This is a genomic window from Bifidobacterium scardovii JCM 12489 = DSM 13734 (assembly GCF_001042635.1).
Lineage (GTDB): Bacteria > Actinomycetota > Actinomycetes > Actinomycetales > Bifidobacteriaceae > Bifidobacterium > Bifidobacterium scardovii.
In genome coordinates this window covers 173,015-230,685 of sequence record NZ_AP012331.1, presented here as the reverse complement: position 1 = coordinate 230,685, position 57,671 = coordinate 173,015, and the positions used below count along the sequence as shown (strand labels likewise).

Genomic DNA, 57,671 nt, shown 5'->3' with positions numbered 1-57,671 from the left:
GGCCTGCGCGAACTGCGAGAGCGGCTGGGTGAACAGGCGGATGTACATCATGAACGCCACGATCACGCCGAACTCGATCTGCCCGTCGAGCGCGAGCGCCGCGCCGACCACGCACACCACCACGTAGCCGAAGTTGCCAACGAAGTTCATGAGCGGCATCATCAGGCCGGAGAGGAACTGCGACTTCCAGCCGGACTCGTAGAGGTCCGAGTTGTACTTCTCGAAGCGGCGGATCGAGTCGGCCTCGCCGTTGTACGCCTTGACGATGAGGTGGCCGGCGTACATCTCCTCCACATGGCCGTTGACGTCGCCAAGCGCGATCTGCTGGCGGGAGAAGTACTTCTGGGACGCCTTCATGATGACCATCATGATGATCAGGCCCAGGACGCTGGCGCCGATGGCGCACAGGGTCATGATGACGTTGTTGTAGAACATCATCACCAGCGCGCCCACGAACAGCGTCACCGAGGTGATCAGCGAGCCGAGCGACTGGCCCAACGTCTGGCCGATGGCGTCCACGTCGTTGGTGATGCGGGAGAGCACGTCGCCGTAGCTGACCTTGTCGAAGTACTTGAGCGGCAGTTTGTTGATCTTGACCGAGATCGACTCGCGCAGGCGCTGGGCCGTGCGCTGGGTGACGTTGGCCATCATCCAGCTCTGCACGTAGCCGAGCACCGCATAGCCCACGTACAGGGCCACCAGCGTCCAGGCGATATGACCGACAGCGCCGAAATCGACCGAATTCATCACCGGCTTGCCGTTGACGATGGCGGGCAGGCCCTTGACGATTTCGTTGGTCATGTCCTTGAGCTTGTCCGGGCCGACGATCTGGCAGACGGTGCCGGCCGCGCCCAGGACGAGCGCGATGACGATGACGGGAAGATAGTTGCGGCAATAGTTCACGAGCTTGCCCATGACCTTGCCGAAGTCGTTGGGCTTTTCGGTGGTGCGCCCACCGCCCATTGGTCCTCTTGGCATTTGTGTTAAGTCCTTTGTTTCCTGGCTCCCCTCTGGAGGGGAGCCGTCACGAAGTGACTGAGGGGAGATCGGAGACCACCCTCAGTCTCGCTATGCTCGACAGCTCCCGCCAGCGGGAGCCTGGTAAGCCCCTACGCGGTAAGCTCCGACTGGCTGAGCTGGGATTCGGCGATCTGGCGGTACACGTCGCAGTCCTCAAGCAGTTCCTTGTGCGTACCCTGACCCACGACCTTGCCATCGTCGAGCACGACGATGCGGTCGGCGTTCATGATGGTGCCGATGCGCTGGGCCACGATGAGCTTGGTGGAATCCTTGGCCTCGCGGGCGAGCGCGTCGCGCACTTCGCGGTCGGTCTTGAAATCGAGCGCGGAGAACGAGTCGTCGAAAATCAGGATTTCCGGGTGACGGTACACCGCGCGCGCAATCGACAGGCGCTGCTTCTGGCCGCCGGACACGTTCGAGCCGCCCTGGGCGATCGCGGCGGAATACTCGCCGTCCATGCGCTCCACGAATTCGCTGGCCTGGGCCACGCCGGCCGCGGCCTTGATGCGGTCCAGCTGCTCGGCCGGCATATCGGCGCCTTCCGCGGCCCTGCCGGCGGCGATCAGCTCGGCCTCGCGCTTGCGCCCGGCCGGGGTGGAGGTGTCCGCCATCTCGACATCCGACGACTCTCCGGGCTGGTCGCCGTAGCTCACGTTGGAGGCCACGGTGCCCTTGAACAGCACGGACTGCTGCGGCACGTAGCCGATCTTGTCGCGCAGGGACTTCAGGTCGTAGTCGCGCACGTCCACGCCGTCGACCAGCACCTGGCCCTGGCTGACGTCGTAGAAGCGCGGCACGAGATTGATGAGCGAGGATTTGCCGGAACCGGTGGAGCCGATGAACGCCACGGTCTGGCCCTGCTTGGCGGTGAAGCTGATGCCTTCAAGCATCGCCTCGCGCGAATCCGGGTAGGTGAAGCTGACATTGCGGAACTCCACGGTGCCCCGCTGCCCGGTCTTGGCCACATCGGCGGCGGTTTTGGTGCCGTTCCTGACGATCGGCTCGGTGTCGAGCACCTCCATGATGCGCTGCGCGGACACGTCGGCGCGCGGCCAGAGCACGAACACCATGCTCATGAGCAGGAAGCTCATGATGACCTGCACGGAATAGTTGGAGAACACGACCATGTTGGAGAACACGGTGAGCTTGTCCTTGAGGCCGGCGGCGTCGATGAGGTAGGCGCCGATCCAGTAGACGGCGAGCATCAGGCCGTTCATGATGGTGTTCATCAGCGGCATCATGAACGCCATGACGCGGTTGGTGAACAGCTGGGTTTCGGTCAGCTCCTTGTTGGCCTTGGTGAATTTGGATTCCTGGTAGTCCTCGGCGTTGTAGGCGCGCACCACGCGCAGGCCGGTGAGGTTTTCGCGGGCCACGAGGTTGATGTTGTCGGTCAGGGCCTGCATGGCCTTGAACTTCGGCATGACCATGGCCATCATGATGACGATGGCCACCAGCAGGATCACCACGGCGATGCCGGTGGCGACCGTCCATTCGAAGCCTTCGCCGGCGATCTTGCACACCGCCCACACGGCCATGATCGGCGATTTGACGATGAGCTGCAGGCCCATGGTGATGAACATCTGCACCTGCGTGATGTCGTTGGTGGAACGGGTGATGAGGCTGGCGGTGGAGAACTGGCTCATTTCGGCCGGACCGAAGGATTCGACCTTGCGGAATTCGAGCGAGCGCAGGCGCTGCGTGAACGAGGCGGCCACGCGCGCGGCGATATAGCCGGTGATGATGGCGCAGGCCACGGAGCCGAGCGAGATGAGCAGCATCTTGCCGCCGGCGATCCAGATGTCCTTCATGTCGCTGCCCGGCGTCTCGACCAAGGTGGTGATGTCCGACATGTAGTCAGGCAGCTTCAGGTCGAAGTAGACCTGACCGATGATGGTCACCAGAGCGATGAGCATCTGACCTATCTCCGCTTTGGAGAGGTATTTCATGATGCGTAGCATTCGTTTCCCTTCCGGTGTTTTTGTTTTCGTTGTTGACGGTTGTTGATGTGTTGCTGATGTTGCTGATGCTGCCGATACGCGCCGCGAGTTCGCAATGCCGCGTATCCCGATGTTCATTTATCTCTTATTGGCAAATTACTTACAGTGTGAGATATTACGCATGATGCTGTGTATTTCCTGAGAGCGAAACGCCGGAGCATCATCGCCAGGGCCGGGAACCAACGCGCGGCCGTGGCGGGGAGGCCGATCGCCCCGCCTCAGAATGGATCGGCTACGCCCCGCAGTCCGGATTCCCATCGGACAACGCCTTGCGACGGCGCTCTTCGTTCTCCGCGAACGCGGCACGCACCTCCTCGGGGGTCGGCCGCGCCTTGCCCGGGTGGCACACCGACATGTATACGGAGAATTCCGCGACCAGTTCGACGAGTTCGCGGGTGCGCCGCTCCCCCATCTGCGAGAAGATCCAGCAGACCGCCGACCGCAGCTCCTCCATGTCATGCCCCGCCCGGGTGCGCCCGGCCTCCGTCAGGTTCACGCGGATGATGCGCCGGTCATCGGGGTCGACATCCCGCGTGATCAGGCCCTTCTTCTCCAGAACCGACAACACCGTGGACACGCGGCCGGAACTCACCTTCAGCGCCGCGGCGAGCTGCGACGGCGTCTGAGTCCCCTTGCAGGACAACTCGTGCAGAACGAATGCCTCGCCATGCACCCCCCGGGTGAAGTCCCGCTGCATCTTGGAACGATTGCCCCATACGCTGGCGTACAGCTCGCTCAGCGCCTCCTGCTCGAATCCCATCAGCCACTCCCATGCTTGTGCTTCCCATGTTTTTGACGCGCGCGATCACGCGGTACGAGCGACGCGCCGCATGCACGGCCATTGCAGCCACACGCCGCCAGCATTCACGGCATGGGCACATGTCGCCCGGATCTCACAACCACCGGTATTTTATCTCACACTATAAACAATTTACTACGCGAGATTTTTGGCCTGCCGAAATACCCGTTCTGCCGTTTGACATGCTGAAATACCCGAAATAGGCCTCGATTTCGGGTATTTCAGCATGTCAAACCGCAGAACGGGTGTTTGGGCATGCGAAAGCCGCCCTCTCCCGACACCGCCAGCACCGGCTCCGGCGCCACAGACCGATAACGCGGCACGACATGCCCAAAGAATGTGACGCGGCTAACAAAAACAAGGTTTCCCCTATGCCCATCGCGCAAAGAAGAGTAGCGTTATCAGTACCGGAACCGGCATCGCTGCCGCAGTACGGGGGAACCAAGGAAGGGGACATCATGGAACGCACTTCTTGCAGCATCGTCGGCTGCACGCATGAGGCGGTGGATTTTGGCATGTGCACCGAGCACTTTACCTCGTCGCTGGTGCACGGGTCGTTCCAATACTCCCCGCACAGCGCGCGCCCGTCCGCGAACTGAGAACAGGCGCCCTCACCCGAGCCGCGCCAGCTCCTCGTCCGTGAGCCGCAGCTCGGTCGCGGCGAAGGAATCCCTGATCTCATGCGGATTCCGGGCGCTGGGGATCGTGAACAGCCGATCGTAGCGGGTCAGTTCCCACGCGAGCACGACGCGCTGGTAGGAGACGCCCCTTGCGGCGGCGACCTCGCGGAACGGGTCGTAGCAGTGCCGGTCGAACGGATCGAGGAACCCGCCGAGCGGCGACCAGCAGACAAAATCAAGACCCAGCAAGGCGCAGTGCTCCATCGTGCGCTCCGGGTCCGGGTGCGAGGGGGAGAACTGGTTCTGCACGGCGATCAGCCGGTCGCCGAGAATCGCGCGAGCCGTGTCGATCTGCGCGTTGTCGACCCGGGAAATGCCGGCGTAGCGGATCACGCCCTCGTCGAGCAGCTGCTTGAGCGCGCCGATCTGATCCTCGTAGGGCACCGCCGGGTCCGGGCCGTGCGAGTACAGCAGGTCAAGCGCGTCGACGCCGAGATGCCGCGCGGATTCCTTCGCGTCGCGGATCATCGTCTCCGGCCGGGAATCGGCCATCCAGCCATAGCGGCTGCCGGCGGCCTGCAGATGCTGGCGCCCGCCGCCCGTTGCCGAGGCCCGATCCTGCGAGGCTGACGCACCGGCAACCGCCTCGCAGGTGCGCCGGTACCCGGTCTTGGTGGCGACGAGCACCTCATCGCGGGGGCCGTCCCAACCGGCAAGCGCATCGCGGACCAGCCGCTCGCCGTATCCCATGTCCTCCGGAGTCCCGGTTCCGGGAGCGCTCGGCAGATAATACGACCATGCGGTATCGAGATAGCGCACGCCGCAGTCGAGTGCGGCGCGAATCGTCTCGAGCGCGGTGCCGCGGTCGGGGCGCCCCTCGATCGCAAGCGCCATCGTGCCCATGCCGAGGCGGGGGATGTGATATCCCGCGAAATCGACGGTGTTCGCGAAATCGGTCGCATGATGCAATGCTGTCATGCCACCATCTTCGCATAGGCGCGGACATGCGGCCGAGGGAGCCGGGCGGCCGGTCCGGCGCGCGGCATGCCGGTCGCCTCACCCCGTCCACCCCGCCCGCATGGCATGTCGCACGGTCGGCGCTATGATGGTAACGCAACCGAACGGGAGCCCGGATGGGCTGAGAGGAAGTCGCGAACTTCGACCGTCAACTTGATGCGGGTAATGCCGCCGTAAGGAAACGGGTTGGTCACGCCATATGGCATGGCGTTCGCGATGCACTCCCATCCATTCGAAGCATGTCAAGGCACGCACGCCGTGTCTGCACCGCATTGCTTCCGGCACGCACGGCGGCACCACGCGGACTCGTCATCGCGCTGGCGCACCGGCGGTTCCGCAAGCAGTCCGGGCGCAGCGCACCGGCGCAACGCCGCGATATTTCGTTCCAATAACCAAACATTGCCTTATAACTGAATATCGAATGACCAGGGTCATGAAGGGGCGCACCACCTCACAGGGTACGGCTGCTTCAGCGACCCTTTTTTATTACGCGCGCCGACGGGCCATCGCCGGCGCGCCGGAACAAGGGGATCACATGATCGTCAATGGCAAGGAAGAGCAGATCGAGACGCCGCTGAGCGTCAACGATCTGATCGAACGCCTGGGCTTCACGCCCGAGCGCGTCGCCGTCGAACTGAACGGGGCCATCGTGCCGCGCGTCAAGCGCGCCGAGACGATGCTCAAGGGCACCGACACCGTCGAAATCGTCACGTTCGTGCAGGGAGGCTGACGATCATGCCGATACCAGCAGGATTCACGCCATCCGCCGACGACGCTCAGCTCGCCGCCCGCGACGCCGCGTTCCACGGCACGCCCGACCCGACCACGCTCGTGTCCGAGCGGGAGATCCGCGACGCGCTGATCGAGCGCCATACCGAGGCCACGCAGAGCAAGCTGGACAACGCCCATGTGGCGATCGCCGGCTGCGGCGGGCTCGGCTCGACCGTGGCCGTGGCGCTCACGCGCATCGGCGTCGGCCATCTGCATCTGGTCGACTTCGACCGCGTGGATATGACCAATCTGAACCGTCAGCAGTACTTCCTCAAGGATGTCGGGCAGTACAAGACCGAGGCCCTGCGCGCGAATCTCGCGCAGATCAACCCGTTCGTCGACGTGCGCATCGACACGGTGAAGGTCACCGACGAGAACGTCGCCGAGCTGTTCGGCGACGCGGACATCATCTGCGAGGCGTTCGACGTGCCCGAGAACAAGACGCTGCTGGTCAACGCCGTGCTCGAGCAGCTGCCCGACGCCAAGCTCGTCTCCGCCTCGGGCATGGCGGGATTCCGCAGCTCGAACCTGATCTCCACCCGACGGGTGTCCCGCAACTTCTACTTCTGCGGCGACGGCGAGACCGCTCCGGTTCCGGGCGCCGGGCTGATGGCCCCGCGCGTCGGCGTGGTGGCCTGCCAGGAGGCGAATATGATCACCCGCCTGATCCTGGACGAGGAAGACGCCTGACAGCCGAACACGCACGACCGAACACGTACCACCGAACACGCAAGGACATACCATGACCGATAATCCAACCCTCGACGAGCTGGTCGGCACGGCCACGAACACCGCGGTCCTGCCCGAACCGGACGAGCACGCCTACGACGCGATCGCCACCGGCGACGCCGACCCTCTGGTGCTCGGCGGGCACCGGTTCACCAGCCGATTCATCCTCGGATCGGGCCGCTACGACCTGAACCTCATCAAGGCGACGATCGAGAACGCGGGAACGCAGATCGTCACCATGGCGCTGCGCCGCTGCCGCACCACCGAGAACAACCTGCTCGACTACATCCCCAAGGGCATCACGATGCTGCCGAACACCTCCGGCGCGCGCAACGCCGAGGAGGCCGTGCGCATCGCGCGGCTCGCCCGCGAGGTGTGCCAGACCGATTTCGTCAAGGTCGAAATCGAGCACGAGACCAAGTACCTGCTGCCCGACAACGCCGAAACGATCCGTGCCACCGAGATGCTCGCCAAGGAGGGATTCGTGGTGATGCCGTACATGTTCCCCGACCCGATCGCGGCGCGGCAACTGGAGGAGGCAGGCGCCGCGTGCGTGATGCCGCTCGGCTCGCTGATCGGCTCGAACAAGGGCCTGCGGGCGCGCGACTTCATCGAGGTCATCATCCAGAACGCCCATGTGCCGGTCATCATCGACGCGGGCATCGGCCGGCCCAGCCAGGCCGCCGAGGCGATGGAAATGGGCGCGGACGCGGTCATGGCCTACACGGCCATCGCCTCCGCCGGCAACATTCCGCTGATGGCGCGCGCGTTCAAGCACGCGATCGCCTCGGGCCGCGAAGCGTATCTGTCGGGTCTCGGCACCGTGACCGAAGGTCACGCCGTGCCGTCCAGCCCGACCAACGCCGCGGACTATCTGGCCCCCAGCGGTTCCGCCAACGCCGCGTGAGCCGCCACCGTATTCGGATCCCTTCCCGGGAAACCCGAATATGACAGAACGGCTGAGGGAAATCCCGAACGTTACCGGATTGATACCCGATATTTGCGAGGCTTCTCCCCTCAGCCACTTCGTGGCAGCTCCCCTCAGAGAGGGGAGCCAGATCAGAGCGGGCACGGGTCACCCGCTCAAACCATGTTGGCGGCGGCTCCACGGCGCCCGCCGCATCACTCGTGCAGCGACGCCTTGAGATCGCGGTTCACGAAGCGGTCGTGCAGCAGGCAGTAGCCTCCGAACGCGACCAGCCACACCAGCCCGGCGATCGCGGAACCCCGCGTGTCGTCGGCCAGGAACAGCGTGCAGTACACGAACACGAAGAACACGATCGTGATCGTGTTGGTAACGCGATAGGCCGGCATCACGAAGCCGTCGGGGATGAAATCGGCCGAGAGGCGATAGCGCTGGTGCGCGACCATCGTGAGCACGTAGATGAAGATGATCACCGCGGACGAGGCGGACGAGAACAGCACGAACGCGCTCGACATGCCGGGGACCGCGTTGATGATCGGCGAGAGCAGGATCAGCGCCGCCGAGACCAGGATCGCCCGGGCCGGCACGCGGCGGCTCGAGACGACGCCGACCTTGCGGAACGTCGGCGACGGCGACTCGCTCGCCAGCTGGTACAGATGCCGACCGGCCGAGTACAGCAGCGAGTTCAGCGCGCTCGACGCCGCGGTGATCACGACGAAGAACACGAGCGCAGCCGCCCAGTTGAGCCCCGCATACTGGAACACCATGATGAACGGCGAGGCGAAGGAGCCGTCGGCGTTCGGCTTGAAGGTGGTCCACGGCACGATCACCATGATCGCGACCAGCGCGCCGACATAGAAGATGAGCACGCGCACGATGATCTCGTTGACCGCCTTGGGCAGCACCTTGCGCGGATTCTGCGTCTCGGAGACGGTGATGCCCACGAATTCGATCATCTCGTAGGCGAAGAACACCATTTGGAAGCTCATGAGGAACTTGAGCCAGCCGTTGGGCGCGATCGAGAAACCGGCGAAGAGGTTGTCGAGCCCAGCGTGGCCGGCCGGGGAGATGCCGTCCTGCCCGGTGATCTGCACGGCGTCGTAGTGGTACCCGATCACGACCATGACCACGGCGGTCGCGATCATCGCGCAGATCAGCGTGATCTTGATCATCGAGAACCAGAATTCCGCCTCGCCGAACACCTTGACGGCGATCAGGTTAATCGTCACCAGCGCGGCGAGGAAGCACAGCTCGATCAGCCATTTCCAATGGCTCAGATCCATGCCGAAGGTGTCGAAGAACGTGATGAAGTACGTGGACACGGCGGTGATCTCGCTCATGCCGATGAGCACGAGCACGATCCAGTACGACCATCCGGCGAAGGTGCCCCATCCGTTGCCGAGATACCGCGTGATGAAGTTGATGAAGGTGTGCTGGCTCGGGTCGCGGTACATGAGCTCACCGATCGCGCGCATCAGCAGGAACATGATGACGCCGACGCCGATGTACACGAAGATGATGCTCGGGCCGGTCAGCGCGATCGACTTGCCGGAGCCGAGGAACAGGCCCGTGCCGATCGTGCCGCCGATGGCGATGAACTGCACGTGCCGGTTGTTCAGCCCGCGGGCCATCTCGTTGCCCTTGTCGAGGCTCTCTACCGACGTGAGCCGGCTGCCGCCTTCCGCCGGTTCGGATGACCCGCCGCCGAGCCCGTTTGAGCCGTTGCTCCTGTTATGACCGCCGCCCATGCTTCACCTGTTCTTCCTCTGCGTCTTGCTCTTCTTGCTCTGTATCCCGCCTTGCTCCGGCAGGCTTGCAACATAGGTTCACACTGTATCATCGTCGCCGGGAGTTGGACAGGTTCGGCTCAGTTTCCGTCTTGTCCGCCCTCGGCTGCACTTCTTAGGCACATTGTTCGCTTCTTAGGCAGGCTCCGCCCGAAACCGGAGAACAAGATCCCAGTATTTCAGCGCTATGACAAGCGGCGCTCCACGATGACCTGCCTAAGAAGCGACCAATGTGCCTAAGAAGTGAAACGGAACCGTCCGAAACAGCCTCTACTCCACGGATTTGAGCGAACTGACCGGATCGATGCGGTCGAGCACCGGGTTGGTGAACAGCTGCACGAGCAGCGCGAACACCAGCGTCGCCGCGGCGGCGATCACATAGCTGTACCAGTGCACCTGCACCTCGAAGTAGATGCTGGGCATGCTCAGCGCGCGGGTCAGCAACCCGCCGACCGCGCGGCCGAGCGGCAGCCCGACCGCGATGCCGGCGCCGGTCAGGATCAGCATCTCCTTGTTCACGTAGGTGTGCACTTCGCGGTCGTAGAAGCCAAGCACCTTGAGCGTGGCCATCTCGCGCACGCGCTCGGATACGTTCGTGTTGGCGAGCGTGAACAGCACGGCGAGCGCCAATCCGCCGGCAAGCCCGACGATCAGCGCCACGACCGCGCTCATCAGCTTGAACGTGAATCCCCGTTCCAGATCGTCGGTGCTGGCCGCGCTGAGCACCGACGGGTCGCGCGACAGCTTGTCGACGTATGCGATGTTGTCGTCGGCCGTGCCGTCGAGGGTGGCGAGCATGGCGTTCCAGGTCAGCGGCGACGATACGCCGAACGCCTTCTTGTACAGGCTTTCGCTGATGTACACGTCCGAACCGATGAGATTGCGGATCACGGCCGAGACCTTCACCTCGCCGGGCCGCATCTCGCCGTCGCGCAGCATCACGCCGTCGCCGCCCGAAACCCCGAGCGCGTTGGCCGCGGACTGCGTGACGATCACGCCGTCGTTGTTCAGGACCTGCGTCGCATGGTCGCCGGCGACGTTCTTCAGCGTGACCATGTCGTTGAGCGCGCCGAGCGATTCGTCGGGGATCACCATGAGCTGTATGGTTTCGCCGGAGTCGCCGGCATCGAGCTCGCCGCTTTCGATCCGCAGGTCGAGCACCTGCTCGGTACGGCCGTCGGACTCGATGCGCTTGCGCATGGCATCTGCGTCGTCGTCTCCGCCGACGACCAGCATGTCGTAGTGGATGATGCCCTCGTACTGCTTGGGGCCGATCGTGTCGACCGTGTCATTGATGGCCAGGCCGCACACGATAAGCGCGGTGCACCCGGCCACGCCGCCGACCGTCATGATCAGGCGGCTCTTGAACCGCGCGATGTTGCGCACGGTCACCTTGTTGAGGAAGCTGAGGCGCCTCCAGATCGGCGGGATGCGTTCGAGCAGCACGCGCGTGCCCGCCTTGGGCGCCTTGGGGCGCATGAGTTCGGCCGGTGTCTGCCGCATCTCCCCGACGCATGCGATCAGCGTCGCGGCCACGATGCCGACCACGAACAGGGCTATGCCGCCGGTGCCGGTGAACCAGTCGTATTCGAGGTGGATGTCGGGAATCGAGTACAGCCCTTCAAGCACGATCAGCAGGAACGCCGGGATGCCGAGGAACCCGACCAGCAGACCGAGGCCGCCGCCGACCAGGCACGCGAGCATGGCGAACAGCACGTAGCGCAGGGCGATGGCCGTGTGACTGTAGCCGAGGCCGGTGTAGGTACCGATCAGGCCGCGTTCCTCCTCGACCATGCGGGTCATGGTCGTCAGGCTCATCAGCACGGCCACGATCAGGAAGACGACCGGGAAGGCGCGCCCGATCGACTCGATCGAGCTGACGTCGGATTTGAGCGAGCTGAACCCGCCGATGGCCGACCTGGTCTGCACGTACCAGCGGGCGGCGGCGATGTCGTCGACGCGCTGCTGCTGTTTGGCGAATTCCTTGTCGGCCGATTCGCGCTTGGCGTCCAGCTGGGCCTGAGCGTCCTTGAGCTGGGTCTCGCCGTCGGCGAGCTCCTCCTCGCTGGCCTCGATCTGCTTGAAGCCCTCGCGGATCTGCTGGCGCCCCTGGCGGATCTGCTCGGCCTGCGCCGACAACTGTTCGGACTGCTGCTCAAGCTGCGCGATCGTGGCATTGACGGCGGCGAGCTGTTCTTGCAGCTGCGCGACCTGCGAGGAGGATTCGTTAGCCTTCGCGCGCAGCTGGTTAGCGGTGTCGCGCGCTTTCTGCGCGGCTTGGCGCAGCGCGTCCAGCGCGGAGTCACGGGCCGTGCCGGCCGCGGAGCCATTGCCGCCGCCTTCGGATTCCGTGCCATCCGAAGGCGTGGCGCCATTATCGCCTTCATCGCCGGTGCCGCCGTTGGGCGGGATCGACGGAACCGTCAGCCCCTGCTCCGCGTTGCGCACCGCCTGCTCGGCCGCATCGGCGGCCTGTTCGGCGGCAAATGCGGCCTGCCCGGCCACTTCGCTCATCGTCTGCGCGGTGGCCAGCCCCTGCTGCAGCTGCGACTGCCCGTTGCGCGCCTGCGTCAGCCCGGCGTTGAGCTGGTCGCGCCCCTCCTGCAGCCGGTCGGCGTTGTTCTCCAGCGTCACCTGGCTGTCTTCGAGGGTCTGTTTGGATTCCTTGAGCTGCGTTTTGCCGTTGTCGAGTTCGGTGCGCTTATCGTCGATCTGCCGCTGCGCCTCGTCGAGCTGCTTGGCCGCGTCGGCCTTCGCCTTGTCGAGCGTGGACTGCGCCTCGTCCACCAGCGTCTGTCGGCGCTCCTGCTGCCGTTTGTTCTGCACGGTGTTGGTGATGCGATCGGCCACCTCGCGCACGGTGTCGTCGTAGTCGGATGAGAACGAGTCCTTGCCCCCGGCCCCTTCGACGGTCAGGCTGATCGCCGTGTATATGGTGCCGGTCACGCCGTCGCTGGGCGCGAAAAAGGTGTAGTCGGAGGCCAGCGACATGCGGAACGCGGCCGTGCCGATGCCGTCGGGGTTGCTCAGGTCCTTCGGGTCGAGCACCTCGCCGGTGATGGTCAGTTCCGTGGGAAAGCCGGGGGATGATTCCTCCGTGGAGGCATCCCCGGATTGCGCCGACGACGAGGCCGCATCGGCGGTTCCCTGCGACGTTTCCACCGGAGTGACGGTCAGCGTATCGCCGATGGCGAGCCCGCTGTCCATCAGGAATTTCTTGGTGACGGCGACCTCGCCGGCTTTGCTCGGCATGCGGCCGCTCTGCAGATAGGGCTGATCCAGCCCGTTGGTGCCGATCTCGCTGATCGTCACGGTCTTGTCGGTGCCGTCGACGGTGGTTTCCACGCTCTGGCTGCGCTCGGCCTGCACGGTTTTGACGCCCTTGACCTGCCTGAGCGCGTCCACGTCGTCCTCGGTCAGGCCGTAGGTGGACATCACCTGGATATCGTGCAGCCCTTGGGCGTCGTAGAAGCGGTTCGCGGCCAGGAACATGTCGCGGCAGCCGGCATAGATGCCGGTCAGCACGGCGACGCCCAGCAGCGAGATCACGGCGATCGAGGCGAAACGCTTCCATCCGCGCAGCCAGCAGCGCAGGGTGTCCTTGACGAACGCGCCGGACATGCCGGAGCCCTTCGCCTTGGCGGCCGCGGGCCTATCCGTTCCGGCGTCACCGCCGCGGCCCGGTGCCATGCCGATGGCCGCCGTGTCGTACTCGGCGAACGCGTCCAGTCCGTGCACCGGCGCCTCGTTCGGGCCGGTTCTCCCATGCCTTGCCATGCCGGCCCCTACCATTCGATGTCGGAGATGGGCTGCGGCGAGGCGTTGCGCTCCTCGCTGGTCACCTTGCCGGAACGGAACCGGATCACCTTGTGCGCCATCGGGGCGAGCGCGGAGTTGTGGGTGATGATCATCACGGTCATGCCCTCGTCGCGGCAGAAATCCTGCAGCAGCTGGAGCACCTCCTTGCCGGTTTCATAGTCGAGCGCGCCGGTCGGCTCGTCGCACAGCAGCAGTTTCGGCTTCTTGGCGATGGCCCGGGCTATCGAGACGCGCTGCTGCTCGCCGCCCGACAGCTGCGCGGGGAAATTGTTGAGCCGGTCCCCCAGCCCGACCTTGCGCAGGGTATCGGCCGGGTCGAAGTGGTCGGGGCAGATCTGCGAGGCGAGCTCCACGTTTTCCAGAGCGGTCAGGTTCGGCACGAGATTGTAGAACTGGAACACGAAGCCGATATCGTCGCGCCGATAGGCGATCAGCTCCTTTTTCCGCAGGCCGGTGATGTCGCGCCCGCCGACGACGACCCGGCCCGACGTGGCGGTGTCCATGCCGCCGAGAATGTTCAGCGCGGTGGTTTTGCCGGCGCCCGACTGGCCCAGGATCACGCTGAGCTCGCCCTGTTCGGCGGTGAAGCTCGCCTCGTCGAGCGCGCGGATCACGCTGCCGCCGGACGGGTACTCCTTGACGACCCGGTCAAATGCTATGTACGCCATCGCACGCCTCCCGCATGGTTCCCGCGCTCCTCCGCGCGTCTCCGCCCGCCGCCGGCATCGTTTTACGGGCGGACGCCGGCGATTGTTGCTATACTCAAGTAAAACAACACCATGTCGGTTTCGCAACCAACAGTCGGCTTATCTTGTGTCGGCCCGCGCGCCAGCCACGCGCGGCACGGCGCGCGGCACGGCGCCACGACGGGCCGGCAGGGCAAAAACCGGCAGGGCAGGAAAACCGGAAAGACCGGGAGGGGCCGGAAACCGACAGGACCGCAGACCGACATACCGGCAAACCGGACGAATCGACCACAGGGGGACGTCATGGCGAAAACACTGACCGACAGCCGGCGCACCCGGTACACGAGACGCACCATGCAGGACGCGCTGATCGAGCTGCTGCACGAAAAGACGCTCGGCGCGATCACCGTCAAGGAGCTGTGCGAACGCGCCGACGTGAACCGTTCCACGTTCTACGCGCACTACGACAGCATCGAAGAGATGATGCACGACATCGAGGACGAGACGATGGACTGGATCACGGGCGCGCTCGACCAGCTGCTCGCGCAGCCGGACGCCGCCGGCATCGAGCATATCATCGGGCACATCTGCCAATACATCGCCGACAACCGCAACCATCTGCGGGTGCTGATGAGCCCGCAGGCCGATGTGGGGTTCCAGCAGCAGCTGCTCGGGCTGATATACAGCCGGCACGCGATCGCCGAACAGCTGCAGAACGCCGCGGCCGACCCGGCCGAGGCGCAGATGCGCATGCGGTTCGCCGTCTCGGGCAGCATCGGGCTGCTGCAGTACTGGCTGTCCACCGATCTCGAGGCCTCGCCCGAAGCCGTTGCCCACACGATTTTCACAATGGGCATGCCGACCGGCAGGTGACGGCCCCGCCGGCCCCGGCAAGGCGCGCGGCGGAACGGCTTACAATCAGGCAGCATGGCGCGGATCAGGCAGACGCCTGGCACCGCCGGAACCACCGAAACCGCCGGAACCACACGGAACCACCGGAACCACACGCATGGGGAGAAGATGGCATGAATGCAGCGAACAAGCGTCCATACGCGCCGGCAGCGTCGCCGGGCCAAACACCAGCCCCCGCGACGCTCCGCAAATCACTGAAAAACCGCCATATTCAGCTCATCGCATTGGGCGGGGCCATCGGCACCGGCCTGTTCTACGGCTCCAGCGAGTCGATCGCGCTGGCCGGCCCGTCGATCCTGCTCGCCTATCTGGTCGGCGGTCTGGCGATCTTCATGATCGTGCGCGCGCTGAGCGAGATGTCGGTCGAGGATCCGAGGGCCGGCGCGTTCAGCTACTACGCCACCCGGTACTGGTCGAAGCGCGCCGGTTTCGTGAGCGGCTGGAACTACTGGTTCAACTACATCCTCGTGTCGATGGTCGAGCTGTCGGTGGTCGGCAGCTTCGTCAACTACTGGTTCCCCGCCATCCCGCAATGGGTCTCGGCGGCCGTGTTCCTGGTGGTGATCGCCGCCGCAAACCTGCTCGGCGTGAGCAAGTTCGGCGAGTTCGAATTCTGGTTCGCGATCATCAAGATCGTGGCCGTGGTCGCGATGATCGCCGGCGGACTGGCGGTGCTGGCGGCCGGGCTGCCGACCGATTCAGGCATCAGGGCAAGCTTCGCCAACTGGTTCGCGCTCGACGGCGGATTCCTGCCGAACGGGCTCATGCAGCACACCTCGGACGGCCAGTGGACCGGCCTGCTCATGGCGCTGTGCGTGGTGATGTTCAGCTTCGGCGGCACCGAGCTGATCGGCATCACCGCCGGCGAGACGGAAGACCCGCGCACCACGATCCCGAAGGCCACGAACGGCATCATCTGGCGCATCCTCGTGTTCTACATCGGCGCGCTCGGCGTGATCATGGCCGTGGTGCCGTGGAACACGATCGACGGCAAGACCAGCCCGTTCGTGCAGATCTTCGATTCGGTCGGCGTGCACGCGGCCGCGGGCATCCTGAACTTCGTGTGCCTGACCGCCGTGATGAGCGTCTACAACTCCGGCCTGTACGCCAATTCGCGCATGCTCTACTCGCTGGCCAGGCAGGGCAACGCCCCCGAGATCCTCGGCCGGCTCAGCTTCCACGGCGTGCCGGTGGCCGGCGTGCTCGCCAGCGCGGCGGTCACCGCGCTGGCCGTGGTGGTCGTGTTCCTGTGGCCGGCGTTCGCGTTCAACTATCTGATGAGCATCGCGACCATCGCCGGCGTGATCAACTGGTCGATGATCATGGTCACCGAGATCCATTTCCGCCGCCACGTCGCCGCCGGCGACGGCCCGGGCGAGCTCGCCGGGCTGACCGGGGACGAGGCGCTTGGGCGCATCCAGTTCAAGCTGCCGCTCGCGCGCGTGATGCCGTACATCGTGCTGGCGTTCCTCGCGCTGGTGGTGGTGCTCATGTGCTTCTCGTCGAGCTACCGCATCGCCGTGATCGCCGGCGTGATCTGGCTGGCGATCCTGCTCGCCGCCTACCAGGCCACGCAGGCGCGCGGGAAGTGACGCCCACGCCGCCGGTATCATTGGCCGCGGTACCTCGACGGCGGCTGCCCGAAGCGTGAGCGGAACAGCCGGCTGAAGTACAGCGGATTGTCGTAGCCGACCATATCGGCGATTTCGGCGATCGGATAGACCGTGCTCTCCAGCAGCATGCGCGCCTCGTTGAGACGCAGATCGGTGATGTAGCGCATCGGCGGCACGCCCACCGATTCGCGGAAGTCGCGGATGAACCAGCTGACGCTCACCCCATGCTCGCGCGCATAGTCGGACACGCTGATATTCTCGGCGAAATGCCGGTGAAAATACTGCACCGCCTGCTGCACCATCGTCGACAGCCGGCGGGTGCCGGCATACCCGGCTCCGGCCCATCCGATACCGACGACGCCGGTGATGCCGGCGAAATCATCCGCTTCGGTGCCTCGGGCATCCGACAGCGCGACCCCACCGGCCTCCATTCCGCCGCCCATTCCGCCGCCCATGCCCGCCGGCATCGCGCTTCTCCCGCTCGACTCGGCCACTTGGCGGCCGACCATCAACAGCAGATGGCACAGATCGTTCGCCACCAGCTCGCCGAACGACATGCGGCGCAATTGCAGTTCGCCGATCATACGGTTGAACAGCCGCGCGTACTCCGCCGACGGCTCAAGATGGACGACGCCCCGGCCATCCGCGCCGGCGTTCCCATCCCCGGCCCCGTCGAAGCCGTCGAGCAGTCCGTGCATGCGGTCGCCGGTGAAATGCACCCAATACACCTCGGTGCCGTCGGCCGCGCGATACGCATACCGCTGCGGCTCGCCCGGCTCATAGAGCACCAGCGTCCCGGCGCCCACACGCCGTTCGGCCCCTCCCTTGAGGAAAGTCGCATATCCTGCATGCACATACAGCAGCTGGTAGTCCCGGCGCCCGCCGAGACGAGTCGTGGCGAATTCGTCCCGCGTCACCATGCGGTAGCGGCCGCAGGCGGTGACCATCAGCGTTCCGGTCCGCACGATGTCAGCATCCACGCCGTACAGATAGCCGGCGTTGATATCCATGCCGCGCACGCTGCCGGTCAGTGCGCGCCCCAGCTCCGCATCGGCCGGCGCGGAGGCCGGTTTCGCAGCCGGTTCCGCGGGCGAGGGCAGAGATGCACCATGAGCAATCATTTTGTGCATATTATCACGCATAACCGCCATGGCGCTCCGCGTGCGGAAAGCGCATAATGGAATGCGGCATACGCAAGCGCATCACGCGCCTTGCACACGGACACGTCCGAAGGAGGGCCACCAGGCATGTTCATCCCTCGTTATTACGAAGACCTCAATAATCTGCATGTCGGCACACAGCCGAACCGCTCATACTACGTACCGGCGTCCGCACGGATGGACACGGTCGGCGAGCGCCGCACGCAGTCCGACCGCTTCACGCTGCTCAACGGCGACTGGGATTTCCGCTACTACGCCAGCATCTACGATCTTGACGCCGAAGTGGCCGGCGCGCACGCGGCCGGGCTCCCGGCGTTCTGGGAGACGGGCTTCACCGGACTGGCGTCCGACGGGTTCGCGGAGGCCATCGACCACCGCACCGTCAACCGCGGCGATCTCGCGCCGGCCGGATTCACGTCGATCCCGGTGCCGAGCGTGTGGCAGAACCACGGCTTCGACTCCCACCAGTACACGAACGTCAGGTACCCGTTCCCGCTCGACCCGCCGTTCGTACCGCAGGACAACCCGTGCGGCGTGTACCTGCACGACTTCGTGCACACCGAGAACGCCCAGGCTCCGCGCACCTTCCTCAATTTCGAGGGCGTCGACTCCTGCTTCTACGTCTGGCTGAACGGCGTGTTCCTCGGCTATTCGCAGGTGTCCCACTCGACCAGTGAGTTCGAGGTGACCGACGCGCTGGAGAACGGCGTGAACACGCTGGCCGTGCTCGTGCTCAAGTGGTGCGACGGCAGCTACCTGGAGGACCAGGACAAGTTCCGCATGACCGGCATCTTCCGCGACGTGTACCTGCTCGACCGCCCCGAATACGCGGTGCGCGACTACTTCGCGCACACGTCGATCTGGCGCAACGTCGATCCCGAGCTGCTCAAGGAGGGGCTGACCGACGCCGAGTACGATGCGGCGCCGGTCGACCACGCCACCGTCGACGTGGATTTCGCGTTCTTCGACGACGAGGACGTGCCGGTGACCGTGCAGCTGTTCGACGCCGCCGGCAGCCTGGTGGCCGAGACGCAGGCCGAGCCCATCGACGGGGACGCCGAGCCCGAAGCCGACGACGACGCGACCGACGACGCATCGGACGGCACGCTGGAGGAGGGCACCGTCGAGTCCGTCGGCGAGGCCGTCGACACCGACGACGACGCGACCGACGCGGAATCGGCGCTGCGCATCGCCGCCGCGACCGGCACGGCATCCGCCGCCGCGTTCGATTCCGGCGCGACCGCCGGCGACAGCGCGTTCCTGCCGACCGCCCACGCGCAGCTCATCGTCGAGGCGCCCCATCTGTGGACCGCGGAGACCCCGTACCTGTACACGATCGTCTACACCACCGAGCATGAGACGATCACCGATCACATCGGCATCCGCGAGGTCAGCGTCGACGGCAACGTGGTCAAGGTCAACGGCAAGCCGATCAAGCTGCATGGCGTCAACCGCCACGATTCCGACCCGGTGACGGGCCCGGCGATCAGCGAGGAGCAGATCATGCGCGATCTGACGCTGATGAAGCAGCACAACGTCAACGCGATCCGCACCAGCCACTACCCGAACGCGCCGCACTTCTACGACCTGTTCGACCAGCTCGGATTCTACGTCATCGCCGAGGCCGACAACGAGAGCCACGGCACGGACGAGGTCATCGACAAGGATATGGGCTGGGACGCCAAGAGCGAGCGGTGGGCCCGCATCATCGCCGACAATCCGGCGTTCACCGCGCCGACCGTCGACCGCGCGCAGCGCAGCGTGGAACGCGACAAGAACCACGCGAGCATCATCATGTGGTCGATGGGCAACGAGTGTGCCTACGGATGCACCTTCGAGGCGGCGCTCGCCTGGACGCAGACCTTCGACCCGAGCCGCCTGACGCACTATGAGAGCGCGCGGTACGTGACCGGCGACCGCGAGTACGACTTCTCCCACATCGACGTGCACAGCCGCATGTACCCCTCCCTCGCGGAGATCGAGCAATACTTCTCCGAGGAGGGGCCGCGCACGCCGGACGGCAAGCGCGACGGGTCCAACGGCGACGACGGCGACAACGGCATCAAGCCGTACGTGATGTGCGAGTTCTGCCACGCGATGGGCAACGGCCCGGGCGATCTGGAGGACTACTTCCAGCTCATCCAGCGCTACGACGGGCTGGTCGGCGGGTTCATCTGGGAGTGGTGCGACCATGCCATCGACCGCGGCACCTCGCCGGCCGGCAAGCGCGAGTACGCGTACGGCGGCGATTCCGGCGAGTACCCGCACGACGGCAACTTCTGCATGGACGGCCTGGTGTACCCGGACCGCACGCCGCACACCGGCCTGCTGGAGTTCAAGAACGTGTACCGCCCGGTGCGCGTGGCCGGCTTCGACGCGGCCGCCGGCACGGTGACGCTGCACAACTACTGGGACTTCCTCGACGCCGCCGATGCGAACATGGCGCTCGAATTCACGCTCATGGTGGACGGCGAGCCGGTGGCGGAGGCCTCGTGGGAGGCCGATCCGCAGGCTGGCGAGGCGTTCCGCGCCGATCGCCCCGGCAACTGGGTCCCCACGGCGCCTTCGATCGAGCCCCATGGAGAGACGACGGTGCCGCTGCCCGTCGAGATCCGCGCGGCGATCGACGATCTGGACGCCGGCAAGGCCACGCTGCTCGTGCAGTACTATCAGCTGCCCGGCAACGACGCCGTCGAGGCCGGATTGCTCGGTTTCGACGAGTTGTCGGTGCCCACCGGCGACAACCGCAACCAGACCGTGGTGGCCGCGCTCGAGGAAGCGCGTCATTCCAACGATGCTTCGCCCGATGACGAACCGGATGAGGCCGCTCTCGCGGATGGCGCACCGACAACTCTCGACTCCGATGCAAAGGGCGGCGCCGACTGCACCGACACCGCCGATATCGACGACGATGTGGTGGAGGTTTCGGAATCCGCGGCCGCGATCACCGTGGAATCCCCCGACTTCCGTTACGTGATCGACAAGCGCACCGGCCTGTTCTCGTCGATGACGTATGCGAACCGCTCGCTGCTCGACCGGCCGATGGAGCTCAACGTGTGGCGCGCGCCGACCGACAACGACCGCAACGTCCGCCACGAGTGGGAGCTCGCGCAGTACGACCACGCCTACGCCCGCGCCTATGCGACCGAGATCCTGGTCGACGAGGACGATCTGGTGTTCGCGCCGGCCGCCTCCTCGGCCGCCGACCCCGCCGCCGACGTCACCGCCGAGGACGAGCAGGATCTGCTGGTGGCCGCGTTCGGGGCTTCGGACGATCCGGCCGCCAACGGCTCCGATGCGGCCGGCACGCCGGATGCCGCACTGGTCGACGGCGATATCACGGTCAACGTGACGATGGCGCTGGTCGCGCCGATCGTGCAGCGCATCGCCGACATCGACGCCTCGTGGACGATCCATCCGAACGGCGCGGTGGAACTGACGATGGACGTGAAGCGCGACACGAGGTTCCCGTTCATGCCCCGCTTCGGCCTGCGCCTGTTCCTGCCGAAGGCGATGAGCAAGGTGACGTACTGCGGCCTCGGCCCGGTGGAGAGCTACGCGGACAAGCGCCGCGCAAGCTACCACGGCGTTTTCTCGGGCACGCCGGAATCGATGTTCGAGCCGTACATCAAGCCGCAGGAGAACGGCAACCACCACGACTGCGATTGGGCGAGCGTTGAAACCGCCGACGGCTCCGCGTCGCTGACGGTGCTGGGCGGGGATTCGACCTTCGACTTCCAGGCCCTGCCGTACACGGCCGAGGAGCTCACCGCCAAGGCGCACAACAGCGAGCTGGAGCCGTCCGCCTCCACCGTGGTGTGCGTGGACTACCAGCAGTCCGGCATCGGCTCGAACAGCTGCGGCCCCGCCCTGCTCGAGCGGTACCGCCTCGACGCCGAACGATTCACCTTCGAGGTCGCGTTCCTCCCGCAGGCGTAGCGGCTCGCAACGGCTGTATGGGGACGCCGCACGGCGCCCCCCTGGCTTCCAAATGCGAAAATCCTTCACAGCTTCCCACGCGGGAAGCTGTTTTTCTTATGGATGCATCCGCTATGAGTGCGTTCCATCCCATTCCCGCTTGCGGCTCCAATCAATAACCAACAACACGCTGATACACAACCGGTTAAGTATCACTTTCCGAGTTTTTTTACCTACAAAACATTAGGATTTCGCCTTTTCTTTCTGGGAACACATTGAAAGTACGCTGATTATATCTATACTTTTACTCAACCGGTTAACTCAATGCAGAGCGCTCGAAGCCGAGCAGGTTCGCCGGAAGAAAGGAAAACCACATCCATGCCCATCACACCATCCACCACGCGCCGGCGTTTCACGGCAGTCGTGTGCGCACTTGCCATGGCAACAGCGGGCGGCGGTTTGTTGTCCGGCACCGCCATGGCCACGGAACAGCCCGCGCAGGCACCAGCCACCGCATCGACGGTCAATATCGCCGATACGCATGCCACCCCCGAAACCAAGGATCTGTTCGCCAAGCTGAGGGATAACGGCGGCAACACCCTGTTCGGGCATCAGCATGCCGTGGACTATGCCATCTCCACACCCGAACAGAACAAGGGAACCAACTCCGATGTCTATGCGCTGACCGGCAAGTACCCGGCGATGTGGGGCATGGACACGCTCTCCTTCTACGGCTATGAGGGGCCCGGCTCGCAGGATGCATCCATCGATGAGAACATCACCAAGATGGCCGACGAGGTCCGCCAGGCGGACAGCATCGGAGCCATCGTCACCCTGTCGTCGCACTGGTACAACCCCGCCACCGGAGGCAACTTCAACGACACCACGCGCGCCGTGGACCGTCTGCTGCCCGGAGGCGACCTGCAGCCCAAGCTCAACGAATATCTGGACGCCGTGGCGCGGTTCGCGCAGGAGTCCAAGCGTGCGGACGGCACACTGATCCCCATCATCTATCGTCCGCTGCATGAGAGCAACGGCGCCTGGTTCTGGTGGGGCGCCGGCCACGCCACCGACGCGGAGCGCATCGCGCTGTACCGGTACATCGTCGATTACCTGCGCGATACCAAGAATGTGCACAACCTGCTCTTCGCCTACTCCCCCAACGGCACGTTCAACGGCGACGAACAGCGTTATCTCGCGGCATACCCGGGAGACGAGTACGTGGACGTGCTGGGCTACGACCTGTACGACAACGATTCGGCGGATACCGTGGCTTGGGCCAAGGGCGCGGTGACCGATCTGGCCATGATCGTGCGCAAGGCGCGCGCCACTGGCAAGATCCCCGCCATGACCGAATTCGGCCCATTGGGCAACAAGGGAGTCACCGGAAACGTGACCGACCCCGAATGGTTCACCCACGTATTCGACACCATCAAGGCCGATCCCGAGGCCCGTGGCATCGCGTACATGCTCACTTGGGCGAATTTCGGCACCGATAACGCATTCGTGCCGTGGGAAGGCAATGCGCTGGCCGATGACTTCGCCACGTTCGCCAAGCGCCCCGGTCTGGTGCTGGCCAGCGGCGAGGCCAACGATTTCTCCGGCTCTTACGAAGCCGTGCCTTACACCCCGGTCGTGCACTTCGCCAACCCGGTCTCCAGAACCCGCATCGAACAGCAGACCACCGACATCTACGCCAAGGTGGATGGCGACGCAACCGTATCCAAGGCTTGGTTCACCGCCGGCGACGATGGCACCCAGTACGCCATGGCCGAAGACGCCAACGGCTATCTCAAGACGACGTGGGACGTGCCCGCCGAACTGCGCACCAACAGACTCGTCACGCTGAAGCTCCACGTAGTCACCGATCAGGGCGAGCTCACCGACGCGGCCGACGTCATTCTCGGCAGCCGCCCAACCTCGGCACCCAACGTCATCGACAATTTCGACTCCTACGTGGACGACGACGAACTGCGCACCAGCTATGCGGTCAACAGCGGCGCTACCGACATGCTGTCGCTGGTGGATGGCGGCGCCAACGGCAAGGCCCTGCGCATGTCCTACGATTTCAGCACGACCAACTACGTCGGCGTGACGTTTGGGTCCCTGCCGGTGACCGACTGGTCGCGGTACGACGAACTCGCCTTCGATCTCACCTCGGACGGCTCCGGCCAGAAGATGGTGGTGCAGGTCGTTGCCGACGGCATCTATTTCGAGGCATACCCGTCCCTGGAGCAGTCCGGCAGGCGCACCGTCACGCTCACCGCCGACGAGTTCGTGCCCGCCGCCTGGGATACCGCGCACGCCGGCGAGAAGCTGGACGCCGCACGCCTGGCCAAGGTCACCGGGTTCAGCCTGTACATCAACGACAACGGGGGAGACACGCCCCGCAACGGCGCCATCGTCATCGACAACATCCACCTGACCAACGATGCCGACGATCAGGACAACAACGGCGGAGATGACGGCAACAAGGGCGAGGACGGCAACGGAAACACCGGCAACGGCAATGACGGTTCCGAAACCCCGCAGCCGCAGCAGCCCGCGGAAAAGCCTTCGGGACAACCCTCGGATCAGCCGCAGCAGCCGAGCGATCAGTCGTCTGACAAGAATCAGTCGAATATGCAGGCCTCGGATCATCAGAAGCAGAGTGGCAACAAGGCCGATCTGGCGTCGACCGGTGCCGCCGTGGCCGCCATCGCCGGCATCGCGTTGATGCTGCTGGCAGGCGGTTGGCTCGCGCTCCGAGCGTCAAAGCGCGGCTGACGCGTCAAGGCCAACTGAAGGTCTTTGTCATGTGGGTCTCCGACCTTCCCGAGATCCACATGACAAAGACCCGCCAACACGGCTGAGGGGCGGAATGGTCATGCCATTCCGCCCCTCAGCCGTGTTGGCGTCATGAATCGTCCGGCATCACTTCAACGGCTTGCAATGCGCCGGTGCTTCACGCTGATGCAGCCAACCAGCACCGCCCTCAGCAGGCCCCCTATTCGTGTTCCCCTATTCGAGGTGCGCGTTGACGATGTTCTTGACCTTGCGGGTGAACGCCGTCGTGCCGGCGTTGGCGAGCTGGATCATGAACAGGAAGGTGGAATCGCTCATCGGGTCGTTGCAGAAATACGTGCCGAGCCAGCCGTCCCAGCCGTATTCGCCCGGGTTGCTGATCATCGTGGATTTGCCCGGTTCCTCGACGATGCGCATGAACGTGTTGTAGTTGCAGCCGGGCTGCCATTCCTCGAAATCGGGGTAGTGCCGGGCGTACATCGAGCCCGAGGTCATCATGCGCACGGTCTTCGGCTGCAGGATGCGCTCGCCGCCCAGCTCGCCGCCGTTGAGCAGCATGCGACCGAACTTCGCATAGTCGTCCAAAGTGGATTTGAGCCCCGCGCCGCCGGCCTGGTACGCCGGGTCCTTGGTCGGCGCGTACTCCACGCCGAGGTGGTCGGTGACGATCTCGCGCAGCGGCTTGCCCGCGTTGGCCGGATCCAGCGGATTGTCCGGATTGTCGTAGATCGCGGCAAGACGGTGCAGCTTGCTTTCGGGCACATAGAACGCGGTGTCGTCCATGCCGAGCGGGCCGAATATCTCGTCATGCAGGAAATCGCCGAATCGTCTGCCACTCACCACTTCGACGATCGCGCCGACGATATCGGCGCTCGTGCCGTACATCCAGCGCGATCCCGGCTGGAATCGCAGCGGGCACTGCCCCAGCCTATTCGCGAACTCGACGGTGCCCATCGGGTCCGGGCCATGCAGACGCGCATCGAGCTCGTCGTACACCTTGCCGGCGAGACGACCGGCCTCGAACGCGGAGTCGCCGTACGGCAGGCCGGAGGTCATGGTCAGCAGGTCCTTGACCGTCACCTCGCGCACGGCCGGGGCGGTATGCGTTCCGTCGTCGTCATGGTTGCCGGTCGTGCCCGCGGCCTCGGTCGGGATGTCGTTCGACAGGCGGTCGATGAATTCCGTGGTGACGCGCTGCCCCTTGAATCCGGGCAAGTAGTCGCTGACCGGCGATGCAAGGTCAAGCAGCCCACGCTCGGCCAATATCATCGCGGCGGTGCCGGTGATCGGCTTGCTCTGCGAATACAGGCGGACGATCGTGTCGCGGGTCATCGCCTCGCCGCGCTCGATGCTGCGCATGCCGGCTTCGGCATACCACCGTTCCTCGCCATGCTGGACGACCAGCATGTTTACGCCGGCCACCTCGCCGTTATCGACCGCACGGTCCAATGCATCCTGGATGAGACGCTGCACGCGCCCGGATTGAGTCATGGGTATCGCTCCTTTGAAGGCGCCTGACAAGACGCCGGATTTACCTGTGTTGTATTGTAATTGGCGCAAAACATCTAGACCATAGACATTTTACCACGCTTAGAGGCCCGCTATTGGGGTAAGTCTTCTAGGGAGTATGGTTCACGCCCCGCGGAGGGCTTTCAGCGGGGCAACCTCTCCAGACGCTAAAGGCTCCACTCCGCTTAGGACACCCCAAGCAGGGCAAACCTTCTGGAGGATATGACCGCTGCCTCACCAGAAAGCTCTCGGCGAAGCAAACCCGCCAGACTGCAGAGGCTTCACCCCGCTCAGAGAATCATCATCGGGGCAATCCTCCTAGGGACAGCACCGGCGCCCCTCTGAAGAGGGAACAGCAAATCAAAACTTCTAAACCATAGATACACCGCTTCACTTAGATACCTGTTACCGGGGCATATCCTCTAGAGGATATGCCCCACGCTCCGCCGAAGAACTTCCAACGGGGCAAACCAGTCAACCACCAGAAGCTCCACTCCGCTTAACCCATTCCAAGCAGGGCAAACCTTCTGGAGGATATGATCACCGCCCCGCCGAAAAGCCCCGGCGAAGCAGACCCCTCAGACTGTAGAAGTTCCGCCCCGCCTAGCTGTCCGCAAGCGGAGCATCGCATCTAGCCCATAGAAGAAGTGCCCCTCTACGGCGTCACATACCTAAATCCCGCACCTGCAGAACAGGCGCCGGGCGACCGAGCATCCGCAACGCCCCGGAGCCGCCCCCGGCGCGCGCTGCGTCTACTCGGCCATCTCCACGGCGAAGATGCGGGCGGAGGGCTGGCCGGTTTCGGCCGCATGGATGCGCACCACGCTGGAATCGAGCCGCTCGACGCTCCACACGGCGGTGTTCGGCGCATGGCTCGCATTGGCGGGCTCCGGGAAAATCTGACGGATCGCGGCGGATTCCGGCAGCGCAACATCCACGAAGGATTCGCCGCCACGGCGCCATACCGTCAGGTAGGATACGGCGGCATCGGGCGCGCCATCATTCCCGGAGCCCACGGAACCAGCAGCACCAACAGCGCCCGTGACCTGCGCAACCGGCTCAGGCCGCAGTCCGGAGACCAGCCAGTCGCCGTTGAAGTCAGGCAGCCCGGCGGGCCACCACGGCACCAGACGCTCCTGCTCGGCGAGCACGCGGCGCTGCAACGCAATCGCGTCGCGGACCAAGCCGAGCCGCGACTCGTCCATGCGGTTGATGAACCCGGACAGGTACAGACGCCCGAGCACGCCGGTCGCGAGCGTCAGCACGGCCGTCTCGTCGTCCATCTCCTGCTGCGCATAGCCCCAGTTGCCCTGCTGCTCGGGCAGGATCGTCAATCCGGCGCCGGCCGCGATCGCCGCGTAGATCAGTGGATCGCACTGGTCGGAGGTCGACTGCAGGTCAAGACGCGACAACTGCGCATAATCCGCGCGCATCGCGCCCGAGCCACAGTTCTCGATCATCACGTCCGGATGACGGCGGCGCAGATCGTCCAGCCAGTCGAGGTACGCGCGGCAATGCGCGAGCAGGCCGCCACCCACCGACTCGACGTCGCGGTCGGTGCCGGTGCCGGGAACCGTGTTGTAGTCGAACTTGAAGAACACCGCGCCGAACTCGCTGATCAACCGGCCGACGGTACGGGTCACATGCTCGCGGGCGGCCGGCGAGCGGAAGTCGAGCAGGTACCGGCCCGAATCGCACACGCGCACGCCATGGCGGGTGAAGAACGCCTCGTCCGGCAGCGTTGCGGCCAGCGGCGACTTGACGCCGATCACCTCGGGCTCGAGCCACAGGCCCAATCCCATGCCATGATCGCGGATCGTCTGCGCGAGCCCCGCCAGGCCGGCGTCACCGAAACGGTTCGTGGAGGGCTCCCATTCGCCGACCATGTCCCACCAGCCGTCATCGGTGCTGTCGTACCAGCCGGCGTCGATGCAGAACACATCCGCGCCGACCTTCGCGGCGCCTTCGATCAGCGGCAGCTCCTTGCCGAGACGCGGATCGCCGAACAGGGTGTTCATGTAGTCGTTGTAGACCACCAGACCCTGCGTGTGCTCAAATTCGGCCTCGCGGCCAAGCTCCGCGGCCTTCGCGCGGCGCAGGGCGCGGCGCTGCAGCGTCATTTCGGCGACGGCCCACTGCCAGTCGCCGGCCGCAACCGAGAACGAGACCGGGACGCTCGTAAAGTCATTGCCTTCGCCCAACGCGGTGTCCCAGTGATGATCCTGATACTCCGGCCCGAACGCGGCGATGTGCAGGCCGGGATCGTTCTCGCCGACCTCCCATTCCCATGCGCCATTGTGCTCGATCTGCCACATCACCGAAAACGCGGCCACACCGGCCCCGGCGCCGGACGCCTCTATGATGCCGGCCGGCTGGTGCACGCCGGTCGACCAGGTCGAGGCCGAGCTGAGCGCGAACCGCGAGCTCGACTCGCCCGGGTTGATGACCAGATTGCGGTCACGCACCGCGGTGTCCCGCAGATTCGCGCAGTGCCAGTCATTCTCGACCGCCCATGCGCTATCGCCCCAATACAGGCGTGACGACTCCACCGTGGCGCCGCTCGCGTCCAACGGCAGCGTGAGGTTCAACGACGTCACCGCCTCGACCGGGAACGGCCGCGGCGAGCGCAGGATCGTGTACGCGCGCACCGCCGACACCCCCGGATACGCCTCGAACACGGAGACGACGGTCAGTCCGTCGGCGGGAGTCCCGACACGCGAACCGTCGCCGGCGGCGCCGGAGGCAGCGGACGCTCCGCCGCCAGTCCCGGCCCCATCAACGGCAACAGCAGCGGCTTCGGCCAGCTTGCGGGCGGCTCCCGGATCGGAGCTTTCCATCGGGCGGCCGCTCGGCTGCAACTGGTCGTACGGGGCGAATTGCGTGATCTCCAGACGGTACGTGCCGGCCGGAGCCGAACCCGCGGCCCCGGCTTCCCCCGGCGCCGGGACCACGCTTGCCACGGCTCCGGTGAAGCGCAGCTTCGACCCGGCCACCGTGGCGATCAGCGCGAGCCGGTTGTCATGGGAACCGGTGTTGGCAGCGAGCACCTCCACGATCGGGCGCGGATCGCGCTGCGGCGCGGCATCCACGCCGGCGGCGTCCATGCCACGCCCCGACAGCCCGCTCAGCCTCACCGGCTCGTCGCCGGCCGTGTCGAACACCATCGACACCACGCCGTTGCCCCATGAGAACCGCCCGTTTGCATCGGGCACAACGGCATTCCCCACATGATTGTTATCGACCACCATATCTCCTTCGTTGGCGCGCGCTGCACAGCGCGCATTGTGTGGTTACGTTACGGACCCATCAGTCAACGCTACCGGCTTATCCCACCCGAGGCAATCGCGTTTCTGCCGATGCGAAAACAAGGCACCAGGAACCGCTTTCGACGGGCGAATGCCCGCCATGCCGCATTGCTTAGGCAGATTGTTCGCTTCGTAGGCAGGTACCAGCGCGAACCGTCTCCGAGAACGGTTGGAATCATAGGGGACTCGCGTGGCAGGTCCGCGACAGGCCTGCCTACGAAGTGAACAATCTGCCTAAGCAAGGAAAAGCATGACTCCGTTCGGCCGGATTTGGCATGCCTGCTCAGTCATTGCCGTCACTGCCGCACCATGCGGGCACGGTATCGGCGAGACGCATGAAATCGTCTCGCACGAAGCGGCGGAAATCCTCGGCATATGGCGATCCGGGAGCCGGCGTGCCGTACGCGCCGCCGCCGACCGCCTCCGGCGAGTTGCGCCACGGCAGATACCACAGCACGCGGCGGGTATCCGCGTTCGCGGTGGCCGCGCTCAGCATGAACGCGGTCCAAGGCGTGGCCGGGTCATCGCCGAACGCGGCGGCGAATTCGCGCGGCGAGCCGACTTCGGTCGCCGCGGCGAGCTTGCCCCGCTCCCGCGCCAGGCGCCCGGCGCAGGTCAGGATCGAGACGAACTTGCCGTGCCGTTCGGCCGGGTCGGCGGCATCCGGTCCCTCCAACGGCTGATCGATGTCCCAGTAATCGTCCAAGCCGAGCACGTCGACATACTCGTCGCCCGGATAGCCGTACAGGTAACCGCGTTCCACTGTGGCGTCGGAGGTCATGTCGATACGGCTGCGATCGGGCGAATACGCATAGAGCACATTGTGCACGCCGCGCTTGTCGCGCAGGTAGTCGACGGTCATACGCCACAGGGCGGCGTATTGTTCCGGCGCGGTCTCGGTCGGCCGGGCCGGCGAGCCTGGACTCCACCAAAACCAGTCGCCGGTGTGCTCGTGGTAGGGGCGGAAGACGATCGGGATCGGTTCGCCGTCCGAGTCGGCCACGGAGGTCAGGAAGTCGGCCACCGCGCCGAGCCAGCCGAGGTACTTCTCATGGAGCGCCCCGCCCGGCAGCACGGCTTCCACCGTGCCGGCGGCCATGTTGTCGCCGTAGCCGCCTTCGGTGATCGGATTGACCGAATGCCAGCTCAGCGTGACGACCGCGCCGAGATCGTGGGCGCGGCGCATCTCGCGGCGAATGTCAGCAAAGGGGATATGGTCGATGTTCTCGTTCCAGCCGAGTTCGACGCGGCCCATGTCGAATCCCCATACGGCCGGATAGGCGCCGGCGACGGCGAGGATGTCGGAGTCGGCTTCGGCGGTGTGACGGCAGAAGGTGTCGTCCTGGTGGCCGAACATCGCGAAAGCGCCGGATGCGGCGTGCAATGCGTCGAACAGCGCGCGAGCGTTCGGCGCGAGCCGCGGATCGACCGGGATCGGTGTGATGGAAGTCATATGGGATTCCTTTCCGGATGAATCATGACGGATCGTTGCTGAATGTTCGTGTCCCCCAGTGCCCCGCGCCATGAATTCTCCTACTATGCCTGGCTCCCCCTTTTCCCGGCTCAGTCTCAAAAAAGAGAGCCGGGAAACGGGGATGCGCTCAGAGCGCTTCGAACTCCAGCACGATGGCCTGCATCGGCCACAGGTTGGGCAGCTGCAGCCCGATGTTGGCAAGCAGCCGGCCGGGAACCACGAAGCCGCCGTCGGACTGGGCCGCGGTGAGCCACTGAGGGGTGACCCACCCCCAGTGCGATTCGCCGATCTCGCCGCGCATCCGCACGCGGTAGGTGCGATCGGAATCGAGACCGGTGACGGGCAGCCGCTCGGCCAGCCAGTCACGGATGTTGTCGACGGTGGCGACCACCCACACGGCGTGGGTGCGTTCCGCGTTCACCACGCCGCGGGCCCGCAGCGAGGGATCCTTGAAGTCGGCGTGCATCACGCGGCCGGTGTGCAGCAGCCCGCGCAGCTCCTTGTACAGCGCCACGAACGATTTCAGCACGGCCAGTTCCTCGTCCGTGCATTCCAGGATGTTCCACTCGAAACCGGAGCAGCCCTCCAGCGAGATCGCGGCGCGGTAGCTCAGGCCGGTGGCCCGGGCCGTGGAGTGCGCCGGCGAAGGACCGACATGCGCGCCGATCATCTCCGGAGGCACGATAAGTTCGGTCCACCGCTGGATGTCGACGCGGTCGCGCGGATCGTTGGAGTCGGAGGCCAGATGCGATCGGCGTGCTGCAGGATGCCGGCGTCGGTGCGCGCGCCGCCCGAGGAGCAGCTTTCGATCTCCAGACCGGGGAATTGCGCCTTGAGATCGTCGAACAGGCGGTAGCACGCTTCGGTCTGCTCGTGCAGGCCGAAGCGGCCGTCGTGCATCGGCTCGGTCACCTCGCGGTTGTGCTCCCATTTGATGTAGTCCACGCCGAGCCGCCCGACGAGCTCGGCCATCTGGCCGTACACATGCCGGTAGGCGTCCGGATTGACCAGATCGAGCACGTACTGCGCGCGGTAGGACAGATCCTCCCGGTACGGCACGGCTTCGGGCGCGGCGAGGATCCACTCGGGGCGCTCGCGGGCCAGGTCGGAGTCGAGATTGACCATCTCCGGCTCGAACCACAGGCCGAACTCCATGCCGAGGCCATGGACGTGCGAGGCCAGCCCGTCGAGGCCGTTGGGCCAGACTTCCGGGTCGACCCACCAATCGCCCAGCCCCTTGGTGTCGTCGCGGCGTTCGTGGAACCAGCCATCGTCGAGCACGAAACGCTCCACGCCGACCGAAGCCGCACGGTCGGCGAGCCGCTTGAGCGTGACCTCATCGTGGTCGAAGTACACGGCCTCCCAGGTGTTGAGCGTGAACGGCCGCGGCTTGGCGGCGGGGTCCACGCGGCCCGGCAGCGAGCGCAGCCAGTCGTGGAATCGTGCGGCGATGCCGTCGAGGCCGCGGTCGGAGTAGGCGAAGCAGATTTCCGGCGTGGCATACGATTCGCCGGCCGCAAGGCGGATCTCGCCGGGGCCGATAAGCTCGCCGGCGCCGATAAGCGGTTCGTGGGCCGGTAGATTGTCGCTGCGGTAGGTCTGGTTGCCGCTCCATGCGAGGTGGCAGGACCAGATGTCACCGCTGCCGAATCGCGGTTCGCCGATGGATGCGATGAACATCCACGGGGATTCGTGCCCGGTCTTGCCTCGGCGGCAGTCGCGGGTGACCGATCCGACCGGCAGCGGGCCGGTGGCCGGCTGCTTTTCGAGCGGCCAGCGGCCGGTGAACTGGGTGAGCGTGTCCACGCGTTTGGGGCACGGCAGCGTGGCGTCGAGCCAGCTGACCGACAGCGGTTCGCCGCCGTTCGCGGTCGATCCGTCGGCCGTGTTGGTGACGGTGTGGCGGATGACGACCAATCCTCCGGGCTGGAGGGCGATGGTCGATTCCAGCCGGATCGCGTTGACCGCGTCCTCGGCCGTGATGCTCAGCGCATGGCCGTCGGCCGCGGCGCTCACGGACGTACCGGTCCAGCGGGCGTAGACCGGCCGGCCTCCGCGCGCGCATTCGAGACCGGCACGGCCGGCCCAGCCCTCAGCGCCCTGCGGCAGCAGCGACGGGCGCCATGCCGCGTCAGGCTTGTTCGGCGGGGTGTCCTTGAGCGTCATCGCATCCAGCGCCGCGAGCGCCGATTCGTCCAGCGCGGCGCCGGCGCCATTGACGCCGTCGACGTGGGCGAGATCGGCTAGGTCGGCGGCATGCGTGGCGTCCACAGCGCCCGCAAGAAAATCGCGTCCCCAGTACTCCACCTGCGGCATGTCGCCGTCGGGGGCCTTGAGGATCAGACAGACGCCGTCGCGGCGCAGTACAACATGCGGTCCTTGGTCAAACATCAGTGTCGTCCTTTCACGATACGTATACGGATGGCGTGCCGTCGCGGCGCGTCACTGCTCGAACCGGGCGTCGCCGCGGATCCACAGGGGCACGTAGTCGAAGCCGACGTGGCGTTCGCGGCGCCACACCCCGGCGCCGGACGGCTCGACCGTCTCGCCGGTGAACCAGTTCGTCCACTTGCCGGCCGGCAGGTAGTACTCGACGTCGCCCTCGCGCGAGAACACGGGAGCCACCAGCAGATCCGGGCCGAACATGTACTGGCGGTCCAGCTGCCAGGCAGCCGGGTCGTCGGGGAACTCCATGAGCATCGGCCGCATGATCGGCGTGCCGTGCTCGTGGGCCTCCTTGCCGGCGCGCACGATATACGGGGTCAGCCTGCGCTTGAGCGCGGCGAATTCGCGCAGCACCTCCACGGCGCTCTGCCCGACCGGAATCTCGACGCCGTGCTCGCGGTCCCAGTCGTCGAACAGCCACGGCACGCGGTACAGGCGCGAACCGTGCAGACGGGAGTGGGAGCTGAGCAGGCCGAACGCCACCCATCGCTTGTAGACGTTGGAATCGGGCACGGTGTCCTCGAACCCGCCGATGTCGTGGCTCCAGTAGCCGAAGCCGGAGCTCAGCAGCGACAGCCCGCCGCGCAGGCTCTGCGCCATGGCCTCGAAGGTGGATTCGCAGTCGCCGCCCCAGTGCACGGGCTGCATCTGGCCTCCGACCGTGGCCGAACGCGCGTAGAGCACCGCTTCGCCTTCGCCGCGCTCCTCCTCGATGGCCTCGAAAACGATGCGGTTGTACAGTTCGGTGAACCAGTTGTGCATGAGCGCCGGATCGGTGCCGTCATACCACCGCACGCCGCGCGAGGGGATGCGCTCGCCGAAGTCGGTCTTGATGGCGTCCACGCCCTGGCGCAGCAGCCCCTTGATCTTGCCCTTGTACCACGCGCGGGCCTCGGGGTTGGTCACGTCGATGATGCCCATGCCCGATTCCCACATGTCGGTGCGCCACACCTTGCCGTCCGTGCGCTTGAGCAGGTAGCCGGCAGCGGCGGCCTCGTCGTACACCGGCGTCTCCTGGCCGATGTACGGATTCGTCCACACGCTGATGTGCAGGCCGAACTCGCGGTGCAGCCTGCCGAGCATCCCCTCGGGGTCGGGGAAATGGTCCTCGTCCCAGGTGAAGTCGCACAGCTGGAACGGCTTCATCCAGAAGCAATCGTAGTGGAACACGCTGAGCGGGATGTCGAGCTCGTTCATGCGGCTCACCATCTCGGTGACGGTCTTCTCGTCGTAATCCGTGGTGAACGAGGTGGACAGCCACAGGCCATAGCTCCATTCCGGCACGATCGGCGGGCGGCCGGTCAGCGCGGTGTAGCGGTCCAGTATGGTTTTGGGATCGCCGCCCCCGATGACGAAGAACTCGATCGACTCGCCGGGCACGGAGAACTGCACCGCTGCGGCGTTCTCGGTGCCGACCTCGAACGAGACGTGCCCGCGATGGTTGACCAGCACGCCATACCCCTTGTTGGTCAGGTAGAACGGCACGTTCTTGTAGGCCTGCTCGCTCTGGGTGCCGCCGTCGGCGTTCCAGATGTCGACGGTCTGGCCGTTCTTGACGAGCGGCCCGAAGTGCTCGCCGAATCCGTAGACGTTCTCGCCGACGCCCAACCCCAGCTGCACGCGCATGTAGCGGTCCGATTCGTCGAAGGCGCGGCCGCTCTCGCTGGCACCGAACTCGCCGACCGGCTCGCTGGGCACCGGCGCCAGCTCGTCCAAGGTGAAGTGCGCGATGGCCCGGCCCTGCGCCGCGGTGAGCACGGTTTCGCCGCCGTCCTCGCCGACCGCGAGGAAGCGCATGGAGAAGGGGGCGCCCTTGGCGATGGCCACCTTGAGATCGCCGGTGACGAAGGCGCCGTCGCCCGTCTCCCCGTCGACGGACGCCTCGCCGGCGGACACGCCGTTGCCGGGGACGATCGGGAAGCCCTGACCGGTGGATTCGCCGCGCCAACGCTCGATGTTCACCCGCGCAACGCCCTCCATCGGCGACGACACCGTGATGGTGAACGAGGCGAGGTTCATGGTATGGCCGACCGACAGGATACGGGTCGAGGGAACCAGCGCCCGCAGCGCGGACCGCGGGCCACCCTGCGCATGCCGCCTGGTTTCGATGCGATACGTCTCCTCGCTCGCCGCGCGCTGCACATGCGGGCGGACGCACCAGTAGCCATCCGTGAACTTCATTGTCGCTCCTTATGTCGTACAACATCGTATGCCATGCAACACTATACCTTAATCGGTTAAGAAACATGCGATTTCTGCGTTATACTGAAATACATCACATACGGCAAGGAGGCGAACGGCTATGACGCGATCATCGCATGACGGCCCTCAGCGAGGCGGAGGCACCATCGACGACCGCCAGGCGCAGGCCATACGCACCCTTGCCGACACCAGCGAATACCGCGGAAAATCGCGCCTCGCCACGCTTTTGGCGTTGCCGCGCGACCAGAAATGGGGATATTTCCGCGACCAGCTGCTCGCCCGTGTGGCGGCGGCCATCGCGGCCATCATCGTCGTCACCTATCTCGCGGTGCAGATCCTCACTCCTACGCCGGCCCCGCAGCTCTATGTCGCGGTCATCAATAGCGCCCTGAGCGAACAGGATGCGGCCACCCTGCAGACGAGCGTATCCGAAGCGCTTAATCTGCCCGAAGGCCGCGAAGGCGGGGTCGCCATCGACGCCAACTTCAACCTCAAAGAGTCCGGTCTGACCAAGCTGCAGACCATGCTGTCCAACGACGAGATCGACGCGATCATCGCCGCCCCGGACGATTTCGAGACCCTGGCCGGCTACGGCTACATGCGTTCGCTGAGCCGGTCGCTCACCGAGCGGCAGCGCAAGGCCCTGTCCGGCGCATTCGCCGACTTCCGCGGATTCAACGACGCCAACGACACCGACATCGACTACGACGGATCGGGCAAAGGCGGCTCCAAGCCGTACGGCCTGAAACTCGCCGACGCACCGGCCTGGACCGCGCTGCGGTCGGCGGACGACACGGCGCTCATCGGGCTGGCGCAGGACTCCCACAACACCGGCAACGCGCAACGCCTGGTCACGTTCCTCACCGAATGACCACGCCCGCGCATGACCACGACCGCGCGGGCCGATGGCATACGCCAAACCCATCAGTCCCGGTCCCTCACACCCCCAGCAACCCCAAGGAACCCCATGCAGATCTTCAAACAGGACAATCCATTCAACGCTTTCATGTCGCGCATCGGCGATCTGGCCATGGTCAACGTCGCGTGGGCGGTGTGCTGCATTCCCATCGTCACCATCGGCGCTTCGACCGCGGCGATGTACGAGGTGGTGCGGGCGATGCACGAGGGCCGCGACGCGCATGTGCTCAAGCAGTTCGGCCACGCCTTCACGCGTCGCTTCGGCGTTTCGCTGGCGCTGGAGGCGATCGCTGCGGCATTCGCCGCGCTGGCCACCTTCGATCTGTGGTATCTGACCAAGCAGGAGACGAACGTCAGCATGGCCTCGCTGGCGTACGGCGTCATCATCGCCATCGCCATCGTGGTGGTGGCCGGCGCCGGATTCGTGTTCCCGCTGACCTCGCGCAGCAAGCTGACCGTCGGCGCGCAGATCAGGCAGTCCTTCGCCGTGGCGTTGCGATACCCGGTGGTCGCGCTGGAGATTCTGGTCCTCAACGCTTTGCCCTTCGCGATCGCCGTGTTCGTGCCTGGCGGCCTGTTCCCGGCGGTCTTCTTCTGGGCGTTGCTTTTCACCGCGGCCAGCGCATGGCTGGTCATCCATCTGATGCTCCAGTCCGGCATCATCGCCCTGCCGGCCAAGCCCGCCGAGGCAGCCGAACCAGACAACGCCGAGTAGCCAATATGGTGATGCCCCGCTCGTATCGGGCGGGGCATCACCATATACGGATGGCACGGTTCCGAAACTCCGGAAATCACTCCTTGGGGTCGATCGGACCGCTGGAATCGCGGAAGATCAGCTCGTAGTCGTCCTCCACATAGGAGTCGACCGGCCGCCCTTCGGCCATGTCGATCAGCATGCGGGCGGCGCGCTTGCCTCGCCCCACGACGTTGCGGTTCAGCGCGGTCACGCTCGGCTCGTTGATCTCGCACATGAACGAATCGTCCCACGAGATGATCGACAGGTCCTCCGGAACCTTGAATCCCAGCCTGCGCGCGGTTCTGATCGCGGCCAGCGCCATGACGTCGTTATCGCACACGATGGCGGTCGGCGGGTTCGGCAGGGACAGCAGCCGTTCCACGCTGCGGCGGCCCGCGGCCGGCGAGTAGTCCGTATGCAGGCAGTTGTAACGCAGATTCAGCTCCGAGGTCTCGTCGAGGAAGGCGTTGTCGCGCACGAAGGTGTGCCCCATCATCTCCGGGCCGGCCACGCGGGCGATATGCCGGTGGCCCAGCTCGTAGCAGTAGTCGACGATGAGGTGCGCCGCGCCCTTTTCGTTGTCGGACAAGGCGGTCATGCCGTCGGACATCTCCACGGAACACAGCATCAGCACCGGGAACTTGGGGTACTGCTTGAGCAGCGCCACGCGCGGGTCGCTCAGTTCGACGTTCAGCATCAGCAGCGCATCCACCGCGCCGGTGGCGATCCACTCCTTCATGATGCTGACCTCGTGCTGGCGGTTCGAGGACGAGCGCAGCAGCAGCGAATAGCCCTGCGCCTCGAACACGGCGGTCAGGCCGGCGATGAGCTCCATGGTGTAGGACTCGACGGACAGCACGTCGGTGTCGTACGTCAGGATCAATCCGATGGAATGCGTGCTGGCGTCGGACAGCGCCTTGGCGGCGCTGTTGGGCTTCCAGCCCATCTGCTCAGCCACCTGCAGCACCTTGTCGCGCGTTTTTTCGGACACGCCGGGTTTGCCGTTCAGAGCATAGGAAACGGCGCTGCTGGATACTCCGGCGGCCTTGGCCACGTCGGCGATGGTCATCTTCGACTTCAACGCAGTCCCCTCCTTCAGTCCTCAGTTTCTGGGTTCGTCAAGCGATTCAGCACGGCCCGTTGACGGATATCATTCTAATGATATCCGTCAACGGGCCGTAGCGGTTCAGCGCTTGAGATCGTTGGCGCAGCGCAGCACGTTCGCGGCCGCGAACGCCGCGGGATCGACGGCGGCGCCGGACGCGATGCGCCAGGTCACCGACTCGCCGGGCAGCAGGGTGACCATGCCGCCGCTGATGCGGGCGTCCTGATCGACCTTATCGACCATGCAGAACACGTCACGCGCATAGGCCTTGGCCGTCACGGTCAGCTCGTAGCCGCCGTCCACGGCGGTCGCCGACGCCGCGAGCGGCGCACGGTCGAGCTGCTGGTCGATGACCTCCGCCCCGTTGTAGACCGCGCGGGCGAACGCCGCGTCGGATGGCGTGGCGACGATGATCTCGCCGTTCGGGTCGCCGAACCCAGCGACGGCGGCGTCGAGCGCCAGCTCGGCATGGTCGACCGGGCCGAGCATCACGTCGAAGGTCTGCGTGGCGAGCACGTCGCCGGCGAGCGTGCGGCGCTCGACGGTCCAGGACCCGTTCCAGCCCTCGCGGGTGTCGTTGAGCACGACCAGCGCCAGGTGGTCCGCGGCCACGCGCTTGCCTTCCCAGCTCTTGTCCTCGCGGGCCTTGTCGGAGACGCGCGGCTGGATCGTGGCCAGGCGCGGCGCGAAGAAGTCGCGCGAGGCGTACCACATCGGCTTGCGATGGCCGTAGTAGTCGACCGCCGCCCACGAGACGACGGGCCAGTCGTCGTTGAGCTGCCAGATCAGTGCGCCGGCGTTGATCGGCTCGAGCGAGCGCATGTGCTCGACGCCGAAGCGCATCGCATGCGCCTGCTGCAGCTGGCACGCCCAGTGCCAGTCCTCGATCGAATCCCAGTTGTCGGTGGGGATCAGCCAGTTGCGGGTGCCGTCGGCGTTGTAGCTCACGTCGTCGATGTCGCCCGGGGTCAGGTGCGAGCGCATGCCACGGGCCAGCTTGTAGTTGCCGCCCATGGCCTTCTGATGCACCAGCATCTGCTTGCCGAACGGCTCGAGCTGCTCGTCGTGCACCACGCGGGTGAGCGTGCTGAACGCGGGCGGCGCCTGGTAGCCGAACTCGTCGGCGAAGCGCGGCGTGTAGTCGGCGTAGGTGCGGTAATCCACGCGGTTCCACACGTCCCAGATGTGCATGGTGCCGTCGACGTCCTTGTTGGCGTCCACGAACTTGGTGAAGCTCATCGGGGAGCTCGGCAGGTAGGCGTGCGTCGGGTCGAGCTCGGCCAGCAGCTTCGGGAACAGGTCGGCGTAGTAGTAGTCGCCCCAGCCCTTCTCGCCGTAGCCGTACTCGTTGGCCGGCTTGTCGTCGTCGCGCAGCGCCTGCTTGAACCCGCCCCACTCGGAGTAGGCGACGTAGTTCTCGTTGGAGCCGTTCCACACGGTCAGGCTCGGGTGCGAGCTCAGGCGGGTGATGTGCTCGCGGGCCTCGGCCTCGATCTCGGCCTTGGTCGCGGAGTCCTCGGGGTAGGCGGCGCAGGCCAGCATGAAGTCCTGCCAGACCATCACGCCGAGCTCGTCGGCCAGATCGTAGAACTCGTCGGACTCGTAGATGCTGCCGCCCCAGGCGCGCACCATATTCGAGTTGGACTCGACCAGGTCGGCGAACCGCGCGGCGTAGAACGCCTTGTCGCCGCGGCTCAGGAACGCGTCGATCGGCACCCAGTTGTAGCCGCGGGCGTGCACGGGCACGCCGTTCACGTAGATCTGGAACGGGCGGCCGACCTCGTCGGCGCGCGTGTCGACGTGCACGGTGCGGAAACCGACGCGGCCGGACCACACGCCGTCCTCGGCCGGCACGGACTCACCGCCGGCCTTCACGGTCACGTCGTACAACGGCTGATCGCCGTAGCCGAGCGGCCACCACAGCTGCGCGTTCGGCACCACGGTGATGATCGTCGCGGTGTTGCGGCCGTACTCGACCTCACCCTCGACGGTGACGTCGGTGCCGTGGCCGGTCAGGGTGACGCTGACGGGCGTCGGCTTCTGCTGCGTATGCGCGTCGGCCGAGGTCATCACGCGGCCTTCGCCCTCGCGCTCGATCTCCACCGTGGTGGTGAGCACGCCGGTCGTGCCGTCGCCCAGTACGCTGACCAGCGGGCGCACCGCGGCTAGGCGGACGCCGGACCAGGAGTCGATGCCGATCTCGCGCCACATGCCGGCGTTGGCCACGTCGATGCCCCAGTCCCAGCCGAACTGGTAGGAGGGCTTGCGCAGCTGGTTGAACGCGTGGTGCTCGGTGTGCGGATAGTAGCCCAGCTCCTGCTCGCGGCGGTCGGACTCGCGCACGGAGGAGGCGAAGGTGACGGTGAGGGTGTTCAGGCCGTCGCGCAGCTGGCCGCGCGCGTCCCAGCGGTAGGAGCGGTGGTAGTTCTGGGCGAAGCCGACGAACTGGTCGTTGAGCTGCACGGTGGCGACGGTGTCGAGGCCGTAGGCGACCAGGTCGTGGCGGGGTTTGCCGTCGGCATGCCATTCGAACGTGGTCTCGAACTGCCAGTCGACGTCGCCGATCCACTGCTGGCGGTTCTCGTTGTCGCCGTCGAAGGGCTCGTCGATGAGGCCGGCGTTGAGCAGGTCGAGCGTGACCTCGCCCGGCACGGTGGCGGGAATGCCGTCGGCGATCGCGTCGCGCAGCGGTTCGGGAGCGACCTGCGGGTTGAGCGCACGGACCGTCCAGCCCTCGGTGAGAGAGGTGAAGGTGTTCGGTGTGTGGGTCATGATGATATGTCCTTGTGTCGTTGCGGGCTGTTCGGCGGTGGGAACATCAGCGCGATGCCCGCGATCGGAATCCGGTCGGATATGACGGCGGCTCCCCTCGTCCAGGAGGGGAGCCGGCCGCACGGGCTTACTCCTTGACGGCGCCAGCGGCGACGCCGTTGTAGATCTGCTTCTGGAAGATCAGGAACAGGATCAGCATCGGCAGCAGCGTGATGATCACGCCGGCGCAGATCAGGTTGTACTGGCTGCCCATCGGGCCGGTGAACGAGTACAGCGCGATGGCGACCGTCTTCAGGCTTTCCTTCTGCAGGTACAGGTTCGAGGCGTAGTACTCGTTGTACACGCCGACGCCCTTGAGGATCATGCAGGTGACGATGGCCGGCTTGAGCAGCGGCAGCAGGATGCGCGAGTAGATGGTCCAGTAGGAGGCGCCGTCCATGATGGCCGCCTCGTCGAGCGAGGTGGAGATGTTCTCGAAGTACTGGATGAACACGTAGATCGAGATGACGTCGGTGCCGCACATCATGAGGATGTAGCCCCACATCGTGTTGACCGCGTGCATCTGCACCATCATCTTGTACATCGGGACCTGCATCGCGATGCCCGGCAGCAGCGCGGCGACGGTGAACAGGCCGCGGATGATCGCGTTGCCCGGGAAGGTGAAGCGGCTCAGCACGTAGGCCAGCATGGTGCCGATGAACGTGGTGATGATCAGCACGACGACCAGAACAACGAAGGAGTTGCGGAAGGCGACGGCCATGTTGGATGACTTGAACGCCTGCACGTAGTTGCTGAAGTTGAACCAGTTCTCCGGCATGTGCATGACGGAGGTGCTCTGGTATTCCTTGGTGGTCTTGGCCGCGGTCACGAAGCAGCTGACCAGCGGGACGACCATCCAGAACGCCACGAAGATGAGCGAGATGTACTTGAAGGCCACCAGCAGGCCGTTCTTGAACTTGTACCAGAATGAACCACTGCGCGCCATGCTGCGCGCCTTGGCCTGCGCGACGACGTCAGTCATCATGCCACCGCCTTTTCCTTGGAGTTACGGGAGCCGTTGCGAATGATCGGGGCGTTCTTCAGCGCCATCTTGCGGCGCTGGCGCTCGGCCTTCGCGGCCTTCTTCTTGGCCTTGGCGACGCCGTCGTCGGCATCGCGGAACACATACTTGAAGAACAGTTGCTGGAGCATGGCGCATACCAGGATGATCGCCAGCAATACCACCGCCATGGCGGAGGCGAGGCCGACCTTCTGGCTGCCGTGGGCCAGCTGGTCCATGAGCACGAAGTAGGTCGCGGTGCCGTTCGCACCGGTGGTGATCACGTACGGGCCTTCGAAGGCGGAGAGCGAACCGGTGATCGACAGGATGATGTTGAGCACGAGGATCGTCTGGATGCCCGGCAGGATGATGTGCTTGAACTGCTGCCACTTGTTGGCGCCGTCGATCTCGGCGGCCTCGTACAGGGTCTTGTCGACCGACATGATGGCGCCGATGAACAGGATCACGTTCTGGCCGAGATAGCGCCAGATGGAGGCGCCGACCAGCGCCCAGTTGTTGATGCTCTGGTCCTTGAGCCAGTAGGGCAGGTTGTCGAGCTGGAATCCGCACCATTGCAGCACGGTGTCGAACACGTAGCCGCGAGTGTAGAAGAACTTGAAGATGAAGCCGACCGCGATGCCGTTGATGAGGTAGGGGAAGAAGTACACGGCCTTGAAGAAGCCGCCGCCGCGCACTTTGAACGCGAGCATCGTGGACAGGTACAGCGCGATGGCCACCTGGATCAGGGCGCCGGCCATGTAGTAGAGGCTGAGCTTGAGGGAGGACAGGGTGTCCGGGCGGGTGAAGACCTCGATGTAGTTCTGCAGGCCGATCCACTTCGGGGTGCCGATGTACTTCATCTTGTAGAACGAGTAGCCCACCATGTTGAAGAACGGCAGGTAGGTGAAGAAGACGAGCAGGGCGAGCGGAATCGCGGAAAACGCGACGATAATCCCTGTCTTGCGCCAATTCCTTGGCTGAATGTTTTCGGGAATCTCGGCGACTGCCGTTCCCGCTGCTGACGAGGTCATGGATCCTTCTCCTCGGTGGTTTCCACCACGCCGGCGCTGTCATGCGCCGGGCGGGTCATGCGGATTGATTGTTATGCGGAACGGGTGCGGGCAGCCACCGGCATGTTGCTGACGACTGCCCGACCGTGACGATTGCGGATGAAGCGGTGGGGCTTACTTGACGACCGTGGTGTACTTGACCTCGGAGTTCTCGGTCTTCAGCGCGGCGTTCCACTTCTCGTTCCACTCCTTGACCAGGTCGTCGTAGGACTTGGTCTTGTTGGCCGCGTTCTCGACGATGGACTGGACGCGGGCGTCGCCGGAGGCGTTGATGTTGAGCTCGGAGTCGGAGTTGAGGTCGTTGAACAGATCCTCCTCGCCCTTGACGGCGGGCTCATCCTCGACGAAGGTGACATCCTTGAACTCGGAGTAGACGTCCGGCAGCTCGCCGTCCTGGCTCTTGGCGACCGGCAGGCCGCCCTCGTTGATGGAGAAGTTGGACTTCTCGGTCATCCACTTGACGAAGATCATCGAGGCTTCCTGGTTCTCCTTGGAGGAGTCCTTGTTGATGCCGTAGGCGTAGTCGGCGGAGGAGGAGGTGTACTGCTTGCCGTCGACGGAGATCGGGAACGGCATGTAGCCGATGTCATCGGCGTTCTCGCCCACGCTCTTGATCTGGGAGACGGCCCAGGAGCCGAGCACCATCGTGGCGATCTTGCCGGAGTTCATCTGCGACTTGGAGCCTTCCCAGTCGGTGGTGGAGAAGTCGTCCTCGATCAGGCCGTCGGACACGGCGTCGTAGAGGATCTTGTACACGTTGTAGGCGTGGGTGCCGTCGCCCGGATCGGAGAACGGGTCCTCGGTGTGCAGCAGCTCCTGGTTCATGTACTTGGCGTCGCCGGTGGCGGTGCCGCCGATGTAGGCGTCCCAAGCGCCCATGGTCCAGCCGGCCGCGTAGTTGGTGTACAGCGGGGTGGCGTCGGTCTTGTCCTTGATGAGCTTGAGGTCGGAGATGAACTCGTCCGGGGTCTTCGGCAGCTCGGTGATGCCGGCGTCCTTGAAGACCTTCTGGTTGTAAACGATGCCGACGGCGTTGCCGGTGGAGGAGATGCCGTACACGTTGCCGTCGTACTGCTGGGCGTACACGTAGTGCACTTCGTCCTTCAGGTTGTCGACGGTGCCGAACGGCAGGAAGTAGTTCTGCAGCTCGGAGGCGTCGACGGTCGGGATCATCATCATGTCGCCCCAGTCGCCGCCCTGCAGGCGGGTGAGCGCCGCGTCGCCGTAGTTGGTGCCGCCCTCGACCTTGACCGTGATGTTCGGGTACAGCTTGTTGAATTCCTTGATGTACTGGGCCCAGGTGGTGCCGTTGTAGGAGTCCTGCAGCATATCGGTGCGGTGGCTGAACAGGTTGATGGTGGTTTTGATGTCCTTGCCGGTGGTGCCCAGCTCGATCTTGTCGTAGGTCAGATCGGTGGCTTCACCAGATGAACCGCTTCCGCAAGCGGCCATGCTGATGGCGCACACGCCGGCCACGGCAGCCGCTACGATCTTCTTCCATGCTTTCATTTCTGTCTCCTTTGCCAGCCGATGACTGAAAACGGCAACAATTCCGTACTGATTTCTCTTTCCGACGCAGTAAGTCAGCCGTGACCTTACGTGCGGAGCAGCACCGATAAGCCTTGAGTTGCAAGCCTTATCGGTGTTGTTGATAGTCAGGATAACACCGTGCCGGAGTGTTTGTCAACCGGTTAAGTAACTCCGTTAACAAGAATGTTCATCCAATGAAGAAAATACTCGCTTCTCATGCTTCATATATGGCCTGAAACCGTTGGAATTTCAATCTTTTCGCCGCCGCTGGAAATGGCCCGAACGGCTGACGGCGTGCTGCGGCCAAGCTGAGCTTACGGCGTGTCATCATCTGAATCTGTACCATTTTTGCAGTCATGACGCCCCAAGACATGCCGTTTTACTGAAACGGTTAGGCAATATGCTTCGAATCACGGTACGCTAGGGAGAAGCACAGCAGCGATGAGGCGCATATCCCCCGCGCGCCTCGATCCGGTACGGGCCGAACCCGTACGACCCCGATACAAGGAGCATGCCGTCCATGAACGCAACGGAGCCCGCCCAGCCGAAGTTCGGCGCCACCGGCGGCGCCTACGAGACCGACGACGACATCTGGACCGAGGGCATTCCGGCCGACACCCCGTGGTCGTTCACCGAGTACATCGCGACGTACCGCAGGAACGCAGGTCATCCCGTCCACATCCTGCTCGGGTTCTTCAAGGGCAGCGGCAAGGATCTGACCATCGCCACGCTGGGGCTGATCGCCAAGCAGTCCCCGGTCTGGGTCATCCCCATCGTCACCAGCAACGTCATCAACGTCATCACCTATCCCGAGCAGCACACGATCAGCGAGCTGTGGATCAACCTGGCGATCGCGCTGGTGTTCATCCTGCAGAACGTGCTCACCACCTGGATGTACGCGCTGCACTTCGGGCGGGTCAACCGCAGCATCGAACGCAAGTTGCGCGGCAGTCTGGTGGTCAAGCTGCAGCAGCTGTCGATCCGGTTCCACAACGAGACGCAGTCGGGCCGGTTGCTGTCCAAGGTCATGCGCGACGTCGAGAACGTGGAGGTGCTGCTCGACCAGACCTACCGCAGCCTACCGCTGATCGTGCTCGACATCACCATCGCCGTCGTCGTCACGGCGATGCACAGCCCAACCGTGCTGCTGTTCTTCGCGCTGACGGTGCCGGCGGCCGTGATCGCCATGTACCTGTTCCGCAAACCCATCCGCGAGTCCAACCACGACTTCCGCTATCAGATGGAACAGACGCAGGCGGCCGTCGCCGAGATGATCGAGATGATCCCGGTCACCCGCGCGCACGGCCTGCAGCACGTCGAAATCGACCACATGAGCCGGCGGCTGAACCACATCCACGATACCGGCCTGCGGCTGGACGTGGTCAACGGGCTGTTCGGAGCCACCAGCTGGGTCGTGTTCCAGATCTTCCAGCTGGGGTGCCTTGCGTTCACCTCCTATCTGGCGCTGAACGGACGTATCCAGATCGGCGACGTCGTGCTGTTCCAGACCTATTTCGGGCAGATCGTCAACAGCATCTCCAGCCTGATCAACCTGTACCCGGTGCTGACCAAGGGCGTGGAATCGGTCACGTCCATCGGCGAGATCCTGCAGGCCGACGATATCGAGCGCAACTCCCGCCGCGTGGAACCGGGGCCGCTGCGCGGCGACGTCGAGTTCCGGCATGTCGATTTTCGCTACAGCCCCGAGTACCACCGCGTGCTCAAGGATTTCTCGCTGAGCATGCCGGCCGGCCAATCGCTCGCGCTCGTGGGCGATTCCGGTTCGGGCAAGTCGACGCTGCTGAAGCTGCTGATCGGATTCGGCGTGCCCGAACGCGGATCGGTGGCCGTGGACGGCATCGACCTGGCCAATATGGACCTCGACGCCTACCGTAGCCAGATCGCCGTCGTGCCGCAGAACACCATCCTGTTCTCCGGCACGCTGCGCGACAACATCACCTATGGGCTGGACGACGTGGACGCCACCGAGGTGGAGCGCATCGTGCGCGAGATCGGTTTGGACGACGTGGTCGATGCCCTGCCCAACGGCCTCGATACCCAGCTCGGCGAACATGGCGGCACGCTGTCCGGCGGGCAGCGCCAGCGCATCGCGATCGCACGCGCGCTGATCCGCCATCCGCGCATCATCGTGTTCGACGAGGCCACCAGCGCGCTGGATTCGGTCTCCGAGAAGAAGGTGCAGGAGGCCATCGAGAAGATGATGGGCCAATGCACCACATTCTTGGTCGCCCACCGGTTGTCCACCATCCGCAACGCGGACCGCATTGTGGTGATGGAGCACGGCAAGGCCGTGGAGGAGGGCACCTACGACGCTCTCATGGCCCGCCACGGCAAGTTCTACAACCTCAAGAAAATGCAGGAGTAGGCGGGCCGTGCGGGGCTGCGTGCAGGGGGCTACGCAGGGGTTCTTGTGCGGCAAGCGGGTTCTCGCGCGGGGAACCCGCTCCATGCGAACGCTTCCCCATGGCATAACCAACTTCTCGCGGCACAACCGGCTTTCCCATGGTGCGTCCAGCTTTCTCACGGCGTAGCCCGCTTCCCCCATGACGCGGCAAACCTTCCACCGCGCGGTAAACCTTCCACCCACCGCGCAGCAAAGGTTCCACCGCGTGGTAAAACTCCCACGACGCGGTAACCCATTTTGACAAAACCGCGAAATACCGCCATTCCCCGCCACTACGCGGTGGACCAATCACCACGCCGTGAGGAAATTACCACGCCGTGGAAGGATCACCACGCCGTGGAAGGATCACCACGCAGCAGAAGAATCACCGCCGCCATGGAAAAACACCGCACAGCAATCATTCCACCACATGGCGAAACTTCCACGGCGCGGTAACTCGTTTTGGTGAAACCGCGAAATACCGCCATTCCTCTACACCACGCGGTGGAAGGTTTACCGCGCGGTGGAAGGTTTACCGCGCGGTGGAATGATTACCGCGCCGTGGAGCCCTGACCGCGCCGTGAAACCTTGACCACGCGGTGGACGCGCGATCGCGCCAATAAAAAAACGCGCGACGCAGGAACGCCGCGCGGCAAAAGCGCCGATCGCTACGCGATCAGCATGACGCCGTACGGGGCCACAACGACACCGTCGCCGGCCTTGACCGAAGCCTCGCCCAGCAGATCCTTACCGGAGCAGGGCGCCGACACCGTCTGCGCGTGGGCCGTGGTGTTGATCACAAAGGTGAACACCGTGCCATCGGCAGCCACGCGGGACGTGATCTCAACGCCTTCAGGGCTGTCATACCCGGCAAGGCCCAGCCCGGTGAGCATGCCGTCGGCCACGGCGCGCACGGCGGCTTCATCCGGCATCGTGCCCACATACCAGCAACGACCGTCGCCGAAGACGTGCTCAGTGATCGCGGGCGTACCGGCGTAGAACATGTCGCCGCCATACCGCGCCAGCACGCGCGTATCCGAATCCGGATGCATGATGTCGCACAGCATGCCGCATAAGCCAAGAGCCGCACCGTCATCGGCGGCGCCGCCGACCAGCGGCAGGGCGATGTCAGGCGGCAGCGCGTCGGTCTCCTCGGCCCATACGCCGGCCACATCGCGCAGCGGCACCGGGCATTCGCCCTGGAACAGATTGTCGTTCCCGTCGACCAGCGCCGACATGGTCGTCAGCAGCAGTCGCCCGCCGCCACGCACGTAGGCGCGCAGACGGTCCGCCAAGCCCTCGCGCATCATGTACAGGCAGGGCGCAAGCACGATCCGGTAACCGCTCAGATCCGCGCCGACCGGCACCACGTCGACGGCGATGTTGCGCCGCGCGAACTCGGCGAAGTACCGCTCGCATTCGGCCAGATAATCGAGGCTGCGGGTCGGGCCGACGCAGGATTCGAGGCTCCACCAGTTCTGGAAGTCGAACAGCACCGCCACCCGCGCCGCGCTGCGGGATTCAAGCAGCCGCGCGCCGACCCGCTTCAGCTCGCCGCCGAGATCGGCCACCTCGCGGAACACGCGTGTGCGGTTCGACCCGTCGATGTCGATGACCGCGCCGTGGAACTTCTCGCAGCCGCCCCGCGAGCGCCGCAGCTGGAAGAACTGCACCGAATCGGCACCGTGCGCCACCGCGTGCCAGCTCATCTCGCGCATCTGACCGGGAGCCTTGAGATAGCAGAAATTCTGCCAGTTCTGCCGGCTGGGCGTCTGCTCCATGAGCAGGAATGGGTCCCCATGGCGGACGCCGCGGATCAGCTCGTGCCAGAACGCGGTGCTCGACGGCTTGGTGTCGCGCTGCGGATAGCAGTCCCACGAGGCGATATCGAGGTCCTGGTCCCACGAATGGTAATCGTAGTTGTCGAACGGTCCCATGAAGTTCGTGGTCACGGGGGTGCCGGCGTCGTGCTCGCGGATCGCGGCCTTCTCGATGCGGTACGCCTCGCGGATCGATTCGCCGAAGAAGCGCTTGTAGTCCAGCGTGTATCCCGGCAGCACCGCACGGTTGCCGTCGATGCCGTCACCGGCGAAATCGGGCAGACCGATCTCGTCGAACGAATGGAAGGTGCCGCTCCAGAACGCGGTGTTCCACGCCTCGTTGAGCGCATCGATCGACCCGTAGCGCGCGGCGAGCCACTGCCGGAACGCGGCGGCGCACCGCTCGCAGTAGCACCATCCGCCGTATTCGTTGGACACATGCCATCCGACCACGTTCTCCAGATGCCCGTAGCGTTCGGCGAGCTTGCCGGCGAGCGCCGCCGAAAGACGGCGGTACGTCGGACTGTTCGGGCAAGCGTCGTGGCGCTCGCCCTGACGGTGCTTGCGCCCGTAGAAATCGACGCGCTCGACGTCAGGGTGCGCGAGCGACAGCCATGAGGGCAGCGCGCCGTTGGACGTGGCCATGATGATGCTCATGCCCGCGTCGCTCACCGTTTGGACGATGCGGTCAAGCCGCGTGAAATCGTAGGTGTCCTCGTTGGGCTGCAGCGTGGACCAGGAGAACACGTTCAGGGTGACCTCGTTGATCGAGGCCTCCTTGAACAGCCTCATGTCCTCGGCCCAGATCTCCTCGGGCCACTGCTCCGGGTTGTAGTCCCCGCCGTACAGCATGCGCCCGTCGGGCGCGCATATCGTCGTCATATCCTTGTGTTTCCTTTGGAGGAGATACTCCACGCCCGCGGTAACGCTCCCCTCAGTCCGCTTCGCGGACAACTCCCCTCCCAGAGGGGAGCCGGACGTATTCGACGGATCCGAGGCAAAGCGCGCCGGCTCTTTGCCGGACTACACTACAGCTCGGGCAACTCGCGGGAGGCGATGAGCTTGCGGTACCACTTGAAGCTGTCCTTCGGGGTGCGCTCCTGCGTGGCGTAGTCCACATAGGTGATGCCGAAGCGCTTCGAATAGCCGAAGGCCCACTCGAAGTTGTCGAGCATGGACCACACGAAGTAGCCGCGCAGGTCCACGCCAGCTTCCATCGCGCGGCGGGCCGCGTCGAAGTGGCGGGTCAAGTAGTCGATGCGATCGGCATCATGCACGGATTTAACCGTTTCACCAGTCGCGGGGTCGGTTTCGCTGACCAGCTCGTCGGCGCACGCCATGCCGTTCTCGGTGACGAACATCGGATACTCGGGGTACTCGTTGCGCAGGCGGACCAGCATGTCGTACAGGCCGTTCGGGTCGATGTTCCAGCCCATCTCGGTGTGCGGGCCGGCCGTCGGCAGCCAGTCGATGTCGCTGCATCCGGGGAAGGTGCTCGCCTCGGTGGACTGGGGGAACTGCGGGCGGTCGCTCATCGCGACCAGCCCGGTCGAGTAGTAGTTGATGCCCAGCAGGTCGATCGGCTGGTGGATCTGCTCGAGATCGCCGTCCTTGATGAAGCTCCAGTCGCAGATGCCCTTGGTAACGGTGAACAGCTCGGCCGGATAGTAGCCGCGCAGCATCGGGTCGAGGAACACGCGGTTGCCGATCAGATCGGTGCGATGCACGGCGTCCGCGTCGCCGCGGTTGAACTGCAGGTTCAGCGTGACGGCGACCTTCGCCTCGGGCTTGGTGATCACGTCACGCAGCTCCTGCACCATCAGACCGTGGGCGAGGTTCAGGTGATGCACCGCCTCGAACGCGACCGGGCCGCCGCCCGTGCCGGGAGCGTGCTCGGTACCGCCATAGCTCAGGTAGGAGGAGCACCACGGCTCGTTGAGCGTGATCCAGGTATCGACGCGGTCCCCGAGCCGCTCGGCGATCGCGCGCGTGTACTCGGCCACGCGATAGGCGGTGTCGCGGTTCAGCCAGCCGCCCTTGTCGCTCAGATACTGCGGCAGATCCCAGTGATACAACGTGGCGCAGGGCTTGATGCCCGCCTCGAGCAGCTCGTCGACCACACGGCTGTAGAAGTCGACGCCCTGCTCGTTGACCGGACCGCCCTCGGTCGGCATGATGCGAGGCATGGCGATGGAGAAGCGGTAGGCGTCGACGCCGAGATCCTTGAGCAGCGCGATGTCCTCCCTGTAGCGGTGGTAGGAGTCGGTCGCCACGTCACCGGTGTCGCCGCCCAGCGTATGTCCGGGCGTGTGCGAGAAGGTGTCCCAGATAGACGGGCATCGCCCGCCCTCGTTCACGGCGCCTTCGATCTGGTAGGAGGCCGTAGCCGTGCCAAACATGAAATCGTCAGGGCACTTCATGGGTGTTGTCCTTTCTTGTTGTTCGATCGGGCGCCATCCTTGGCGCTCTGTCTGTGTTGTTGCAGTGTTCGATTGTTCGCCGCCCGCTCATGGCGCATCGGCGCCGGGAACCGGCCGACACCGGCGCGGGGGTTCGCACCTCCGCAACACGCGCAAACCGGGCCTCCGGATGCGGGCATGCCCCCCGGGCGTTTCACGACGTTTCCAAGGCATTCCGCGCGACGGCCACGGACCGCGCCCCGCTAATGACCGGACGGTAATCAACAGGTCGTAAAAACGAGTGTATCATACAAATTATTAACCGGTTAAGGTGTTGCGATAAAATAATTCCGAAACACCGGAGCCACCGTCCGGACAGGCGGATACCGCCCGTTCAGATGCCAGTAATCCGCCTCAATGACGAAACCAAGGGATTGCCATGACAGCCATGCCGACACGCCACCATATCAGCCCCAACGACCCCGCCCTGCGCACGATGGGCCGCATCGACGACGCCGACCCCGAGCGCCCGGTGTGGGTGTTCCCCTATACGCAGGTCTCGTTCCGTTTCACGGGCACGTCGCTGACCGCATCCCTCATCAATTACTGGAACTACGGCGATTCGCACCTCGGCGTCGTCATCGACGGGCAGCCGGCCAAGGTGCGCATCCCATCGGGATTCACCGGGGCCAACGAGCTGCCGAACAACAGCACCAGCGCTTCCAGCGTTCCCGGATCCGACGAGGGCGCGGACTCCCGCAGCGAGGCCTCCGGCGAGAACGGCACCGCCGCCCCGGAGCGCCAGCCGCACACGCCAGCCCCGGCCCCGGCCTCGTCGTCGCCGGCCGGCGAGAGCGGAACCGGCTTCGACCGCGCCATCGAGCCGAACGATGCGCTGCGCAACCCCTACGGCCCGGTTACGGTCACGCTGGCCGAGCGCCTGCCGAACATCGAGCATGAGGTGACGGTGTTCAAGCGGCAGGACGGGCAGCACTACGTCGAGCTGCTTGGGTTCGGCATCGACGCGGGGGCGAAGGTCATGCCGCCTCTGGCGCCGGCGCCGGATCGCCGCATCGAGGTCTACGGCGACTCCGTGTCCTGCGGCGAGCGCAACGAGGCCTCGCTCTACACCGGCGAACCCGACCCGGATGTGGATCTGAGCTCCTACAGCAATGCCTGGCATTCGTATGCGGCCATCACCGCGCGCAATCTCGGCGCGCAGCTGCACGACGTATCGCAGGGCGGCATCTCGCTGATCGACGGCATCGGCTGGTTCAACGGCCCCGACTACGTCGGCCAGGAAAGCGCATGGGACCGCATCGAATACAATCCGACGCTGGGCGGCGGCAAGCCGTGGGACTTCGCGCGCTACACCCCGCAGGTCGTCATCGTGGCGGTCGGGCAGAACGACGCGCATCCCTTCGACTTCATGGCCGCCGACTACGACGGCGATCAGGCCGCGCACTGGCGCGCCCGATACGTGGATTTCCTGCGCAAGCTGCGCGAAACGTATCCGAAGGCGACGATCATCTGCCTGACCACCCTGCTGCAGCACGATCCCAGCTGGGACCGTGCGATAGACGAGGCCGTGCGGACCGCCGCGGACCCGGCGATACATCACTTCCTGTTCTCCCGCAACGGTTCGGCCACCCCCGGGCACCCACGCGTGGCCGAGCACGAGGAGATGGCCCGCGAGCTCACCGCATTCATCGGCTCGCTCAGCGGCGATATCTGGGCCGAATAGCCCCTCATACCGTCATCCATCCATTCATCCACCACCATCACGGAAAGCGACCAAGCATGAGCGAATCAACCATTGCCACCGGCCCGGCGCCCGGGGCGAATCTCAGCGGCGTGCATGAGGGCGCCGATCCGGTCGACAAGCCGATCGGCTCACCGAAACTGCGGCCGGCGGCGGTCTTCTCGCACGCCATGGTGCTGCAGCGGCGCCAACCCATCCCCGTATTCGGCACCGGCGCGCCCGGCCGAACGGTGATCGCCACGCTGTCGTCGCCGGATCAGGGGCGGCCGATCACGCTGCACACGCCCGACGCATCGGACGCCGTCTCGGACAGCGTCAGCGCCTTCGCCACCATCGACAGGCAGGGTGACTGGCTGCTCGCCCTGCCGGCGGTGGAGGCCGGCGGGCCGTACACCCTCACCGTCAGCGACCGTTCCGGCATCATGCTCAAATATCTCGACGTCCATGTCGGCGAAGTGTGGCTGGCCGGCGGGCAGAGCAACATGGAGCTTGAACTGCGCAACAGCGCTGGCGCCGACCAAGCCGTCGCCGCCAGCGCGGACCCGCTGCTGCGGTTCTACAACACGCCGAAAACCGGCGTGATCGACACGGACGCCGAGGACCACGCCGCATGGCAGATCGCCGGCCCCGACACGAGCGGCACCATGTCGGCCGTCGCCTACTATTTCGCCCGCAGGCTGCGCGCCGAGCTCGGGCCGGATGTTCCGGTCGGCATCGTGGACTGCTATATCGGCGGCACGTCGATCACCTCGTGGATGAGCCGCGACACGCTGCGGACCTGCGAGGCCGGCCGCGGGTACCTGGCTCGGTTCGACGCGGCGATAGCCGACAAAACCGACGAACAGTTCGCCGCCGAGACGGATGACTGGCAGACGAAGTTCAACACCTGGAACGACGCCATCGGCAAGGCCCGCGCCGCGGAACCGGACATCACCTGGGACACGCTGAACGCGCGCTATGGCGAATGCCCCTGGCCGCCACCCGTCACGCCGACCTCGCAATACCGCCCGGCCGGCCCGTTCGGCACGATGATCGAGCGCGTGGCCCCGTACGGCATCGCTGGATTCCTGTGGTACCAGGGCGAGGAGGACGAGGCGTACTGCGGCTCGTATCGGGAGCTGTTGGGGTTGCTGATCAGGGAGTGGCGCGACCTGTGGCAACCCGGCCGGCAGGCGGCAACCGGCGATGGCGCCCCGCACTGTGCCACCGCGGAGGATGCGCAAGGCCGGGACGCGTGGCCGCCGTTCCTGATCGTGCAGCTGCCGCAGTGGATCGACAAGAATACGGCTGCGGCGAACGCCGACCCGCTGCACTGGCCGGTAATCCGCGAGGCGCAGACGGATGCGGCCCGCGCGATTGCGGGCGTGCATGCGATCTGCACCATGGACTGCGGCGAATTCGACAACATCCATCCGACCGACAAGCGCACGCCCGGCGAGCGCCTTGCCGACTGCGCGCTGCGCCATGTGTACGGGCGAAGCGACGTTCCCGCCGACGGCCCGACACTGATTGCTGCGGCCGCCACGGCTGCTACGGCTGGCACGGCTGCCACGGCTGCGGCAACGGTTTCGGGGCAGACGCCATCCGTCTGTTCCGCACCGCACACCGTCACGCTGTGTTTCGCCCATGCGGCGGGATTGCGATTCGACGGCACGGTTCCGGGCACGCAACGGCATGTGCGCGGAGCCTCCGGCCGTGACACGCCGGAAAACCAGTCGGGAACGACTTATCGTCATGCGGAGGACTCGGGGTTCGAACTTGCCAGCGGCGACGGCGTCTTCCACCCTGCGGCCGCCACGATTGACGGGGATACGGTCACCGTCACGGCCGCGGAAGCGCCCGATCCGGTTGCGGTGCGCTATGCGTGGCGTAGCTGGGGTCCGGCGCCGCTGTGCAATGGCGACGGGCTGCCCGCGTGGCCGTTCCGAGCCACGTTGTGACCCTGCCGTGACCGCGAGGCAACCATTTGCGACCTCGCATGCAGCGTAGTATCGAGTTGTCGGTGCGCCGGGTAGTAGTGGAACCGGTTGCAACGGCGATTTTCATCCTTGAAAAGGCCAAATAATCGGTGTTTCAAGACACCCGCGCACCGACAACTCGCATCCTGTGAACAATGGGCCCGCCGTGACCGCGGATCGGCGCACGCACGCGGACCATTTCGCCTTGCGTCAGGCCGATATGCACCGATCAGGCGTATATCGGACGCGTATCAGGCGCCCAAGGAAGCCGGTCAGAACTGCCGGATCGGCAGATCGGCGTGTTCGCCGGTATCCAGCCAATGGGCAAGATCATCGGGACCGGCGAAAATGGCCCGAACCGACTGCGCGATCATCAGATTCACCGATCCGCCCGGCTGCAGCCCGTCATGGTAGCCATAGACGGGTATGCCATGCCCGTAGGCGAATCCGATCTCGAACATCGTGCCCGGATCGTCGTCGATGAGGTTGGCGATCACCGCGCGCGAGGCGAGGATGCCTCCGCAATCATCCTCGAAGCATTGACGCGGGCCGACCACGCTGATGTCACTGGCAAACCGCGGTTTGAACAGCACCTTGCCGCGCTCCTCGAGCACCCGTTCCAAGCCTTCCATGCTGGAGACCTCCCGGTCGTCGAAGAACGGCCCGGCCGCGTAGAAGTCGTATCGGCAGCACGGCCGCCCATCGGGACCGACCGCCGCTGCGGACGGTTCGGCGGTATCAGCGGTATCGACGGTATCGGCCATGGCGTTCTCTTTTCTCGACTGCACGGTCTGGATCATGCCGTGATCCAGTCTAGTAGTTCGCGTCGTTAATTCGTTTAGTAATTCCGGCTCCCCTCTCCGAGGGGAGCTGTCGGCGTAGCCGACTGAGGGGAGAGCATGCGAATCGGCTTGATTCAGGTGTTCGCGGTAATGCTCCCCTCAGGCCGCTTCGCGGCCGGCTCGTCCTGCAATTGAGGACGGCCTTACGGCCGCAGCCTTGTCTGCTCGGCTGCTGCCTCGCCTTCGCCTGCAAACAGCTCCGCTGTTTGCTTCACGGCTCAGCCTCCAGGAGGGGAGCCAAACATAATGAACGGATCGATCATATACGAGGTAGGGCACTCGGCGACGGCAACGCATCGCCTTCGCCGATACGCAAGAGCCGCCCCGCATTGCGCGGGGCGGCTCGACGCGGCCATGCCGTTATCGGCACGGCTGGGGATTCAACCGATCACCGGTCGCTCACTGCACCTGGGCGCGGGCGATCTTGCCGGTGAAGGAGTTGGCCTCATCGGCATCCTTCACGCCGTCCTTGTTCCAGGAGAACATGGCGCGCAGCTTCGGGCCGACGGTCTCGATGCGCACGTTGGAGTACTCCTCCTGCAGGGCCTTGAACTTCGGGGCGCCGGCATCCTGGTCGTCGATGAACTCCTTGGCGAAGGAGCCGTCCTGGATGCGCTTGAGGTGGTACTCCATACGCTCGCGGACGTGCTCGTCGATGCAGGTGTTGACGTAGTCGCCGTACTGGGCGGTGTCGGAGCAGGACCAGCGATCCTTGTTCAGACCGCCCTCGTTCATGAGGTCGACGATCATCTTGAGCTCGTGGCACACCTCGAAGTAGGCGATCTCCGGCTGGTAACCGGCGTCGGTCAGCACCTCGAAGCCCATCTCGACGAGCTTGTTCACGCCGCCGAGCAGCACGTTCTGCTCGCCGAACAGATCGGTCTCGGTCTCCTCCTTGAAGGTGGTCTTGATGGCGCCGGCGCGCAGAGCGCCAAGGGCCTTGGCGTAAGCCAGGCACAGCGGCCAGGTCTTGCCGTCCGGGTCCTGCTCGACGGCCACGACGACCGGGACGCCACGGCCGGCGGCGTACTCACGACGCACGATGTGGCCCGGGCCCTTCGGCGCGACCATGAACACCGGATGGTCCTCAGTGGGCTTGATGTAGCCGTAGTGGATGTTGAAGCCGTGGGCGAAGGCCAGAGCGGCGCCCGGCTTGATGTTGGGCTCGATGTCGTTGGCCCAGATCGTACGCTGGTACTGATCCGGGGCCAGGATCATGATCACGTCGGCTTCGGCGGACGCCTCGGCCACGGACTTGACCTCGAGGCCCTGCTCCTTGGCGAACTCGACCGACTTCGAGGTCGGACGCAGGCCGACCACCACGTCGACACCCGAATCGCGCAGGTTCAGCGCATGCGCGTGACCCTGGGAACCGTAACCGATGATCGCGACCTTCTTGCCTTCGAGCACGGACAGATCGCCATCGTTCTCGTACCAGATTTGTGCAGCCATGTAAGCACTCCTTTACTTGCGTACCGTCATTGTTGCCGGCACACGGTGTTGTGTGGTTGCGCATTATGTAGTTGTACACACTGCGCGTTTAGGCGCCCGGGCTACCGGCCCGAGCGGTCTCAAGCGTGGCGGGATTTTGTCCCGCAAACTGACACCTATCCTACCGGGAACGCCGCCGCAGCCCCTTCGCCGTCCACAACGTGAGCCAGCTCACTATTGGAGCGTGGACAAGTCCCGCCGCAGACGGTACCGGAGCCTGAGAAGGGTCGACGCGAGCGATGCTGATAAAATGCATATGACGATGGACTCCGAAAGCCTGTTTCAGGACGGAGTTTCCGACGATCACCGTGCCTCTGGGCGGTTTGGGGA

The 57,671-nt window shown here is 65.0% G+C and carries 36 protein-coding genes, 1 pseudogene and 1 riboswitch (2 of these 38 running past the window's edge); of the genes and pseudogenes, 14 read left to right on the top strand and 23 right to left on the bottom strand.

Going from position 1 to position 57,671, the window contains the following annotated elements:
* The 3 genes from BBSC_RS00885 to BBSC_RS00875 all read right to left on the bottom strand — a co-directional run.
* Nucleotides 1–978, bottom strand: the 5' portion of a protein-coding gene (locus BBSC_RS00885) for an ABC transporter ATP-binding protein (protein ID WP_033516809.1). Its footprint begins 858 nt before the window's first position; 978 of the gene's 1,836 nt are visible here — the first part of the coding sequence; it begins with the start codon at nucleotides 976–978; its stop codon lies beyond the left edge, outside the window.
* A gap of 131 nt (nucleotides 979–1,109) precedes the next feature.
* Nucleotides 1,110–2,981 (bottom strand): ABC transporter ATP-binding protein, encoded by a 1,872-nt coding sequence (locus BBSC_RS00880; protein WP_033516811.1) that lies wholly within the window; start codon nucleotides 2,979–2,981, stop codon nucleotides 1,110–1,112.
* A gap of 271 nt (nucleotides 2,982–3,252) precedes the next feature.
* Entirely contained in the window at nucleotides 3,253–3,780 is a 528-nt protein-coding gene (locus BBSC_RS00875; RefSeq protein WP_033516813.1) for a MarR family winged helix-turn-helix transcriptional regulator, read from the bottom strand.
* 497 nt (nucleotides 3,781–4,277) lie between these two features.
* Here BBSC_RS00875 and BBSC_RS13830 point away from each other — a divergent pair, with 497 nt between their 5' ends.
* Nucleotides 4,278–4,418 carry a hypothetical protein gene (locus tag BBSC_RS13830; protein ID WP_169742217.1) on the top strand — a complete coding sequence of 47 codons (141 nt, stop codon included), beginning with the start codon at nucleotides 4,278–4,280 and terminating at the stop codon, nucleotides 4,416–4,418.
* A gap of 12 nt (nucleotides 4,419–4,430) precedes the next feature.
* On the opposite strand, the gene BBSC_RS00870 is transcribed toward BBSC_RS13830, so the two are convergent.
* Nucleotides 4,431–5,417 carry an aldo/keto reductase gene (locus BBSC_RS00870; RefSeq protein WP_046726158.1) on the bottom strand — a complete coding sequence of 329 codons (987 nt, stop codon included), beginning with the start codon at nucleotides 5,415–5,417 and terminating at the stop codon, nucleotides 4,431–4,433.
* 133 nt (nucleotides 5,418–5,550) lie between these two features.
* Nucleotides 5,551–5,654: riboswitch (TPP riboswitch) on the top strand.
* A 337-nt stretch (nucleotides 5,655–5,991) separates the two neighbouring features.
* Here BBSC_RS00870 and thiS point away from each other — a divergent pair.
* Genes thiS through BBSC_RS00855 form a run of 3 tightly spaced genes read left to right on the top strand, consistent with a single transcriptional unit; the run spans nucleotide 5,992 to nucleotide 7,863 of the window.
* A complete protein-coding gene (gene thiS / locus BBSC_RS00865) occupies nucleotides 5,992–6,186 on the top strand; it encodes a sulfur carrier protein ThiS (protein ID WP_033516815.1) in 195 nt (64 codons plus the stop codon).
* A 5-nt stretch (nucleotides 6,187–6,191) separates the two neighbouring features.
* Entirely contained in the window at nucleotides 6,192–6,917 is a 726-nt protein-coding gene (gene thiF, locus BBSC_RS00860) for a sulfur carrier protein ThiS adenylyltransferase ThiF (protein WP_033516817.1), read from the top strand.
* 52 nt (nucleotides 6,918–6,969) lie between these two features.
* Nucleotides 6,970–7,863 (top strand): thiazole synthase, encoded by an 894-nt coding sequence (locus BBSC_RS00855; protein WP_081892967.1) that lies wholly within the window; start codon nucleotides 6,970–6,972, stop codon nucleotides 7,861–7,863.
* A 215-nt stretch (nucleotides 7,864–8,078) separates the two neighbouring features.
* Here BBSC_RS00855 and BBSC_RS00850 read toward each other — a convergent pair whose 3' ends face one another.
* From BBSC_RS00850 to BBSC_RS00840, 3 genes are all read right to left on the bottom strand, one after another.
* Nucleotides 8,079–9,629: an amino acid permease gene (locus BBSC_RS00850; protein ID WP_046726159.1), complete on the bottom strand. Its 1,551-nt coding sequence runs from the start codon at nucleotides 9,627–9,629 to the stop codon at nucleotides 8,079–8,081.
* 309 nt (nucleotides 9,630–9,938) lie between these two features.
* Nucleotides 9,939–13,445 (bottom strand): FtsX-like permease family protein, encoded by a 3,507-nt coding sequence (locus BBSC_RS00845; RefSeq protein WP_081892968.1) that lies wholly within the window; start codon nucleotides 13,443–13,445, stop codon nucleotides 9,939–9,941.
* 8 nt (nucleotides 13,446–13,453) lie between these two features.
* Nucleotides 13,454–14,155 carry an ABC transporter ATP-binding protein gene (locus BBSC_RS00840; protein WP_033516819.1) on the bottom strand — a complete coding sequence of 234 codons (702 nt, stop codon included), beginning with the start codon at nucleotides 14,153–14,155 and terminating at the stop codon, nucleotides 13,454–13,456.
* Nucleotides 14,156–14,476: 321 nt separating this feature from the next.
* Here BBSC_RS00840 and BBSC_RS00835 point away from each other — a divergent pair, with 321 nt between their 5' ends.
* Both BBSC_RS00835 and BBSC_RS00830 read left to right on the top strand, forming a co-directional pair.
* A complete protein-coding gene (locus BBSC_RS00835) occupies nucleotides 14,477–15,046 on the top strand; it encodes a TetR/AcrR family transcriptional regulator (RefSeq protein WP_033516821.1) in 570 nt (189 codons plus the stop codon).
* A gap of 152 nt (nucleotides 15,047–15,198) precedes the next feature.
* On the top strand, nucleotides 15,199–16,677 hold the full coding sequence (locus BBSC_RS00830; RefSeq protein WP_046726160.1) for an amino acid permease: 1,479 nt from the start codon (nucleotides 15,199–15,201) through the stop codon (nucleotides 16,675–16,677).
* Nucleotides 16,678–16,694: 17 nt separating this feature from the next.
* Here the strand turns inward: BBSC_RS00830 and BBSC_RS12690 are convergent, their stop codons facing one another.
* Nucleotides 16,695–17,708 (bottom strand): AraC family transcriptional regulator, encoded by a 1,014-nt coding sequence (locus BBSC_RS12690; RefSeq protein WP_053070842.1) that lies wholly within the window; start codon nucleotides 17,706–17,708, stop codon nucleotides 16,695–16,697.
* Nucleotides 17,709–17,945: 237 nt separating this feature from the next.
* Between BBSC_RS12690 and BBSC_RS00815 the strand changes: the two genes are divergently transcribed.
* Entirely contained in the window at nucleotides 17,946–21,797 is a 3,852-nt protein-coding gene (locus BBSC_RS00815; protein ID WP_033516822.1) for a glycoside hydrolase family 2 TIM barrel-domain containing protein, read from the top strand.
* Between the two features lie 357 nt (nucleotides 21,798–22,154).
* On the top strand, nucleotides 22,155–24,542 hold the full coding sequence (locus BBSC_RS00810) for a glycosyl hydrolase (protein ID WP_161787631.1): 2,388 nt from the start codon (nucleotides 22,155–22,157) through the stop codon (nucleotides 24,540–24,542).
* A 234-nt stretch (nucleotides 24,543–24,776) separates the two neighbouring features.
* Here BBSC_RS00810 and BBSC_RS00805 read toward each other — a convergent pair whose 3' ends face one another.
* The 6 genes and pseudogenes from BBSC_RS00805 to yicI all read right to left on the bottom strand — a co-directional run bounded on the left by BBSC_RS00805 (nucleotide 24,777) and on the right by yicI (nucleotide 35,474).
* Complete coding sequence (locus BBSC_RS00805) at nucleotides 24,777–26,051, bottom strand: serine hydrolase domain-containing protein (RefSeq protein WP_033516823.1); 1,275 nt, start codon at nucleotides 26,049–26,051, stop codon at nucleotides 24,777–24,779.
* Between the two features lie 770 nt (nucleotides 26,052–26,821).
* A complete protein-coding gene (locus BBSC_RS00800; RefSeq protein ID WP_033516825.1) occupies nucleotides 26,822–29,317 on the bottom strand; it encodes a glycoside hydrolase family 36 protein in 2,496 nt (831 codons plus the stop codon).
* 340 nt (nucleotides 29,318–29,657) lie between these two features.
* The gene (locus tag BBSC_RS00795) at nucleotides 29,658–30,827 is read right to left on the bottom strand and encodes a glycosyl hydrolase (RefSeq protein ID WP_033516827.1); all 1,170 of its coding nucleotides are present in this window, start codon (nucleotides 30,825–30,827) and stop codon (nucleotides 29,658–29,660) included.
* A 148-nt stretch (nucleotides 30,828–30,975) separates the two neighbouring features.
* Nucleotides 30,976–31,314 (bottom strand): GH36 C-terminal domain-containing protein, encoded by a 339-nt coding sequence (locus BBSC_RS14115; RefSeq protein ID WP_231862255.1) that lies wholly within the window; start codon nucleotides 31,312–31,314, stop codon nucleotides 30,976–30,978.
* Between the two features lie 66 nt (nucleotides 31,315–31,380).
* Nucleotides 31,381–33,164, bottom strand: a pseudogene (locus BBSC_RS00790) (alpha-galactosidase); the annotation flags it as partial.
* A 126-nt stretch (nucleotides 33,165–33,290) separates the two neighbouring features.
* Nucleotides 33,291–35,474: an alpha-xylosidase gene (gene yicI / locus BBSC_RS00785; protein WP_051923211.1), complete on the bottom strand. Its 2,184-nt coding sequence runs from the start codon at nucleotides 35,472–35,474 to the stop codon at nucleotides 33,291–33,293.
* A gap of 121 nt (nucleotides 35,475–35,595) precedes the next feature.
* On the opposite strand from yicI, the gene BBSC_RS00780 reads away from it, so the two are divergent.
* Both BBSC_RS00780 and BBSC_RS00775 read left to right on the top strand, forming a co-directional pair.
* Nucleotides 35,596–36,366, top strand: a complete 771-nt coding sequence (locus BBSC_RS00780; protein ID WP_046726161.1) for a hypothetical protein — start codon at nucleotides 35,596–35,598, stop codon at nucleotides 36,364–36,366.
* 96 nt (nucleotides 36,367–36,462) lie between these two features.
* Nucleotides 36,463–37,128: a YesL family protein gene (locus BBSC_RS00775; protein ID WP_046726162.1), complete on the top strand. Its 666-nt coding sequence runs from the start codon at nucleotides 36,463–36,465 to the stop codon at nucleotides 37,126–37,128.
* Between the two features lie 76 nt (nucleotides 37,129–37,204).
* Here BBSC_RS00775 and BBSC_RS00770 read toward each other — a convergent pair whose 3' ends face one another.
* From BBSC_RS00770 to BBSC_RS00750, 5 genes are all read right to left on the bottom strand, one after another.
* Nucleotides 37,205–38,218, bottom strand: a complete 1,014-nt coding sequence (locus BBSC_RS00770) for a LacI family DNA-binding transcriptional regulator (protein WP_033516895.1) — start codon at nucleotides 38,216–38,218, stop codon at nucleotides 37,205–37,207.
* Between the two features lie 117 nt (nucleotides 38,219–38,335).
* Complete coding sequence (locus tag BBSC_RS00765; RefSeq protein WP_033516829.1) at nucleotides 38,336–41,026, bottom strand: glycoside hydrolase family 2 protein; 2,691 nt, start codon at nucleotides 41,024–41,026, stop codon at nucleotides 38,336–38,338.
* Between the two features lie 127 nt (nucleotides 41,027–41,153).
* Nucleotides 41,154–42,050, bottom strand: coding sequence for a carbohydrate ABC transporter permease (locus BBSC_RS00760; RefSeq protein ID WP_081892972.1), 897 nt, complete (start codon nucleotides 42,048–42,050; stop codon nucleotides 41,154–41,156).
* A complete protein-coding gene (locus BBSC_RS00755; RefSeq protein WP_033516831.1) occupies nucleotides 42,047–43,096 on the bottom strand; it encodes a carbohydrate ABC transporter permease in 1,050 nt (349 codons plus the stop codon). Before BBSC_RS00755 ends, BBSC_RS00760 begins: the two co-directional genes overlap by 4 nt.
* Nucleotides 43,097–43,249: 153 nt before the next feature.
* Nucleotides 43,250–44,644 (bottom strand): ABC transporter substrate-binding protein, encoded by a 1,395-nt coding sequence (locus BBSC_RS00750; RefSeq protein ID WP_033516833.1) that lies wholly within the window; start codon nucleotides 44,642–44,644, stop codon nucleotides 43,250–43,252.
* Nucleotides 44,645–45,185: 541 nt separating this feature from the next.
* On the opposite strand from BBSC_RS00750, the gene BBSC_RS00745 reads away from it, so the two are divergent.
* On the top strand, nucleotides 45,186–47,051 hold the full coding sequence (locus BBSC_RS00745; protein WP_081892973.1) for an ABC transporter ATP-binding protein: 1,866 nt from the start codon (nucleotides 45,186–45,188) through the stop codon (nucleotides 47,049–47,051).
* 686 nt (nucleotides 47,052–47,737) lie between these two features.
* On the opposite strand, the gene BBSC_RS00740 is transcribed toward BBSC_RS00745, so the two are convergent.
* A complete protein-coding gene (locus BBSC_RS00740) occupies nucleotides 47,738–49,771 on the bottom strand; it encodes a beta-galactosidase (RefSeq protein ID WP_033516834.1) in 2,034 nt (677 codons plus the stop codon).
* A gap of 146 nt (nucleotides 49,772–49,917) precedes the next feature.
* Nucleotides 49,918–51,309: a GH1 family beta-glucosidase gene (locus tag BBSC_RS00735; protein WP_033516835.1), complete on the bottom strand. Its 1,392-nt coding sequence runs from the start codon at nucleotides 51,307–51,309 to the stop codon at nucleotides 49,918–49,920.
* A gap of 418 nt (nucleotides 51,310–51,727) precedes the next feature.
* Here BBSC_RS00735 and BBSC_RS00730 point away from each other — a divergent pair, with 418 nt between their 5' ends.
* A complete protein-coding gene (locus tag BBSC_RS00730) occupies nucleotides 51,728–53,032 on the top strand; it encodes a GDSL-type esterase/lipase family protein (protein WP_231649360.1) in 1,305 nt (434 codons plus the stop codon).
* A 56-nt stretch (nucleotides 53,033–53,088) separates the two neighbouring features.
* A complete protein-coding gene (locus BBSC_RS00725; RefSeq protein WP_033516837.1) occupies nucleotides 53,089–54,990 on the top strand; it encodes a sialate O-acetylesterase in 1,902 nt (633 codons plus the stop codon).
* Nucleotides 54,991–55,280: 290 nt separating this feature from the next.
* Here the strand turns inward: BBSC_RS00725 and BBSC_RS00720 are convergent, their stop codons facing one another.
* Nucleotides 55,281–55,808 carry a nucleoside 2-deoxyribosyltransferase gene (locus BBSC_RS00720; protein ID WP_231649361.1) on the bottom strand — a complete coding sequence of 176 codons (528 nt, stop codon included), beginning with the start codon at nucleotides 55,806–55,808 and terminating at the stop codon, nucleotides 55,281–55,283.
* Between the two features lie 441 nt (nucleotides 55,809–56,249).
* On the bottom strand, nucleotides 56,250–57,302 hold the full coding sequence (ilvC, locus tag BBSC_RS00715; RefSeq protein WP_034535455.1) for a ketol-acid reductoisomerase: 1,053 nt from the start codon (nucleotides 57,300–57,302) through the stop codon (nucleotides 56,250–56,252).
* A 295-nt stretch (nucleotides 57,303–57,597) separates the two neighbouring features.
* Here ilvC and BBSC_RS12685 point away from each other — a divergent pair, with 295 nt between their 5' ends.
* Nucleotides 57,598–57,671, top strand: the start of a protein-coding gene (locus BBSC_RS12685; RefSeq protein WP_051923212.1) for a tetratricopeptide repeat protein. 1,183 nt of this gene lie beyond the right edge of the window; the window shows 74 of its 1,257 coding nt (coding positions 1–74); it begins with the start codon at nucleotides 57,598–57,600; its stop codon lies beyond the right edge, outside the window.

Excerpts from the sequence above, each read along its gene's own strand:
- BBSC_RS00880 (WP_033516811.1), bottom strand. The coding sequence starts at position 2,981 with ATGCTACGCATCATGAAATACCTCTCCAAAGCGGAGATAGGTCAGATG.
- BBSC_RS00875 (WP_033516813.1), bottom strand. The coding sequence starts at position 3,780 with ATGGGATTCGAGCAGGAGGCGCTGAGCGAGCTGTACGCCAGCGTATGG.
- BBSC_RS13830 (WP_169742217.1), top strand. The coding sequence starts at position 4,278 with ATGGAACGCACTTCTTGCAGCATCGTCGGCTGCACGCATGAGGCGGTG.
- BBSC_RS00870 (WP_046726158.1), bottom strand. The coding sequence starts at position 5,417 with ATGACAGCATTGCATCATGCGACCGATTTCGCGAACACCGTCGATTTC.
- thiS (WP_033516815.1), top strand. The coding sequence starts at position 5,992 with ATGATCGTCAATGGCAAGGAAGAGCAGATCGAGACGCCGCTGAGCGTC.
- thiF (WP_033516817.1), top strand. The coding sequence starts at position 6,192 with ATGCCGATACCAGCAGGATTCACGCCATCCGCCGACGACGCTCAGCTC.
- BBSC_RS00855 (WP_081892967.1), top strand. The coding sequence starts at position 6,970 with ATGACCGATAATCCAACCCTCGACGAGCTGGTCGGCACGGCCACGAAC.
- BBSC_RS00850 (WP_046726159.1), bottom strand. The coding sequence starts at position 9,629 with ATGGGCGGCGGTCATAACAGGAGCAACGGCTCAAACGGGCTCGGCGGC.
- BBSC_RS00845 (WP_081892968.1), bottom strand. The coding sequence starts at position 13,445 with ATGGCAAGGCATGGGAGAACCGGCCCGAACGAGGCGCCGGTGCACGGA.
- BBSC_RS00840 (WP_033516819.1), bottom strand. The coding sequence starts at position 14,155 with ATGGCGTACATAGCATTTGACCGGGTCGTCAAGGAGTACCCGTCCGGC.
- BBSC_RS00835 (WP_033516821.1), top strand. The coding sequence starts at position 14,477 with ATGGCGAAAACACTGACCGACAGCCGGCGCACCCGGTACACGAGACGC.
- BBSC_RS00830 (WP_046726160.1), top strand. The coding sequence starts at position 15,199 with ATGAATGCAGCGAACAAGCGTCCATACGCGCCGGCAGCGTCGCCGGGC.
- BBSC_RS12690 (WP_053070842.1), bottom strand. The coding sequence starts at position 17,708 with ATGGATATCAACGCCGGCTATCTGTACGGCGTGGATGCTGACATCGTG.
- BBSC_RS00815 (WP_033516822.1), top strand. The coding sequence starts at position 17,946 with ATGTTCATCCCTCGTTATTACGAAGACCTCAATAATCTGCATGTCGGC.
- BBSC_RS00810 (WP_161787631.1), top strand. The coding sequence starts at position 22,155 with ATGCCCATCACACCATCCACCACGCGCCGGCGTTTCACGGCAGTCGTG.
- BBSC_RS00805 (WP_033516823.1), bottom strand. The coding sequence starts at position 26,051 with ATGACTCAATCCGGGCGCGTGCAGCGTCTCATCCAGGATGCATTGGAC.
- BBSC_RS00800 (WP_033516825.1), bottom strand. The coding sequence starts at position 29,317 with ATGGTGGTCGATAACAATCATGTGGGGAATGCCGTTGTGCCCGATGCA.
- BBSC_RS00795 (WP_033516827.1), bottom strand. The coding sequence starts at position 30,827 with ATGACTTCCATCACACCGATCCCGGTCGATCCGCGGCTCGCGCCGAAC.
- BBSC_RS14115 (WP_231862255.1), bottom strand. The coding sequence starts at position 31,314 with ATGCACGCCGACTTCAAGGATCCCTCGCTGCGGGCCCGCGGCGTGGTG.
- yicI (WP_051923211.1), bottom strand. The coding sequence starts at position 35,474 with ATGAAGTTCACGGATGGCTACTGGTGCGTCCGCCCGCATGTGCAGCGC.
- BBSC_RS00780 (WP_046726161.1), top strand. The coding sequence starts at position 35,596 with ATGACGCGATCATCGCATGACGGCCCTCAGCGAGGCGGAGGCACCATC.
- BBSC_RS00775 (WP_046726162.1), top strand. The coding sequence starts at position 36,463 with ATGCAGATCTTCAAACAGGACAATCCATTCAACGCTTTCATGTCGCGC.
- BBSC_RS00770 (WP_033516895.1), bottom strand. The coding sequence starts at position 38,218 with ATGACCATCGCCGACGTGGCCAAGGCCGCCGGAGTATCCAGCAGCGCC.
- BBSC_RS00765 (WP_033516829.1), bottom strand. The coding sequence starts at position 41,026 with ATGACCCACACACCGAACACCTTCACCTCTCTCACCGAGGGCTGGACG.
- BBSC_RS00760 (WP_081892972.1), bottom strand. The coding sequence starts at position 42,050 with ATGATGACTGACGTCGTCGCGCAGGCCAAGGCGCGCAGCATGGCGCGC.
- BBSC_RS00755 (WP_033516831.1), bottom strand. The coding sequence starts at position 43,096 with ATGACCTCGTCAGCAGCGGGAACGGCAGTCGCCGAGATTCCCGAAAAC.
- BBSC_RS00750 (WP_033516833.1), bottom strand. The coding sequence starts at position 44,644 with ATGAAAGCATGGAAGAAGATCGTAGCGGCTGCCGTGGCCGGCGTGTGC.
- BBSC_RS00745 (WP_081892973.1), top strand. The coding sequence starts at position 45,186 with ATGAACGCAACGGAGCCCGCCCAGCCGAAGTTCGGCGCCACCGGCGGC.
- BBSC_RS00740 (WP_033516834.1), bottom strand. The coding sequence starts at position 49,771 with ATGACGACGATATGCGCGCCCGACGGGCGCATGCTGTACGGCGGGGAC.
- BBSC_RS00735 (WP_033516835.1), bottom strand. The coding sequence starts at position 51,309 with ATGAAGTGCCCTGACGATTTCATGTTTGGCACGGCTACGGCCTCCTAC.
- BBSC_RS00730 (WP_231649360.1), top strand. The coding sequence starts at position 51,728 with ATGACAGCCATGCCGACACGCCACCATATCAGCCCCAACGACCCCGCC.
- BBSC_RS00725 (WP_033516837.1), top strand. The coding sequence starts at position 53,089 with ATGAGCGAATCAACCATTGCCACCGGCCCGGCGCCCGGGGCGAATCTC.
- BBSC_RS00720 (WP_231649361.1), bottom strand. The coding sequence starts at position 55,808 with ATGATCCAGACCGTGCAGTCGAGAAAAGAGAACGCCATGGCCGATACC.
- ilvC (WP_034535455.1), bottom strand. The coding sequence starts at position 57,302 with ATGGCTGCACAAATCTGGTACGAGAACGATGGCGATCTGTCCGTGCTC.